Consider the following 56,466-nt stretch of genomic DNA (forward strand, 5'->3'; position numbering starts at 1 on the left):
GACGACGCCACAGTCGAGAACCTGCTCGGGGTCGTCGTCCTCGAAGGGGACGTCTTCGACGCGGTACAGGCCGTCATCTGTGCCAATGAGCACTGCCATAGCTGGTATGTAATCACGACCTGCAATAAACGTTCGTGATGGATACCTCGCGGCAGCGACCTCTCTGGCGATGTATAGCCGTATGTCAGCGTGAATTCAGAGGAAGTACAGTAAAACGCTAAGTGTGTGTCGCTCAAATATCGTGATCGACGACGACATCCCGTACACCACATCACCATGGACTCGAGCTATCCGACGAAACGGCCGACCGATGCAACGTACGTCGACGACGACTTCGAACCGCCGACGGAACTCCTCAATCTTCCCTGGATCGACATTCACAACCACGCACACACGCTTTCGTGGGAGGACCGCGAGCGATACGCCCTCTCGGGCTGTGAGGGCATGGTCATGGTCTCGTCGGGCTATCACTGGACGCCGTACAAACCAGTCCGCGCGGACGACGTGCGGTTCCTGTGGGACGATGCGATCAATCGACGGGCGGCAATCGAACGCAACCACTTCTTCGAGGCAAACCTCGGTCTCGGCGTTCACACGGGCGTCCGCATCGAAAACCCCGACGAGTTACTCGAGGCGATGGCCGACTACTGCGCCCTCGAGGAAGTCGTCGCAATCGGCGAGACGGGTGTCACCCCATCCCAGCACGTCGAACGATGGGGACTCGACGAGCAGCGAGCAATCGTCGAAACGCAGATGGAACTTGCGGACGCACACGATTTGCCCGTTCTCCTCCACACGCCGAATCTATCAGCCGATACGAAACGATCCTACCGACCGGAGGTCCACACGCCAGGCTACGAGAAAAACAGCGGTCTCGGTCAGAAACCAGTGATCGAGGGCGACAATCCTGAACTCGAGGCGGTGAAAATCGACGTCGAGGCCGCGCGCGATGCCGGACTGGACGAGGAGCAGGTCGTTGCTTCGCACGCGGATCCGAACAACACCGCGTATCTGATGGAGGAAACCGACTGCTATCTCAGCTTTACCATCGGGCACTCGTGGCTGGTCGGCGTCACCGCCGCAGACGTCGCCGACGCAATCGACGAGTACGGCCCGGAGCGCATTATGATCGATACCGACTGTGCGAACGTCCTTCGAACGGACCCATTCGCGCTCAAACGAGCGATCTTCGAACTGTACCGCTACGGCATCGATCCCGTGGACATTCGACAGGTCGTCGTCGAGAATCCACGAGACGTGTTCGACTTCAGTGCGTAAGCGGCGATTCGACTTTCGCCCTTACTCGAACGCACAGTCGTTCGTCAGTTCACCCAGTTCTTCGACGCCAATCGTCACGCTGTCGCCATCCTCGAGTAAGACCGGTGGTTCGCGGTAGACACCGACGCCCGGTGGCGTTCCCGTAAAGAGGAGGTCACCCGGCTCGAGCGTGAACGCCTGGCTACAGAACGAGACCAGTTCGTCGATGCCGAAGATGAAGTTCGCCGTCGTCGACTCCTGGAGTCGCTCGCCGTTGACGTCGGCCCAGATCTCGAGGTCGTGTGGGTCCTCAACCTCGTCGGCCGTGACGAGTTCCGGACCAATCGGTGCGAATCCGTCGAGGCTCTTGCCGCGGACCCACTGCCCGTCGCCGTGTTGCAGGTCTCGAGCGGAGACGTCATTGCCGACGAGATAGCCCGCGACGTGGTCGAACGCGTCTTCTGGTTCGACTCGTCGCGCTTCCTCGCCAATCACGACGACCAGTTCGGCCTCGTAATCGACCTTTTCAGTGAGGTCGGGGTCCCACGAGATCGTGCCGTCGGGATCGTTCACCGTCGTCGGGAACTTCGAGAAGAGGACGGGTTCGTCGGGAATCGGATTGTCACCCTCCTCGGCGTGATCTCGGTAGTTGAGTCCGACACAGACGACTTTGCCGGGATCGTCGACTGGCGCGTGTCGGGTGACGTCGTCGGCGTCGTAGACGCCGGTGCCGGTCTCCTGGGCGTACTCGAGGGCCAGTTCGGCCTTGCGCTGCCACTGCCACGTCGCGAGGAACTCGCTGCTCGAGCGTGGAATCTCGAGGCCGGCCTCGCTGCCGGCTTCCGAGAGGTTGATGATGGTGTCGTCGTCGGTTGGGACGCCACACCAGGACTGTTCCGCCGTCGTCGTGCTGTATTGGCCAAGTCGCATTGTGTGTGTTGTCGGGTGATCGCTGTTGCGTTCGGTTGTGCGTCACTGTACTGTTTCCCTATGGAGACAAAAGTGTACTCACTCGACCGGCCGCAGTCGGGGCACATCTTTGAGTTCTCCGTCCCGGAGTCGGTAGGAGCCTGCAAAGGTGACCGTCTCCCCGACTGATACCGGGTCGTTGGTGACCTGTGCGATCACCTGCACGCCGTCGTCGAAGCGGACGAGTGCGATCCGATTCGGGCTGCGAACGTCGTCCGGCGATATGGATGCCCGTTTTGGGCGGCTACGAGTCGTCCTCATCACTCGAGCCGAAGGCGCCGGCGTCCTCGAGTTCGTCGAGTTCCGCCTCCGAATAGCCGCGCTCGCGGAACACCTCTCGATTGTGCTCGCCGAGCAGCGGCGGCGCCGACTCGAACCCACTCTCTGCGCCGTCGAACTTCAGCGGATGTTCGATCACCGGAATCGTGCCGAGTTCGGGATGTTCGATTTCGGTGACGGCCTCCCGCGACTCGATCTGGGGGTTCGTCAGCGCCTCTTCGACGCTGTAGACCGGCCCCGCGGGGACGCCACCTTCCTCGGCGATGATCTCGATCCACTCGTCAGTCGTCTTGTCTTCGAGCGTGGCTTCGATTTCAGCCTCGAGTTCCTCGAGGTGGTCGACGCGGTCGGCGTTCGTCTCAAAGCGCTCATCGGCCGGCAGATCCGGTCGCTCGAGCACCTCACAGAGCTCCATCCAGAGCTTTTCGTTCAGGATGCAGATGTTGATGTAGCTGTCTTTGGTCTCGAACGTCTGGTAGGGTGCGAGCACGGGATCTTTTGTCCCCATTCGCTTTGGTTCCCTGTCGGCGAAGACCTGTCCGGCCTGTTTGGTCAACCAGGGAAGCGTTGACTCGAGCATGCCGAGGTCGATGTACTCGCCCTCGCCGGTCTGTTCGCGCCGGTACAGCGCCGTCATCGCACCGAAGCCGGCCCACATGGACGTGATGAGGTCAGTTACGGGGAGGCCAACTTTGACCGGCTGCCGATCCGCCTCGCCCGTGACGCTCATGATACCGCTCATGCCCTGAATAAGCAGGTCGTAGCCGGAGCGTTCGCTCCAGGGGCCGGTCTGTCCAAATGCCGAGATGGCGAGATAGATGATGTCGTCGTTGTGGTCGGCAATCGTGTCGTAGCCGACACCCAGTCGCTCGGCCGTTCCCGGCCGGAAGTTCTGGATGAAGACATCTGCATCCGATGCGAGGTCGTACAGCGCTTCTTTTGCCTGCGGATTTTTCAGGTCGAGTTCGATGCTTTGCTTGCCGTAGTTGACCGTCCAGTAGTACGGCGATTCGCCGTCGATAAACGGCGGGCCGGAGTGACGAATCGCATCGCCATATCCTGGTTGCTCGATTTTGATGACCTCTGCACCCTGATTCGCGAGCATCGCGGAGCAGAACCCGCCAGTTACGAACGTCGAGAGGTCGAGCACCGTTACGCCGTCGAGTATTTTCTTGTTGTCTGTCATATGAGTGGATCTCGAGTGATGTCGTTTCGCGCCCGTGGATCGAAGCGATGACCGTCGTGCGGGAGTCGGCTGCGGTCGTCTTGCCCATCTCGGTAGTCGAGTGCCGGCAGAGCCATTGCGACCGCAACACCGGACTGCGTTCTCGTCGACGGTCTTATTGCCCAGTCCATCTTCTGAACTGGCTCGTATACGATACTACGCTCGTCACAATGTAAACCTATCGCCGACTTGAGCCATGAACGCCGACAACACTCGCGGAAACAATCTGCGATAGTAACAACTGCAACGAGTGACACACTGATCGCCGATCCGTCTGGCGATCAGGTGTGCAGTGACGTGCAGTGGCTACTATATGTGACTTACTTATGGATCCCGTATTTTGGAATAGCCCCTTTTATCGTTTCTACAGGCCTTTGACCGTATCTCTGAGCTAATTACAGACTACTCATGTCGAATTATCCCTCATAATACGGGAGCAAGGTATTACAAACATACGAGTGTAATAATCATCTCTTATGGCGAGTATTCCGTTTCTGAGCCTGTTCGTGCCGGGGTTTTCCATCCCATAATACGGGACTAGTGATTTACAATAGCATATGGGTAAAGTGAGCCATCACTCTTGAGTCGAATTTCTCGATTTTGGTGTTCATGCAGCAACTGGACCTGACAGTTCTGGTGACTGTGATTGGCTACTCGAGCGTTCGATTCTGTCATTCGAATTGAGTAATAGCGAATTACTGGTGTTGCATCGTTCACCGTGCATTGAGACGCTGCCTTTCTGTAATCCGTTCTTGGACCACGGTAACATAGAATTTCGCTGGATGGGAGTCTCTCGAGACACTCCTCTCATGACTATCGAAACTGAGAGGGTCGACAAATAGGGAAAGCGCAGTAGTAGTGAGGGTCACTGGTTGGTATAGTAACAACTGCAACTAGTTACACACTGATCGCACAGCTGTCGTGCGATCAGGTGTGTATTGACTGACAGTGGCTACTATAGTGTGTTTGTGGCTGCCCAGTCGGTGTCCGCCCGCTACGTCCGACAGACTAAGCCAGCGCGACCACCGCTGATCGCAATCCGAATATACGGGATTTATTGTCTCTGAGTGCTATGTCCATCCATGGCAAATCAGATCGGATCGACGGTCAAAACGACGGAGACGTCGTTCGAGATCGTTCGAACCATCCGTGATCGTGGTGGCGCGACAATCGAGGACCTCTCGAGGCAGCTCGGACTCTCTGAAAGCACAGTTCATCGCCATCTCGTCACCCTTCGCAACCACAACTACGTCGTACAGGAGGGTGATCAGTACCAGATTGGCCTCGGTTTTCTCACGATGGGTGGCTATGCCCAGCGACAGGTGACAGCCTATCCAAAAATTAAGGAGAAAGTCGACGAGTTGGCGGCCGAAACCGGGGAGCGCGCCCAGTTCATCGTCGAAGAACACGGCCAGCGTGTCTATCTCTACACTGACGTTGGCGAAAGTGCAGTCCAGACTGGTGCCCACGTCGGCAAACGAGGTGCAATTCACACCAGCGCGGCGGGCAAGGCAATCCTCGCGAATCTGCCGGACGACCGCATTGATACCATCATCGCTGAACACGGTCTCTCGGAAGGTACCACCGACAGTATCTCAAGCAGAGCCGATCTCTATGACGAGTTAGAAACAATCCGAGAGCAGGGATACGCGTTCAACCAACAGGAGACCACGGAAGGTGTCAACGCTGTCGGTGCCGCAGTCCTCGATTCTGACGGCACAGTCATCGGCTCGCTGAGTGTCTCCGGGCCAGCAAATCGAATCAAAGACGACTGGCTCACCGAGGAACTCCTCGAGCAGGTACTCGGTGCGGTGAACGAACTGGAACTCGATATCAAACACGCCGTCTAATCACTCGGGGACGCTTTTTCGCCCTGTCAGTTGGTCAGGATCGAGGCGAAAGTCGTGAAACTCGATTTCGTCTCGCGGCCGGTCGAAGATGTCGACCGTCGGAATACTAACTGCCCACATCCCCTGAACAGCTACTGACTCGGGATGTGCAGTGGCTAACTCCTCGAGCGTCCCCGTCGCGATGACACTTCGCCAGCCGTCGGCGGTTTCACTGTAGGTAACGAACGAAACCGGATTCTCGAGGAGATCCTCTTTGGACGAGCCTGGTGGAAACGAGAGCCGAAAGTAGAAGCACTCATCTGCGTTGTAATAGCCATACGAGACTGGCAGTGATGCGGGTGGCTCGTCGCTGGTCGTCGCGAACGAGAGGACACCCGTCCCACCCGTTCCCAGGAATTCGGTCCGTTCATTCCCAGCGAGCGTCGTCCATCGGAGTCCGTTCATGGGTATCCGTACAACTGCGACGACGAAAAATCCCCCTTGTGAGTTGTGGGGCTATGGCTCGGTAGAACGGTCGGCCGTTAATGACGACTGTATATGTATAAAATAATGGTGGTTAAGATTCAGAGGTTGTTTCCAATTCAATAATACGATGTGAAGTATCACCGATTCAGGCGAGGGTCCGTCCGGTCTCGAGCGACGCTGAATTCTGGTACTGACTGTCAGTGATCGAGGGTGTTTCTTCGGCGGCTAGGTCGCTCTCTTCGGCGACAACGTATTGGACTTCGACGATAACTGGGTCGTCGGTCGTCGTCGCGAGGGCAGTCTGAATCCGATCAGCAAGTCCCGGATTCTCACCCGGACTCGTTCCGGAGACAGTGACGACGACCCGGTCAATCGAGCGCAGCGGATAGTCGTCATCGAGAGTCACCTCGACCGACTCACGCTCGAGGTCCGCGTAGGCGGGTTCAGTGAGGGCTTCGTCGACCGCGTCATTCGCCGTCGAGGTGAGTTGCGTCGCCTGGAATTCGACAAGAGTGACGCCGGCAAGGGGAGCCGCCAGCAACAGCAGCGCAACGCCGAAGAGGACTCCGTACGTGTACGTCGGCTTTCGGGTTGGGGGCACGTCGAACAGCCCCTGTGGACGGTAGCCGGCGACCCACAGCGTGACCAGCGCAGCGAAGTTGATCGAGAGCACGTTGACGACGACGAGCACGAGCGCGCCGAGCGCCGCACCGTACATTCCCCAGGCGGTCGTGATGCCGACGGCCGCCGCAGGCGGGATCAACGCCGCCGCGATCATCACGCCGACGATAGCCTCCGAAAAACCGCGGGTGAGGCTGAGGATGCCCGCGACTCCGGCCCCGAGTGCGACGGCAATCGACAGCAGGTTTGGCGAGACGCGCTCCTCGAGTTCGGCGACAACGACGATGTCGACACCCCCAGGTTCGAACCCGCCCAAGCGGGCGAGGGTCGCAAGACCAATCGAGGCGACGATCACGACGACGATACCGATGGTCTGGTATCGGAACCCCGTCGTCCGTAACTCGTTGTCGCCGGTGACGATCCCGACGCTGGCGGCGAGTGCCGGTCCCAGAAGCGGTGCGATCACCATCGAACCAACGACGACCGCTGGCGAATCCGAGAGCAACCCTGCGGTCGCGACGACCGCGCTGATGAGCAACATGACGAGGTAGATCGTCATTGACGGCGTGAATTCGTCGGCTTTCGTCCGCAACACCTGTCTCGAGGTCCGCTCGCCGCGGGTCCCGCCGTGGCTGTACTCGTCAAGCAACTCGTCGAATTGTTTCGAGACGACCGTCTGGGCGTCGATGACGACGACTCTCGCGTCCTCGAGTCCGGCGTCGGCCAACCGGTCCAGCACGGGCTCGACGGCACGGGTCGGCAGCGGCAGGCGAACGACGGCCGCGTCGGTTGTTCTGCTGCCGGTTGCCTCGTCGGTGACGACGTACTCGATTCCCTCGTCGTCAAGTACATTGAGAACTGTTTCCCGCCGGGCCGTCGGCACGGTGATCTCGAGGTATCGCATCGCCTGATCCGATCACAGGGAGCGGGATAGTTCTATAGTCCCAACTGCAACGAGTGACACACTGATCGCACAGCCGACTCACGGGCACATCGTGCCCGTTCGCTTGTCCGCGGTTCTCGTTCGCTTCGCTTACTCCGAACCGCGCTCCTGTCGTGCGATCAGGTGCGCAGTGACGTGCAGTGGCTACTATAGGGCCGGGCGTTCAGCCGCTCGATCACCGAACGACCGTCATCGGCACCGGCACCGGCACCGGTACGCGCCGCAGACCTGCTTGGCGATGCTCTCGAGCAATAGGCGCGACGAACCACGGAGATCAGCCGCCCGACGTTCGTCTGGGAGGTCGACGCGACCGCTGGCACGACACGCTCAACGTGGTCGTCCTCGAAAACGAGGAGGGTACAGTATCCCGGACACAGGCAGTCATCTACTCCTCTAGGAGCCAGCCGAAACGTTTGTCCCAGAACTCCTCACCCGGTGGTTTCTTCGTTCGACCGTGAGTTTTCGCGTCGCGGATCTGGCGCTCGAGCACGTCTCGCGCCTCGTTGATCGCGTGCGTGGCGCCGTAGCCTTCTCCGGATGCGATGAACAGTCCACTGTCGGTGTAGAGTCGAACGCGAGCGAGCAGGAGCGACCGGCCGCGTCGCGTTTCGTCGTGTTCCTGCAGGTGGATCTTCGCGTCGAGGACGTTCATCCCGTGGTCCCGGTCGTCGAACTTCTCGACCATCGCGACGATATCGTCGTAGGAGAGATCGTCGATCAGGCTGGCACCGTAGAGTTGCACGCCGCGGTTGCCGCCGGCTTCCCAGGTGAGCGAGTCGAGGACATCAGTCTTCGTCACGATGCCATCGGGAGAGCCGCCGTCGGTCACAATCAGCGACGAGGCGCCAATCTCGAACATCTCCTCGACAGCCGTCTCGAGCGTCGCAGTTGGTTCGATGGTCCGAACCGGCGACGCCATGACGTCCCTGATCGGCAAATCGAGCATGTGCTCGAGTTCGCCCTCCCGTGCGCCGAAGCCGCCGCGGCGTGCACGGGCCGTACTCGAGGAAATCTCGCCGCCGAAGGGGTCCACGCCGCCGGCGTCGCCACCTTGGCTCTGGACCTCTGCCCGGACTGTTAGGTTGGTGACGTCGTAGAGACTCAGGATACCGACCGCTGATCCATCTTCGACGACGGGCAGGTGGGTAATGCGGTGTTCCCGGAACGTGTGCAGCGCCTCGCCGAGTCGTGACTCCGGTGTGAGCGAGACCGGGTCTGTCGAGGCGGCTTCGGCAACCGTCGCCGCATCGAGATTCGGTTTCACTGCCTCGAGAATGCCGTCAACAGTGACGACGCCGCGCAACTCGTCGTTCTCGAAGACGGGGAGCAGCTGGGAGTCGCTGTCAATCATTAGCTGCGCGACTTTGCGGACGTCTTCGTCGGCTGTCAGCCGGGGGACGTGCCAGACCAGCGAGCCGAGTTTTTCGTTCGGCTGGCGATGTGACGTGGCCAGTTGTCTGCGGGTGATGACACCCTCGAATTCGTCGCCGTGAACGATGACGCCTCTGACGTCAGCGTCCGCGAACGTGCCGACGAGTTTCGAGACGGTGGTATCCGGGGCAAACTCGACGTAGTCTTCTGAAATGATGGCTTCGATATCCATGATGATCGTTCGTAGAGCAGTCGTTCGGGCGGTACAGCCACAGACGGTCGGTCGTATTCGATAGTTCGGTGGACAGTACCAAATACTCGGTGGTCGTTCCCAATCTCGGGTATGATTGGTGTCTAACAGTTTCAATTGTTACGCCATAGTAGTATGAGTATACAGACCCCCGATTTCTGTGATGGTCGCCGGTACATGACATGGCTATTTAGGTTCGTTCATGATACGGCAGGGCATGGGTTCACAGCGCGGTGTAGCAGGCTACCTGCCATACCTAGCAGCACTCGCGCTTGCGATTCACGGACTCATTCACTTCCTTGGGATTGGGGTATACTTCGAAGCGGTCCAGATGGCTGATCTTCCCTATAAGACGACACTGCTCGACGGTGCCATCGACGTGGGTGACGTGGGAATCCGGATCTTTGCCGTACTGACCGCCGTAGCGGGTGTCGGGTTCATCGTATCGGCTGTTGCGTTAGTGACCAACTGGCGATACTGGCGACAATTGTTGCTCGCAGTCACAGTGTTTTCACTCGTTTGTACTACCTTTGACTGGTCAGTTGCTTCGATGGGGGTTCTGGCCAATCTGGCGATTCTGGCTGTCCTTCTCGTTCAACTGCGGCAAGCTTGATGTTCCTGCTCGGTGGTCGTCCAAGTGCGATGAACTTCGACGAATTCACCGGCGAGATACAGCACCGACTCGAGTTTCCGGACACCGGCCGAACCGTTCGGTCGATCCGAGCAACGCTCATGACGCTCGGCGAGCGGATTCCCGAGGGCGCGGCCGAAGACCTCGCGGCGTCGCTGCCGATGGAAATCAAGTGGTACATGACCGGTGCGGTGCAAGATCACGGCCAGCGATTCGACTGGCAGGAGTTCATCTCGCGGGTCAGCGACCGCGAAGGTGATCGGACCGACCGTTCGGAAGCCGCCTATCACTCTCGGATCATCGTCGACTTCGTGGAATCGCAGGTGCCCACGTCGGACTTCCAGCAACTCCGCGATCAGTTGCCCGAGAGTGCGGACGACGAGAACTGGGCTAAACTGTTCGAAGTTGTCGACAGCGGCGGCTGGGGTGCTGCTCAGGAGGCCCAGACAGGTGGCGGACCACAGTCCGAGACCAACGAGTAAACACCTCGAGCGCCGGCATCACGTGTACCTACAGACGATGAAGACGCGATACGAAAGAACACAACCGAGCAAATCATACGGACCTTACTGTTCCCGTGATACAGCGTGCTCACTCTCGCTGTACAGTGGTACTACCAAATCTCTCATCACCTGTCGACCGTCACCTATCGAATCGACTCACGTCACTCGGTTTTGATCTCGATATCGCCGACTTGTGTTGTCTCGTGATACGTACAGATATAGACCACCATCTCCTCGGAGGCGACGACCGTCCGCCGGTCGATTGTCGACGAGGGTACAACGCTTGGCGGACTCGACCTGTACGACACGATGATTGGCGCGGACACGCAGATTCCGGACAGTCCGTCGAACTAATCTCGAGGCGGCGGTCACGGCGACTCGGCGCTGACCGGAACGCAAAATACCGGCACGTCGGCCTGCCGGACGACGTTCTCGGTGACGCTCCCGAGGAACCACTGTCCGATGCCGGTTCGGCCGTGTGTTCCCATGACGATGAGATCGACGTCGCGCTCGCTCGCGGTCGTGAGGATCACGTCTGCTGGCGGGCCAGTCGCAACCGTGCCGGAGACGCTGACGCCGGCGCGACGGGCGTGCTCTCGAACCGTGTCAATCGCGTCCTCGCCGCTGTGCTCGAGCGCAGCAAGGAGTTCCGCCGGTGCTTTGACTCGGGAGACGCGACTCGTGTCGACGGAGTACACCGCATGAACCAGCGACTCTAACTGGCTTGCCAGTGCGATCCCCCAGTCGGCCGCAATCGCCGCGCCGTCGCTGCCGTCAGTCGGGAGGAGAAACTCGTCGAATGCGACCTCGTCGGATTCGGTCGCGTCGGCGTTCGGCGGAACGGCAAGGACAGGCGTCCGTGCCGTCCGGAGGACGTTCTCGGTGACGCTGCCCAGAAGGACCCTGTCAAGCCCTGTCCGACCTGTCGTCCCCATCGCGATGACGTCGATTTCGCGCCGCGAGGCGTACTCTCGGATCGACTGGAACGGCGTCCCACGCGTGACGGTCATCGTCACCTCGAAGTCTGCCTCGTGGGATCGGACCATGTCCGCAACGGTCTCCACTGCGTCTTCCGCCTCGGCCTCGAGCGACGCGTAGACTGGCTCTGCCATCTCGGCGACCCCGTCCAGATCGCTGCGAATGGCGACGACTGAGAGGACGTGCACGTCTGCACCAGTCCGCGACGCGAGTGCAATGGCCTGTCTCGCTCCCGCGAGGGCACCCTCGCTGTCGTCAGTCGGTATTAGTATAGAGTCGATGAACTGGCTCATAGCTGTCACGTCACCCCTTCACCGCCACAGCGGATAATGATGTGGGGCAGTGACGTGGGGTCGGTAAGTCAGAGGACCCACCTCATCACTGGGGGCGATCCAACTCGTCGGCGATTACACCAAGTAGCTCCTCGAGTTGGCGAGGTAACAGGAACTGCTCGCGAACGTGCTCGCGTGCGTTCTCGCCAAACTGCGCCCGACGGTCGTCGTCCTCGAGGAGATCTCGGACGCGGTCGCCCGCACCCGCCGCGTCGTCCGGGCCGACGAGATAGCCGTTCACCCCGTCGTCAATCTGCAGCGGGATACCGCCGACGTTCGATCCGACGACCGGCGTACGCTTCCAGAGCGCTTCCGAGACGACCAGTCCGAACCCCTCACGAAGCGACTTCTGGACGACGACGTCCGACTCGCGCTGCAGGACGTTCACCCCGGTATCCGGCAGATCGGGCAGCACGTGGACGTCTGGATCGGCGGCCGCCTCCTCGGCGACCTGTTCGTACAATTCCAGGCCCTCCGGATCGTCGCCGGCCATCCCGCCGACCAGCGCGAGCTGGAGGTCGGGGATGTCCTCGCTGGCGCGACGGTACGCCTCGAGCGTGCCGAACTGATCCTTCCACGGATCGAATCGAGAGATCTGTGTGACGAGGGGCTTCTCGAACGAGAGCGGATCTAGCCGGTCGCGCTCGGTCCCCACCGTCTTCGCGTCGAGTGACCGATTTTTCTCCGTTACGGGGTCGATAGAGGGATAGATGATACTCGTTTCCGGAACGTCGGTATCGCCGATATAGCCAGTCCGGCTGAAAATAGCGTGGTCGACCCGGTTCGTGTACTCAGAGACGAACGCGAGATACTCGTCATCCGGATCGGTCAGGTCGATGTGACAGCGCCAAACAATCGGTACGTTCGGCATCGTCTCCTCGAGACGGTCGAGCATTCCGAGCGGCTGTGGATCGTGGAGTATGAGAAGGTCATACTCGGCCTCGCGATCCTCGAGTTCGAGGGCGTTTCGCTCTGTGACCGTCCGATAGGTCGCTTTCATATCGTCGGTCAGCGGCGGCCCGCTGCCCTGGAGCGCGTTGTGCATTGCCTTGGTCACCTCGAAGAATTTGTCGGTGGCGTCCATGACAAGCCAGTCGGTATTGATCTCGAGGTCGTTGCACAACGGGACGATTGACCGAAGCAGTTCGGCGACGCCGCCGCCGGTCGCGGTCGAGTTGACGTGCAGAACGCGAACATCGTCTACGTCGTCGGCGAGCGCGTGGAGGAACTCGAGACGATCATGGGCTGTTACGTCGGTATACGCCTCCATCGTTCGATCCGGGAGTGATGGCGCGTGCATCGTTCTAGCCGTCGTACAACGACTAGCTGTATCAGTTGTGGGGGAGACCGTTGTTCGACGTCGCCAGCGTCCTCCGAATCCGTGTTCCTCGTCGGCTCCCCAGTGGTGCGGATCGAAGTCGGCAAACGGGTTCGTACTTCGATGATCAGGTGAGACCAGTTCTGATTCATGTGTTGGCTCCGATTTTTGAAACGGCCGTCTCAACAATATAGCCAATCGGGTTCGCCTCGAACTGGAGTCGGAGTTTACCGTTGGGACTATCCTCGAGGGCGGGGTACGCGAAGAGACTATATTCCGAACATCATCTCGAGCGAGGTATTTGATCGTACGTTCAGTGCCATCCGGTGGGTCACACGTACTGTCGGTCAGTACGACCGCCGTACTCCTCAGACCGAATGACTCTCACGTATCCGTGTGATGCGATTATAGCCCCCGATGGGGTAGAGCGCCTATGGCGTCACCACTTCGACGAGCGCTGGTCTTGATCGGCGGCTCAGTCGTGGCTGCTGCCGTGATGACTGTTATCCTCGATCCGCCGGATACGACAGCTCTCGTGCTTACGTTCGGTGTGATACTCCTCGCCGCCCTCGTCCTTTCCTACGGCGTTGGCTATCTCGGTCTCTCGTGGGTAGATACTGCGTATCCAATGCCGGAGCCGACGAGTAACCCCACTGAGCCGGGAACTGAGGCCTCTCAAGCGGATCGCGAGAATTTCAAGTGGATGATCAGGGAGGGAATCGGCGTCGCGATTGCGTCGTTGTTCGGGTTGATTCTGCTCGTCCTGTTCTTGCTCGAGGAGACGGCACTCATCCAGTCCCAGCAGTTGACGGTTGGCGATATCGGCGTTCTCACGGTGCTGTTCGTCCTCGTGCTGACGCTGTTCGTGGTCGGTCTCTGGAGTTGGCGAGGCCGGTGACGACGCTGATCGACCTGGCCGTCTGTTTCGACGAGACAGTGCCTGTTGGATCGGCCCACAGCTGTACTATAGTAACAACTGCAACGAGTGACACACTGATCGCCGATCCTGCTCGCGGCTCACTGCGTTCCCCGCTCGCTTTTCCGCGGTTCTCACTCGTTTCACTCGCTCCGAACCGCGTCCGTTCCGAACCGCGCATCCGTCTGGCGATCAGGTGTGCACTGACGTGCAGTGGCTACTATAGTGCATTCACTTCCTTCATTCTGACAGAGTGCGAGATCACCTTCGTTGGCTGCAACCACTCCCCGCCGCTTCTCTCCGCCGTATGAGCGGAGACCGTCTCAAGTCACTGGATCGCGTTCGGATATGTGAACGCAGCGGGCGGTATAGCTTTATTGTACTTGGTCGTGCAGTGAGAGGCGATGGCGGAACACATTCTCGTCCCCGTTGACGGCTCACCGCTCTCGAGGCGAGCGCTCGAGGTGGCCTGCGAGGAGTACAGTGACGGCGAAATCAGTGCACTGCACGTGATCGATCCAACCGAACCCGGCTACAGTGTCTACGGGGCCGATCCCGAACTGGCGAGAGCGCCGCGACAGGGATCTAATGACTGGTATTCGACGGGCGAGGAGCATGCGGAGGAGCTGTTTGCGGAGTTAGAGGAGGTTACGACGGCCGAGACGTCAGTTCGAACGGAGACGGTCGTCGGCCGGCCTGATCGGGAAATTCTCTCGTATGCTGCTGACAACGACATCGATCAGATTATCATGGGGAGTCATGGTCGAAGCGATGACTCACCACTCTTGCTTGGCGCGACCACCGAGGCGGTCGTGTTCCGGTCGCCGGTTCGGGTTTCGGTGATTCGGTAGTCCTCGAGACTGGACGGTGGACTGGATAGACAGCCCAACCAGTGTCTGACGACACGCAAATGGAAGGTGTCCGTTTAGGGGGCTGCTGGGGCTGCATGGTACCGATGGTTCCAGAGTACGGTTTATCACGTCGAGAGACACTCCGTCTTGGAAGTAGTGCTCTGTTGGTCACACTTGCTGCTGGCTGTGCGGATGAAGGGCCAGGTGAGGAAGACGATGGAGACGAATCCAACGACGTTGAACCGGATGGAGCGCTTGAGCCCGATACGCGGATTCTCTTTGACGCCCAAACATCGGGGTGGGTTGGGATCGAACCCGACGAAATCGCAGATGAAGAGAACCCGACACTCACCCTGCAAGCGGGCGAACAGTACGAGATCGGCTGGTTCGAAGGCGACGGCGCGACACACAATATCGAACTCGTCGACGACAACGACGACGTGGTCGGCGACTACCAGACCGACGAGGCAGAAGAGGGTGGCGACGAGCAACTCATTCACTTCGAAGCGACGGACGAAATAGCCCAGTACGTCTGTCGCCTACATGAAACCACAATGCGCGGAGATATGCAACTCGAGGAATGAGGCTGGCGCTCCCGTCGGCTATCGAACGACGACGACCGGAACAGGAGATCGGCGAACAACGGCTTCGGCGACGCTCCCAAGCAGAATTCGGGAAATACCGTCACGGCCGTGGCTTCCCATGACGATGGTGTCGTAGCCACCATCATCTGCGTAGGCGATAATTTCGTTATGAGGTTCGCCTGTAACATGATCCGTCTCGAGATCGCGATCATGCGTCGCTGCGACCGTCGCTGCATCCTCGAGAATCGCCTCGCCGTTCTGGGTGGCCTCCGCAATGACTGGCGTGATCGTCTCTCCATCGCCAAACGCTGCCCAATACCCCTCAGGAACCGGAACGACGTACAAGGCAGTGACTGTCGCCTCCGGAAACGTCTCGAAACTGTACTCGAGTGCGGCGCGTGCCTGGGGTGAGCCGTCGAACGGTACGAGGATCTGCTCGCTCATGGTATGTGGTATGCTGTCAGTACGTATAATACTATAACAGCCACAGGCAGCCACAGGAGGTACGCGGTTCGGAGCGAGTACGCGGTTCGGAGCGAACGTAGTGAGTGAGAACCGCGGAAAAGCGAACGGGGAGGAACGACCCGTGAGCGAACGGAGTGAGTGAAAACCGCGGAAAAGCGAATTACGCGGGATAAAGATCCCGCGAAGCGTGTGAACGGGCACGAGTGCCCGTGAGCAGACGGTGGACGAAGCAAGCGTGAGTGAACAGGGACACAAGAACCACGACCCGAGAACTTACCGAACGACGACAACAGGTACCGGTGCGCGGCGAACGACGGCTTCGGCGACACTCCCCAGCAGCAATCGGGACAGGCCGTCGCGACCGTGGCTACCCATGACGATCAGATCAAACGCATCATCGGACACCCTCGCAACAATGCGGTGCTCCGGCTTGCCGGCCTCGAGTGTCGTGGCAATCTCGCGGTCGTGGGCCGCCGCCAGTTCGATTGCTTCCTCGAGGATCATCGTCGCATACGACCGTGCGCGATCAGTGACGGGCAGTTGTAGTTCCGGTCCGTCCAGCAGCGACACGTGTTGCGCTGGAATTTCGATCACGTACAGCGCCGTTATCGCGGCGTCGGGAAACCGCTCGAGTGTGAACTCGAGGGCCTCGTCTGCGAGCGGCGACCCGTCGTATGGAACGAGAACGCGGTCGGCCATACGGGAGAGACACGGACGCGACGGATAACGATATGTATGTGCACACAGAGTAAACTCTCACGGCACGCTATGGGTCAGCGAATTTGAAACGGACTGGTGAACATCATAGTAGCCACTGCACGTCAGTGCACACGCAATCGTATGATGGCTGTACGATTGGTGTGTAAACAGTTGCAGTTGTTACTGCAGTTCCAGTGCAATTGCAACTGCTTTGGATTGCACGGTCTATGGGGGCACCAGTCCGTCTGAGTTGATGGCCTCGAGGATGAGAGTCGTCGAACTGGGCGCACAACGTACAGACTCTACTGACAACTGATCCGTGCTACGACTGGTCAACGAGAGCCGGGATGACTGTTGACTCGACCGCAGTCAGTCGCTGCGAGACCGCAGAGACAGAAATCTCGAGGCGATCAGCCAGTTCCGCCAGCGTCACTCCTCGGGGCTGCTCGTAGTAGTCCAGTTCGACGGCGAGTTCGATAGCCTCCCATTGCTTGGCTGTGATCGTAGACGTCTCGAGTTCGGTTGTTGTTGTTGTGCTGTCGTCACTGAACGTCGTGAGGTGGCGAAGCGTAACCGATGCCCCGCTGTCTGTGAGTCGCTCGATGAGGGCTGACAGTTGGTGTCGGTCCTCGAGTGTGACGGTGACAACGAGGTTCCCGTGCTCAACGGCGTCGATGCTATAGACACAGTCGAAGGCATCGAGGACAGAGCAGACACAGGTGTTCGGCGTTTGCTGTTCAACATAGAGCGGTTCGCAGGTTTCGTCCGTACAGACGGTCGCCGTGCTACGACAGGTGCCATCGGGTGATCGGTTCTGAGAGACCGACACCGCATCCCGTGTTTCAGAGAGCAGCGCAGAGCCAACCGCCGACCGCGGCTCGACGGCGATAGTCGCCTGCAGTGGCGCAGTTGCCGATGTCGATGGCGGTGTAGACGACACTGACGAGGCTGAGTGAGATGACGGAGACTGGCTCTGGTCTGGCGCCATAGTGGCTGTTATGGGCATCCAGGTGGTATATGCCGCCCTTGTTCCATAGCACTGGGAATAACGATGCACCCTCTCGACGAAGCGTTCATGTTTGCTGCTAACACCGCTCTTTTTGCTCTCTGAGACGGACGGGGGTGTCCCTGTTCACTCGAGTGCTCTCAGGCGGCGATAGCACGGTTCTCACGCGCTACGAATCTAAAATCGCCCCCGAAGCAGTTCGCATTAGACGAACTGGACGACGTCCGGCAGCGGGAGCAGCGGCACCATGAACAGTCCCGCGATGGTGACAAGCCCCATCAGGACCGGGAACAGGATCATCGGATAGTTCGTCCCCTTGAGGACCCGGCCGAGGTCACTGCCCATACTCGAGAGTGATGGCGTTGTACTCTGTCGGAGGATCACCAACTCGAGGGCGAACAGGATGACTGTCGCCGCTGCAGAGACCATACAGAACGGACAGATTTCACCGATGACGCCGAGTTGTAGGTAGACGAAGTAACTGGAAAACAGGACACCACTGGCCGTAATGGGGGTCAGTATCTTGATAAGTAGGGGGTGTCGCGTGTCGAACCACCAGAGGGCAAGCCCAATCGTTGTCAGGTAGTAGAACCCACCAAGCGTCGCTAACGGAATCCCGAAGACGTACGCCCATGGACTTGTGATAACTTCGATACTTCCTTGGACTGGTGCATCCGCTGGTATTGCAGGAATTGCAAATAGGTGTATCGCAGTCAGTAAGACGGTGACGAGCCAGCCAATCACTGCAACAAGCGTGAAAGCCCCAAACAGGGCCGATACTCTCGGGGAATACTCCCACTCGTAATCGAACGACATCGGATTTGGTGTTTCGGTGGACATACAAGACTGACTTTGTGGTGGGTGTATAAAAGAATTGTGCTCTATTCCCAATTCAATAGCAAATACCATTCGGGAACGGAGACAGCTGTTGTTCCGAAAATGGAGCCAACAGACGGTCCACCATGGTTGGACACTGTGTGCTGTGTCTCCCTGCATTCCCGTCGGTCACGCGGCAACAACAGTTATTCACCAAGGCGACAATACGTTCGTATGTGCGCTCGAGTCGCCGATATCATGACTACTGACGTCGTCACCGCAGACAAGGCGTCATCGCTCGAGACGGTTGCCGAGCAACAGCTCAGACACGACGTTGGCAGCGTCATCATCACCACTGATGGCGAGCCGTACGGGATCATCACTGAGACAGATATCGTGCACGCAGCCTACAAGAGCGCCCGTGCACTCGCAGACATTTCGGCACAGGCTGTCGCCAGCCATCCACTGACCACCGTCGATCCTGACCGGTCTATCCGATTCGTCGTCAAACGGATGCAAGACGAGCGGATCAAGAAAGTGGTCGTCGTCGACAGCCTCGAGGTCGTCGGCATCATCACAACGCAGGATTTGATCGACCATTACGGTCTTCTGACTAGTGAGCTGAAAGACGTGACACAACAGCACCGTCAGCGACGGAAGTTCATGCACTGAACTCACCAGACGCATCTCCCTTACCGTGTCGGCAACCGTCTCTGTGTGGAGGACTCGAGTGGCAGACTCGCGAGCGACTCTCCACATGGGTTGTTCTCGACGCGAGCGGACGTCAGCCTCTGGAGACGAGGCAGGAATCGTTACGGGAGCCGGTGATAGTCAAATCGGCGACCTCACGTGGTGTTCGCCAGCGTCTGTCGGAGTAACGACCGCTGCCCGCGCCGGAGTTGCGCCGAGACGGCGGATGTTGAAATCTCGAGTTTGAAACTCATGGCTCGAAAAGGAGTAGAATAGTCAACATCAATATGTGTATCGTAACAAGCTAATACATTTCTATGAAATTACGTCTGTAATCACTATCTTGTGCTCAAACGTTCTAAATACATCTTTGTTGTCTAAAGCTGTTTCATACCAATATCTCAACTCGAAAGAAGAGCATCCAAACTGGACGAGAACACGTTGGAAGGTATTTCAACTTATGCAATTATATCTCCTGTATAGACAACATATTAATTCTATCGGCGAAATTTTTCTGTATCCTCCACTATAGTGTGGGACTCACAGAAATAGCTACTGAGAGTACTCTGCCTACATATCGAAATACAGTATAGTAATCTATATCGATAGATAGTGGTATCCGATGACCACTGATTTACCAAGTCATGTTTGTCTCGGGGGGGCACCATCGACACCACTTTCGGGCTTAGTTCACCGGTGGTATTTAAACGGCCCAATAGAGCTGTTCGGAGCCATCGAATATGTGGTATAGAAACTGAAACAGTGCTATTGGGTAGGGACAGCATCCAAGTAACGATCCTCGAGTGTTTCCATCTATACGCCCGCTCGAGTCGAATTAGCCCGATATATACATCCACATTTGTGTAATTTGTGGTGGAGCACTACAGTGATTGGCGCAGAAATTATCTGCAGGTTGTCCATACAACGACTCACCCCTTCGTTTGTGCTTGTCGAACAACTGTCTATTCGATTTTGATACCAGTTTGAAATTCTTTGGCGCTTTGAGACGGTACTCTCAGTGAGTAGTCGACTGTGCGAGGGTGTTAGTATAGTGGCCTGTGCAGACACTTTCTGACCCATTCTCTTGAAATAGTAACGCTACTTATACAAATCGGTGAACAGAACGTCTCTAAGGACGAACAGACGTCGCGACCGTAGTCCTCACCCACTCATTCGAACGCATCGAACGCAACCGAAAAGCGGAGACTCCTGCAGAGATGTCCATCCTATTGCGTATGTGCTAGATACTCGCTGCTATGCCAATCAAGACAGTCTTACTTGTCGTTAGCAACGAAGACAGCGATCACACCGAGCGGGTGACTGATACTCCCCTCGAGATCATAGCCCCCTCGACGCAACCGTCATCATGAGACACGCCATTCCCGAAAGCAAAACTCTCCTCTCGGAGATGAACATCGAAGTCTTCTGTACGACCGATGACCTGACATCGTCCCTCGAGACCCACGAACAGGCCGAATCGGCCCTCGATACCGACGTCCGCCCGACGTGGGGACTCGACCGTGCACTCCACATTGGCCGTAACTCCTGGCATACGTTCGTCGACCAACTCGAGCACGCGACCGACACTGCCACCAGTTCCTTCTTGGGATTCCTCGAGGCTTTCGAGAAGACACACAACTTTCGACGCCCACGGCTGCCGGGCGAGCGACTCCAACCTCGAGCAGTTCGTAACGCATCCGGTGAGCCAACGACGTACGCGAGACATCTATCGGCGCGCACTCGAGGGACGCACGCTCGCTCCTGACGACGTCACCGACGTTCAGGCGTTCCTGGTCGAGACGGCCACGCGGCTCAGCGCAGAGTCGCCCCGTCACGCATCGGGCGTCGAAAACACGGAACATACATGCATCTGTACCGCAACGACTTCGATACGAACACATGACAACCCCAAACGACTTCGATCTTGATGGCACGGTGTGCGTCATAACGGGCGGCTCAGGCGTCCTCGGGTCGGCAATGGCGAAAACTATCGGCGAAAACGGTGGCACGGTCGTCCTTCTCGCACGCGGCGAAGAGAAACTGGCAGCAGCCAGCGACGAACTCGCCGAGCGAGATATAGAACACAGTACGATCCCGGCGTCGGTCCTCGACCGCGCGGAACTGGACGCGGCCGCCGAAACCGTCGTCGAGGAGTACGGACGTATCGACGTCCTCATCAACGGCGCGGGTGGCAACCACCCCGATGCAACGACCGGAGCGGACACCTCCTTTTTCGACCTCCCGAAAGAGGGCCTCGAGCAGGTGACGAACGTCAACTTCGTTGGGACAGTTCTTGCATCGCAGGCCTTCGGGAAGCACATGGTCGAGCAGGGCGAGGGTACCATCCTGAACGTCTCGTCGATGAACGCCTTTACCCCGCTGACCAAGATTCCGGGCTATTCGGGCGCAAAGGCCGCTGTCTCGAACTTCACCGAGTGGCTGGCTGTCCACATGGCACAGGAGTACTCGCCGGATATTCGCGTCAATGCGATTGCACCCGGGTTCTTCCTCACGGAGCAGAACCGCTATCTGTTGATCGATGAGGATACGGGCGAGTACACCGACCGTGGCCAGTCGATCATCGACCACACCCCACAGGGCCGGTTCGGTGACCCGGAAGATCTCGCGACGACAGTCTGCTGGCTGCTCGCACCGGGTGCGGAGTTCATCACCGGAACTGTCATTCCGATTGATGGCGGGTTCTCGGCGTTCAGCGGCGTCTAACATCATTCTTGCATACGACCTCCGAGACTGGCAGCGGCAGCGGACAACGACTATAGTAGCCACTGCACGTCACTGCACACCTGATCGCCAGACGGATGCGCGGTTCGGAACGAGTACGCGGTTCGGAGCGAGTACGCGGTTCGGAGCGAGTACGCGGTTCGGAACGAGTACGCGGTTCGGAGCGAACGGAGTGAGTGAGAACCGCGGAAAAGCGAACGGGGAGGAACGACCCGTGAGCGAACGGAGTGAGTGAGAACCGCGGAAAAGCGAACGGGGAGGAACGACCCGTGAGCGAACGGAGTGAGCGAGAACCGCGGCAAAGTGAATAGTGCGAGACCGGCGGTCTCGCATACCATGCGAACGGCGCGTTGCGCCGTGAGCAGACGGGGAGGCACGACCCGTGAGCAGGTTCGGCAATCAGTGTGTCACTCGTTGCAGTTGCTACTATAGATCGCCGGCATGTCACTATGGATTCTGTGTAACTTCCGGACAGCCAGGCGCCAGGGCGGCTACCAGCGAGGCTACAACCGCACAGGTGTCGTCGACCAACACGGCCGCAAAAAGCAGGCGTTCCACGTCCTGGGGACGTTCTACCAGCAAAAGCGAGCCGAATAAGATCTCTCATCCGTGAGACGCGCAGTCTACCCCCACTCGACTGGTCGTAAGCACTCGCGTTTCGGACTGTCCACTCTCACATGCGTTTTCACCGTTTGTGCCGCTCGAGGCGAGTCTATAACGCTTTCCAAGAGCGCGACCACGCTTTGCTCTACAGCATCGAACAGCAGCGGCGCGTCAGCAACGCAGTCTGGACAGTCACTCGAGTCCTCACTACTCGAGTGTGCTGGTGGAACGGCTTGCAAACGCTAGCCTGACTGGAGTCGTTGTTCTCCCTGGTCGAATCTCTCTTTACAACCCCTCTCGAGGGGAACAATCGGCCGCTCGAGTGTTCGAAACGGAGAGTGTCGGTTCGACACCACAGGATTATTTACGACAGTACTTCCGTAATCTATGATCGCGGACGATGAATCCAGCACCGCCGTGTGTAACTCATCACCAGTGTGTTCGAGAGGAACGAACAGTACGGCGGGAGCCAGTGAAACAGACTGGTATCAGTCACCGACAGATCGACCGCAGGGAAGCACGGACTCGACTCGAGGAATTGTACCTACAGACCGTCTAAAACGTGTGTCGAGCAGTCTCGGCCGCCCACCTCGCTCGCCGAACAGAATCACTGTGTGCCCGGAGCGTCAGTAACCTGTATGGTACAGCCAGCAGTAGTAGTACCGCCAGAACCGGACGACCGATGGACACTTGCCACGCAACTGGGCGTCACGGACGCCGTGATCCACCCACTCGAGACTGCTGGTAGGACTGTCTCCAACGTTGGCCACAATGCGACCGTACTCACAGAATGCTCGTTATTAAATAATACATTGTATTCAGATATATCTGGCTACATTTGGGAACCATCAACTGTGAGAGACACTCTCCCAGCTTGAGCGCCATCGCTGATTCTCTTACTAACATATTTCACTTGGCCGATAAAGCCTCGATATTGCTGTGGAGGTCACTGACTCGTCGGATCTGTTTTAGTCAATTGGCAATGCGAGTGAGAACCATATTTCTGTTCGGAGATGCTATCTGAATACAGATATGATTGACTATTGATTCTGTATCTTATAGGTTTGGCAAGCACCTAACGGGAGGAACGCTCGAGTCGGTCACTTGGTGTTCAATCCAAGATCTTGGACGGAGGGGAGAGACCATCCGTAGGTTACGGCGATCAGCCGGGTGAGGACGGTGACGGCAGCACAGGTCGCCGCTGCGGTGGCGCTTGCGCCTCCGAGACTATCGACGACGAAGTATGAGGTTCCACCGAGGACCGCACAACTTGCGTAGAAATCGTCAAAGAGGATGAACGGGGCACGATCCAACAGGATATCGGCGACTGCACCGCCACCGGCGGCGTTAATCGTCGCAATCGCGACGACCCCAATCGCTGAAATACCCGCTTCAGTTGCGACGATTGCCCCGGTGGTCGCAAACGCGGCGAGTCCAATCGCGTCCGAAATCAGCGTGATCGGATGCGTATCTGGCTCGGTCAACACAGCGCTCAGCACAATCGCTAAGCCGACGCCGAACAGTCCGAGCGCGATTTCAATCGGGAGTTGCAACGCCAGCGGGACACGGTTGACGAGGAGGTCCCGTGTGACGCCGCCAGCGAACGCCATCGCCAGTCCGACGATAGCGATTCCAAACACGTCGAACTCTTCGCGGATCGCCTTCGACGACCCCACGAGCGCGAACGCAATTAGCCCGATGGTGTTCATGACGGCAAACGGGTCGCCAAAGAGCGTTACGAGAAGGTCCTGACTCACTATGGTCACTTACGAACGCCCCTGTATTGAGCGCTCTGCTCTGTCTCGAGCGAGCTTATCGGTTCCTCCCAGAGTGTTATCGGTCCACGCCGAAAGACACGAAGCCGGTGAATTCCCACTTCACTCGCTGCTCTTGGACGAGGATCTCGCGCTAGCGTTTCTCTCGCTGACGACCTCGCCGTCTTTGAGAACCGATCCGACGACACGCTCGTCGTACCGATACGGCAGGTGTCGGTACGAAGGTGCCTCGAGGACGACCACATCGGCCGGCGTGCCGACCTCGAGTGTGCCTGTGCCATCGAATCGATTGATCGCGGCGGCCGCCCGGTCGGTGATGCCACGGAGTGCTTCGCCGGGTGTCAGTCCCATTCCGACGCAGGCAAGCGTCGCCGTGAAGCCCTGTCGTTTTGCGTAGCAGTTCGGATTGAAATCGCTCCCGAGTGCCGGAATGGCGTTTCGCTCGCGATAGGGCTCGAGGTCGGGATACTCACCGCCGAGGCCGAACGCCGTCCCAGGTAAGAGCACCGGCGTGACGTCGGCCTCAAGCAGCGTGTCGATATCGTCCGGCGTCGACTGGAGCAGGTGGTCAGCGCTTGCCGCCGAGACTGCTGCCGCCACCTTCGAGCCACCGAGGTTTTCGAACTCGTCGATGTGGAGTTTCGGCGTCAATCCGTGGTCTGTGCCTGCCTCGAGTATCTCACGAGACTGGTTAGCGGAGAAGACGTCCGCCTCACAGAAGACGTCGCAGAACTCGGCGACGCCCTGTTGTTCGACGGCGGGGAACTGGTCCTCGATGACGGACGTGGTGTACTCCTCAGCGTCAGTGTCGTCGGGAACGGCGTGTGCGCCCATGAACGTGGCGACGATGTCGATTGGGTGGCGCTCGTCGGCGCGGCCAATTGCCGCGAGGAGTTTCAGTTCGGTCTCGGTATCGAGTCCGTAGCCGGATTTGATCTCGAGGGTGGTCGTCCCAGCCGCAAGCATCGTGTCGAGTCGCTCGAGCAGGCTGTCCGTGAGTTCGTCTTCGCTCGCCTCGCGAACGGCTCGGACGGTGCGGAGAATGCCGCCGCCGTCGGCGAGAATTTCCTGGTAGCTCGTGCCGCGGAGTTTGGCTTCGAACTCGTCCGAGCGGTCACCTGCGAAGACCGCGTGCGTGTGCGGGTCGACAAAGCCCGGCAACACACACTTCCCGCTCGCATCGAGTGCTTCGTCTGCGTTGTCGATTGGATACTCTCGAGTGAGCTCATCGCTCGAGCCGACGGCAGCGACCTCGCCGTCCTCGAGGACGACTGCTGCATCGGGCAGTACGGAGAGGACGGGACCGTCGGGCGGGCCGCCGGAGCCGTTGGGGGTCGTTCCCGCCGCGTCGGTTTCCGCACTGTTCGCGGGTCCAGTAACCAGTTCGTTCGCGTTGTAGATGACCGTGTAGCTCATGATTCACCCTCCAGATAGCCGGTGATCGCGTGAGCGACCGTCCGCGCGGCGGCGTCGACAGTGCGACCGTCTGTATCTAACGACGGCGCACACTCGACGACTTCGACGCCGGCGAGTCGGTCGTCAGCGGCGAGTTTCCGTACTGCGGCGAACAGTTCGCGGGTCGTCAGCCCGCCCGGTGTCGGCGCACTCACGCCCGGTGCGGCACTCGCCTCGAGGACGTCACAGTCGACGCTCAGGTAGAGTGTGTCGACATCCTCGAGTGCATCCTGTACCGTCTCGACGACAGCGCGTGGGCCGTCTGCGAATGCGTCTGCCGGAACAATCCGTCCTCCCTGCTTGCGGACGTACTCGATGTAGGCGCTCGAGGTTTCGAAATGTCGTGCTCCGACGGCGACGTACGTCTCGAGACCAGCCTCGTGCAACTGTCGGTATGGGGTTCCGCTCGTTGGGCCGTCTCGCACCTCGCGACAGTCGAGGTGGGCGTCGAAGTTGACGACTGCGACGTTGCCTTCGGACTCGAGCAACGGCGCGACGTTCCCGTAGGTCAGCGAGTTATCGCCGCCCAGAAACACCGGGAGCGGTCCCAAGTCGTGGATCTCTGTGGCAACATCTCGGACGTGACTCTGGACGTCGGCGACATTCGTCTCCGGCAACTCGAGGTCGCCAAGGTCACAGATTGCTGTGCTCGAGTCGCTGTCGACGACTGTCTCCTCGATCCCCGTTCCGCCAGCCGACAGGTGCGCCGTCTTCGTGGCCGCGAGCGAGCGACGGATCTCGAGGGGGCCTTCTCGCGTCCCTTTGCGGCCAATCACCGCGCCGTCGTAGGGTTCGCCCACGAGGGCGACTGCCGCATCCGTCGCGTCTTCGAACTCGCTAGCTGTGACGATATCGCCGAACTGCCGGTCGTTCGGGTCGCTCGAGGGGCCGGTCCATCCCTCCCAGTCGGGATGTGCAATTGCTCGAGTCATTCGTCGTACATTGGAATCCGAACGTTCGAGTGGGCTGCTTCGTCCAGTGCCTCCTCGTAGCCTGCATCGGCGTGACGAATGACGCCCATGCCGGGGTCCGTCGTGAAGACGGCTGCTGCCTTCTCGGCAGCAAGGTCCGTGCCGTCGAGGACGACGTGGTTGTTCGTATGCAGCGAGTTTCCGATGCCGACGCCGCCGCCGTCGTGGACGCTGACGATGTCAGCGCCGCCGGCGCAGTTGACCAGCGCGTTGAGAATCGGCCAGTCGGCGACGGCGTCGGTGCCGTCTTTCATCGCTTCGGTCTCCCGATTCGGACTGGCGACGCTGCCCGCATCGAGGTGATCTCGAGTGACAACGATTGGGGCCGAAATCTCACCCTCGGCGACGAGTTCGTTGATCCGGAGCGCGAAGCGAGCGCGCTCAGTATGTTCCTCGCTGTCGGTCGCGTACCCGAGCCAACAGACTCGACTGGGGAGTCCCTGGAACTGTACCTGTTCCTGTGCGAGGTCGATCCAGCGACGCAGGTGGTCTTTCTCGGGGAACAACTCGAGGACGGCTTCGTCGGTCCGGTGGATGTCGGCGGGATCACCCGAGAGCGCGGCCCACCGGAACGGTCCCTTGCCGCGACAGAACTGCGGGCGGATGTAGGCGGGGACGAAGCCTGGAAAGTCGAAGGCATCGTCCATTCCGCGGTGGTCCTGAACCTGTCCGCGGATGTTGTTACCGTACTCGAAGGCGATTGCACCTCGCTCCTGTAACTCGAGGATCGCGTCGACGTGGCGTTCCATCGTATCCAGGCTCGCCTCGAGATAGGCGTCAGGGTCGTCCGCGCGCAACTCGTCGGCTTCCTCGACCGTGTAGCCATCAGGGTAGTAGCCCTCGAGTGCGTCGTGGGCGCTCGTCTGGTCGGTGACCACGTCCGGAACGTAGCCCTGCTCGAGCATGGTCTCGAGGAGTTCGGCTGCGTTGACGTGGACGCCGACGCTGTAGGGCTCGCCAGCCTCGCGGGCGTCTTCTGCGCGGTCGATGGCGTCTTCGATGTCGTCGGCCTTTTCCATGCAGTAGCCGGTGTCGATGCGCCGGTCGATTCGTTCCTCGTCAACTTCGGCGGCGATACAGACGCCCTGATTCATCGTCACCGCAAGCGGCTGTGCACCGCCCATGCCACCGAGACCGGCGGTGACGACCGTCTTCCCGGTGAGGTCGCCGTCGTAATGCTGTCGAGCGAGTTCGGCCAGCGTCTCGAACGTTCCCTGAATAATCCCTTGAGTGCCAATGTAGGCCCACGAGCCGGCGGTCATCTGGCCATACATGATCTTCCCTTCGGCCTCGAGTTCGTGGAAGTGATCCCAGTTATCCCAGTTGCCGACCAGGTTGGAGTTCGCGATTAACACCCGCGGCGCGCGCTCGTGCGTTCGAAACCGTCCGACTGGCTTGCCCGACTGTACCAACAACGTCTCGTCGTCCGCGAGCGAGCGCAGTTCCGAGAGAATCGCGTCGTAGGCGTCCCACGACCGCGCCGCCCGCCCGGTGCCGCCGTAGACAACCAATTCCTCCGGCTTCTCTGCAACCTCCGGGTCGAGATTGTTGTTGAGCATCCGTAGCGCCGCTTCCTGTCGCCAGCCCTCACACTCGAGGTCGGCTCCAGTCGGCGCGCCCTGGTACTCCTCCCACTGCTCGCTCGGTTCGCCGTCGCCGAGAGTCGAATCAGTTCCCATGTGACAGAGAACCACGCGACGAAGTAATACCGACGGTGTTCCGTTCGGAATAGGTTTTATATACGCCATCTGTGTACAGCCGCTATGTACGAGGCGACATTCTCGATTACAGACTCGAGTGCTTACACTGGGCCGACCGGTGATGCGGACTGCCGGATCGAACTCTGGTGTAACGACCACACGGACCTGCTCTACATCTCCGGCACCGAAATCGAGCCCCTGTTAGCCCAGATTCGATCTGACATCGGCATCGAGACCGAACTACGCCGCGACGAAGAAGCCGTCGTCATCACGAGTTCGTGTCTCAAAGAGCACGAGGTGACCCACATCGAACGCTACCTGCAGGCGTACAACTGCCTCCTCTTGCCGCCGCTCCGATACGAAAACGGCGCAAAACAGTGTCGAATCCTCGCACTCGAGTCGGCAAATCTCACTGACCTCTATGCGGAGCTGGTCGCGGACGGCTTCGAGATCGACGTCCGAGCGAAACGTGAGATCAGCACGCCGGTCCAGTCGACCCCGCTTTTGACCCTCGATGACGTCTTGCCGGAACTCACTGAACGCCAGCGAGATGTCCTCACGCTAGCGGTGGAGTGGGGATATTACGACCTTCCTCGAGAGACAACGACGGCGGACCTCGCCGACGAAATTGGGGTCAGCCGGCGGACGGTAGAAGATCATCTCCGACGTGCTGAACGAAAGTTGCTCACGTCGCTCGTTTCATATCTGTACTGAAAGCGTCGGGATGGATGTCCGATTAGAGCAGGCCAAGCGCTGCAACCGCGTGCGTGATCACCGTGATGACCGGGATCAGGATGATCGTCCGCATGACGAACAACAAGACGAGGTCGCGGAATCGGATCGGAATGTCGCTAAACATATCCATCATCATCGGCGCGGTCGCAGAGAAGAAGATCAACTGCGAAATCGATAGCAGGGCGATGAAGAAGCGTGCCATCGCCTCGGCTTCGGCGACCAGCAGCGCCGGAATGAACATCTCGGTGATCCCGATGATCGACGCCGGGGCAACGATTTCGGCGTCAGGAATGCCAAGGAGTTCGAAGACCGGAATCAACGGCTGTGAGATAATATCGAACGTTGGCGTGTACTCGGCGACGATGACGGCTGCGAGACCAATCGACAGAATCGTCCCGAGGATGAGAATCGTGAGTTTGATGCCATCGATAAAGCCACGAACCGACGCCCCGACGATTGTTCCACCCTCCTCTGCCTTCGTGACCGCCTCGGAGAGTCCGAACCGGAAGTAATCGCCCGGAGAGCCCCGGAACGGCGTCTCGGGATTCGGTTCGGCGACGTACTCCTCAGGGACTCTACTCAGCGGTGGAATACGGACCAAAATTGCAGCCGTCACCGCGATACAGAGCAGATACGAGAGGAAGATGACCGGAAAGAGCTCGAGCAGGTCGACTGTCGCGGCCACGACGCCGACGAATCCAATCGAAACGGTCGCAAAACACGTACTGATGATGTAGACGTCGCGCTTGGAATACTCACCGCGGTCGAAGACGTTTCGCGTCACGTAGAGGCCGACGCTGTAAGATCCGACCCACGAGGCGACGCTGTCGAGTGCCGACCGCCCCGGAATCTTGAACAACGGCCGCATGATCGGCCGAGCCATCGTCCCGACGAACTCGAGGCCGCCCAGTTCGACGAAGAGGTTGATGAAGATGGCACCGATTGGGATGATGACCGCGACGCTGAGGATGAGCGTGCCCCAGACGAGGCCGCCGGTACTCGGGCCGATCAGCCACTCGGGGCCGACCTCGAGGAACAACACCGGCGCGAGTACGGCACCAGCGACACGGAAGAACCAGAAGGGTGTCGACGTCTCCCAGTAGGGCAGCGCCAGCTGTGTCGTGAGACTGTCGCTGATTGAGACGGCGCCACGTTTTCGAAGCTCAGCGAGTGTGGTCAACAGCCCACCCGAGATAATGAGTGCAAGCGCGTAGGCTCCCGCAAACGTCGGATACGTTCCCGTAATCCAGCTGACGACAATATCGAACGGGACCGTTATCTGGCCGTCCCAGGGGACGGGGACGAGAAAGAAGAAAAACCCGATCAGAAACGCAACCACGAACTTCGACACCGGTCCCCCTCTGATTTCAGTAAGATCGATGTCCTCGAGTGTCTTCGTCTCAGGTTCCGTTTCGACTCGTTTTGTTTCCTGTTCGTCCCGTGACCACGCCGCTTCGTCGAACATAGTCATACTGTGGGGTGCCCGCTAACAAGTGCCATATGGTGCCACATGGTGGGTGATTTATAATAAACTAGTACTCAGCTCAGCCATACGCCCACTTCATTCAGCCATGGGCCATTCGCTCGAGCGTTCGGTATCCATACCAGACAGGACTTAGTCGTGGAGTCTCTTTCTCCGATATGAACGAGCAGACGCCGAGGGTGGGTCGCGACGGAATAGGCACGGGAATCGATGGGCCAATTCGCCGTCGAACGGTGCTGAGTATCACGGCTGGGATTGGCGTTACGGCACTTGCTGGCTGTCTCGGAGAGGACGACGACGCACCGGATCCGATCACGATTGACGCTGATCGAGCCTGCGACCAGTGTACGATGCAGATCGGCCAGCATCCAGGACCAGTTGGACAGACACACTACGCCGACTCTGAAGCCGTCATCAACGAGGATCGACCAGCGCAGTTCTGTAGTTCCGTGTGTACATACACCCACACGTTCGAACAGGAAAGTGCCGATCACGACCCCACGGCGATGTATCTAACCGATTACTCGAGCGTTGACTATGATGTCCAAGCCGATGGCGACGCTGAGGCGATCAGCAGCCACCTCGAGGCCGACACGTTCGCGGCTGCGGACGGACTCACGTTGGTCGTCGACAGTGATGTCGAGGGTGGGATGGGAGCGTCGATGATCGGCTTTCGCGAGAATACTGAGGCAGAGGAGTTTCAGGAGGAGTACGGCGGCGAGCTGTACGACCACGGGGAGGTCACGCCGGAGTTGGTCATGTCCCTGATGGACTGATCGAACGCAAGGGAGGCTATCGGCGGACGCCCCAGACTGCAACCGCGAGCGAGCCAAGCGTCCATGCGAGCAGTCCGACGAGACTCGCAATCGGCGAGGCTACTTGTGGCCCAGTTCCCGACGCGACGATGATCGTCGTCTCGAGGACAAGTCCGCGATAGGCACTGAGGGGGCTGATCGCCAGCGCGTACAACAGGTCGGCGTCGCCGATCACGCCCTCTGCAAGCCCGTAGACGAGTGCGAGATCGAAGCCGACGAGGAGCGCAACAAGCGCGACGATAGACAACCCAAGCGCGCTTCGGGTTGCGCTGACTACCGCCGAGATCGCGAGTGCAACGGCGAGCACGGCGAGTGCGAACAACACTGTCAGGACAAGAAACCGGGCGAACAGCACCGGCGAGTCGGCACCGGCGTGTGTCGCGTAGAGTCCGGCAGTGCCATCCGCTGTGACGGCAATCGCGACCGCAGCGACGACGAGCGGCAGCGCAACCCCAACTGTAAGTCCGACAGCCCGGCCCGCGTAGACGCCGAGGACGATCTCTCGAGGCGAGACGGGATACGTCTCGAGGACATCGAGTTCACCCCGCTCGTCATCGGCGAGAATCGCTCGGTAGCCGAATGCGATGGCGACAATCGGCACAAGCAACTCGAGGGGGGTCAGCAAGTCGACGGCCGTCGGGAGGTAGCCAGCGGTGTAGCCATCGCCGATCCAGGTGACTCCGAGGACGACCGCTGTGAGCGCGGCCGCAAGCAGGTAGAACGTTCGGTTTCGGGCGACGGTCCGGAGTTCGCGTCCAATAATCGTCCAGAGAAGGTGGCCGGTTCCCGGTGTCTGTGCAGACACCGACGAGTCGGCGTCGTGGCTGCTGTCGTCAGCGCCGGCAGTTTGGCCACTCATTCGTCGGTCACCCCCTGTACCCGGACGGTTCCCGCCTCGGCTGCAACTGACTCCTCGTAGACCGCACGGAGTGAATCCACCTCGAGGGCTGCCTGAATGTTCGCCGGTGAATCTTGGTGCAGAATCTGTCCGTTGTCGAGGACTGCAACGTCGTCGGCAGTCCGGTCAACGAGTGCCAGATCGTGGGAACTCAACAGCACGGCGGTTCCGTCAGCAGCCAGTTCGGACGCGACGTCGAAGACATGGCTGCTCATCCCAGGATCGAGACCACTCGCAGGTTCATCAAGGACGATAATCGGTGGATCGCCAATCGTTGCCTGTGCGATGCCGACCAGTCGAGTCATCCCGCCCGAAAGCGCTTCGACAGGGCGACTGGCAGCATCGGCGAGTCCGACCGTCTCGAGGCGATCCATGGCGTCGGTTTCAGCCTCGTCAGCACCGACCAGCGACGAGTAAAAGCGCAGCGTCTCGAGAACGCTAAATCCGGGTCGAAACGCGGGCTGTTGTGGGAGATAGCCAATCCGGCGAGCGGCCGCGTCGCCCCGATAGCTGACCGATCCCGATGTCGGCTCGAGGAGGCCGGCGAGCACCCGAAGCAGCGTCGTCTTCCCGGAGCCGTTCGGGCCGATCAGCGCCGTGACGGTCCCGGTGTCGACGGTCGTGGAAACGTCTTCGAGAACCGAAACTGTCCCGTAGTCGTGGTCGACGCTGTCGGCCTCGAGAACGGCCTGCTGTGTGGATGCGTCCGCTGGCGTCGTCTTGGTATCGTTCGATTCTGCGTCGCTAGCCGCGCTCGTGCTCGTGTTTGTGTTCGTATCCGTGGTCATTGTGCCTCGTGACTCGTTCGGTCACAGGACCAGGCTCGATCCGCCCACACTGTTCCCTCGAGTAGGTCCGGATTGTTCGGTTCGCAGGTCGGTGCCAGGTCGACGATGCTGCCGGTTCGCATTCCGGGGACGGTCCCCTGGAACCCAGAGAGAGCCTCGAGTCCGGGTGCACGTGACAGGGTCGGCGTGCCGTCGACGCGGTGGAGGCGCTGGTCGATGGGTGCTGTTGGCGAGTACGCCCGGTCGACAGTTGTCTCGGCGCTGCGGTCGCCGGGGAAGGGTAGTGCCCCCTGCCAGTAGTTCCCGCTCTCGCCGTCAGTCCAGATTCGCAGCGGGCCGGTGCCGGCTTCAGCGTGAATCTCGTTGTCGATAAAATCGTTTGCGGTGACCTGATTCGTGGGCAACATCGCGCGGGTTTGGGCGCCGATTTCGTTGCCCGCGATCACGTTGCGCTCATAGAGCGTGTCCGTCGCATCGACCCGGAGTCCGACATGGCTGTCGGTCAGGACGTTCCCGGCGATATAGGAGGAACTTCCGCTGGGGAACAACGCGTAGTCCGCGTTCTGCACCACGTTATCGACGATGGCGTTTCGCTCGGGACCAGTCATGATATAGATGCCCGTATTCGACTGATTGCGCACCTGATTCTCCGCAAGCAGCGAGTCTGAGGTATGCATCAGGTGAACCCCGAGTCGGTTCTCCTCGAGGTGGTTGTTCCTGATGATCGTGTCGGGAGAGCGGTGAGTATAGATGGCGTCTCGCCCATCAAGTACTGTCGAGTCCTCGATGACCACTGGCGACCGGAATGCGAGAATCCCCGTGTGTCCATCCTCGAGGTCATCGGGACTATCGATGGTCACGTTTCGGACGACTGACTCGCCGCTCCGGCGGAGAATAACGCCACTCGGTGCGTCGTCTACGGTGACGTCTTCGATCAGAGCCCCGGGTGCGGAGTGGACACCGATGCCGGCGTCTCCGCCCGCGTAGTTCCCTTCGAACGTTCCGTCCCAGTCGTCAGAGTCCGGATCATCGCCCGGAAGGTCGCCATCGCCCAACCGTTCGGAGCCAGACCCGACAATCTCGAGGCCAGTAATCGCCGTTCGCTCTGCTGTCGCGGTGATCACTGTCCCGTTGTCGCCACCATCGATGGTGACGTTCCCCTCGCCAACGAGCGTCAGCGGCCGATCAATCTCGAGGCGCTCCTCGTATTCGCCGTCGGGAACGAGCACAGTCGTGTTCGCTGGCGCTTCCTCGAGAGCTTCCTGGACGGTGTCGGTGTCCTCACCGACGACGGTCGAGACGGGCCGGTCGCGGAGGGCCGTTGCAGCCTCGACTCGCTGGTCCCCCTCGCGGTGCTGGTCGTCGACTCGATCCCGTACCGCTGTTGCCTCGTCAGTCTCGAACTCGGCCTCAAGGAGTTCATCCCACGTGAGGACGATGCCGTCGTGGGTTTCGGCGAACGCGTGGGCGTCTTCCCGGTCAGAAAATGGCATCACCGTATCGCCACCGGGTGCAACCGCATCGCTCTCGGAGACGTACCAGGCGTCCTCGGCGTCGTGCCAGGCTGGCTGATTGTCGACCGTTGGATACCCGTCCGCGTTCAACTCGATGTCAGTCGCCGAATAATCGCTGACGTAAATCGTCAACGGGTAGCCAAACTGCTGGGTATGGCCCTCGCTCCGCTGTGCGGTGACGAACGTCTCGAGGCCGTAATAGCCAACGACGTACTCGTACTGGGAGTAAAACACCTGCGCCTTCGGCAGTTCGACCTCCTCCTCGAGGCCGCGTTCGTCCTCGAGGGCGAGTCCCATCGAGACGGTGTCGTCGAAGAGCGCAGGCTCAGGGTCGCTCGTTTCGACATCGAGTACAAACAGGCCGACTATGGCCACCGCAACGACGAGAACGACGCTGACGGCGACGAGACGCCATTGGCGCTTCACAGTTGTCTTCAGCGCGGGACCTACGTATAGCGTTTGGTGTGGCTGTCGAATCTATGGGTTCGTGATCACAGGATATAGTAGCCACTGAACGTCAGTGTGCACCCAATCGCACGATAGCTATGCGATTAGTGTGTACACAGTTCCAGTTGTTACTATAGGTGCTGTGGCCGCTCTCGTCGAGACAGCCCATGTTCGCTGTGTGTCTCGGCCGTGTGCAGTAGTGTTTTGACTACGACTCACCTCAAGGTATATACACAATCCCGATAGAATTTGTCTATGAAGCGACGACAAATTATTTCGTCTATCGGTATTCTCGCTACTTTCGTCTCCACAGGTTGTCTCGACAGCGAATCCGACGAAGCCGAAAATGGCGACGTTGGCACTCAGGATGGCGAGAGTGAACCCAAAGAGGAGGAGGAGGAGACAACTGGGGCTGTGAGAAACAGACTCTTCACTCTTCGGGGAAAACTCGTCGAAGAGCGTTCCATTCCGAGTAGGTATGATGTCATATCAGGGGAAACTGATACTATCAAAAACGAGGGCCTGTACCCTGAATTTCTGGAGAACGTAGAAGAGTATGCTGAAGAAGCCGAACTCGGGTCGTATATCAACGTGAGATCGGTTACCGAGAATTCTGACGAAGGAAAAGAAACGCTCACCGCCACCGCAGAAGTCCATCAAGCGGGGACACCGCCTGCACCACATCACAATGACCACCCAGGTCGTCGCGAAAAAACGTTTCACATGGAACACGATGGAGCTTTCTTGATGGTATTCATTCAGTATCCAGCCGACGACGAATAGTCAATCATCAGTTCGGACTTTCCGAGACGGTAATTTTGTTCGTATCCTCGTTGTCCGATGCGTCAGAGGCAATTGGTAGGCCAGAAAACCGATGAGCGAATACAAAAACAGCAGAGCGACTGTTTGGGAACGTGTCAAAGCTGGTGTTCACCGTGGTCGGCATATTTTTAGTTCCTCTGTCTCACTTATACTATATGACGACGAACGGAACGGAACTCGAGGATCGAACGCGTCGGCTGGTCGGCATTGGGGTTGGTATTCTCACTGCTGCTACGTTCGCCGTATTGGGTGTCGTCGTCCTCGAGAGTATCTTCTATGGCGTACTGATGGCGTCGTTCTCCGGTGGCGGCTCGGTGTTGGCTGTCCCGTGGCGACTTCGGCTGTCGGCTGCACAGGCCAGTGCGGATGAGCGTGTGTCGTTCTCCGAGACCGTCGCCCGTGCGGGTGGAAATGCACAGCAAGGGTTGTTCGGCGTCGGCCTCGTTCTCGGTGCGGCCGCGATGTTTACTCTCGCACTTGGTGGCACCAACCCCAGTCCGACGCTCGGAATCACTGTGGGCATCTCGAGTGCGGTTCTCGTTGCGTATATTGGCGCTGTGATTCTGTAGGCATCTGGTGAAGGATTGCGCAACTACGCTGTCAATCATGTGCGCCCTCGACGATTGCGTCTTGGTTACGCCGACAATGTCAGATAGTAGCTATTGAAAGTCACTGCACACCTGATCACAGGATGACGTTGCGATCAGTGTGTAAATCGTTTCAAGAGCTACTATAGCACAGTTTGCATCCCTTGCTCTGTGACCGCAGAGAGCGATACGGACAGGTTGGGTACAGCCCATTGTAAAAAATCTGTACTATGGCAATAGACCGAACCCACTCTCTGCTGTCGTTTCCTCACCCATGTCTTCGGTTACGGTGACAGTGCCTGGGAGGTCTCCATCGACGGAGACTACCACACGATACGAGACAGTTTGGAAAAGCTCATCACAGGTATCGCTTCCGCTGTGTTGTCGAGTAAGTCGAATCTGCAGTTCATCACGTTCGGCGTCATAAGAGGGCTCTGCAAGGTGTTCACTATAGCACGCGTTACCAATTCCATACGCGCCTATCACGTGTATTTCATCATCTTCAAAACTGACGGCTGGGTCATCATTCATTCCCTTGTCAACGTCAACACCTGTCTCGAATTCATAGTGGGTGATTACTGTACTTCCACTATTGAGATTTCCAAGGCATCCAGAGACGGACACAGAGATGAGCATTCCGGTGCTAGCGAGAAGGGACCGTCGTTTCACACTAAAATCAAGAGACGTTGACTATAAGTGCTTTCTCCCGACTCGAACGGAATACTGACCGACATATGTGGCCTCAGTCTGGTGAATGTTGAAATAACGCTACGGGAAGCGTTCTATGACACCCTCTAGGCCTGCAGTTCGATCATCGCGGTGTGCTCCTCGAGCCACGCTTCAGCGTCGAGTGCAGCCATGCTCCCGGTGCCGGCCGAGGTAATCGCCTGCCGGTAGTCGGGGTCCATCACGTCGCCAGCGCCGAAGACGCCGTCGACGGTCGTCTCGGTTGTCATCCCCTCGAGTGTCTCGAGGTGGCCGCTGTCGGCGAGATCGACGGGGGTCTTCTCGAGGAAATCCGTGTTCGGGATGTGGCCGACACCGTAGAAGATGCCGCCGACGTCGATGCGTTCGCGGTCGACCTCGTGGTCATCCAGGGTTGCAGTCGGGTGGCCGTCGGGATGGGAGACCAGCGTTGCACCGGTGACGCCGGTGCCCTGTGAGCCGTGAATCTCGAGGAGTTCGGTGTTCCAGCGGAATTCGATTGCGTCGTGTTCACGCGCTCGCCGCGCCATGATGTCCGAGGCACGAAGCTCGTCACGTCGGTGAACGACGGTCACGCTGTCGGCGAATTTCGTCAGGAAGAGCGCTTCTTCCATGGCGCTGTCGCCGCCACCGATGACGAGGACGTCGTCACCACGGTGGAACGCACCGTCACAGGTCGCACACGTCGAGAGGCCGTAGCCCATCAGGTCGTCCTCGCCGTCAGCGCCGACCCAGCGGGCGCTCGCGCCGGTGGCAACAATCAGGGCACGCGTTCGGATAGTGTCACCGCTCGCGAGGGCGAGTTCGAACGGCTGGTCCTCGAGGTGGGCAGCGTCGACGGTGCCGTGTCTAAACTCAGCCCCGAAGCGCTCGGCTTGCGCTTTGCCCTGCTGAATCAATTCCATGCCGCCGATTCCCTCGGGAAATCCGAGGTAGTTCTCGACGTCGGTTGTCAACGTGAGCTGGCCGCCGGGTTCGGGCCCCTCGAGGACGAGTGGCTCGAGGTCGGCTCGTGCGGCATAGACCGCAGCCGAGAGGCCGGCAATGCCGGAGCCGACGATGACGACGTCTCGAGTCGTAGGCGTGTCGGCTGTCGTGGAATCCGTGTTCATTCGGTGTGGGTTTCGATCAGGGTTCGCAGTTGGTCGGCGGGCAGTGCGCCAGTCTGTTGGTCGACCTGCTCGCCGTCAGCGTAGAGGACGAGCGTCGGGACGCCACGGACGCCGTAGGATTCCGCCAGCTGTGGATGCTGGTCGACGTCGACTTTTGCGATGGTCGCGTCCGTCTCTCCCGCGAGTCCGTCGAGGACGGGCTCGAGCATCTTGCATGGCCCGCACCATGTTGCGAAGAAGTCCACGAGGACGACGTCGTGACGGTCGATGAGGTCCTCGAGGTGGTCGCTACCGTCGACCTCGAGCGGTTTTGCCGGCGATTGTGCGTCCGATCCGCTGTGGGTATCAGTTGTCATCACTGCTCTCTACGGGCCGAATGCTTGTAAAGGTTTTGTAGGTATTGCACAATTCAGTGTACTTCGAAGGAAGGTTGATTTCTGGTATGATTGGATAGATGCGCTGTAGCGATGCTATTGAACTTTCGTGGACGAATATGTGGCACTCTCGAGATGTATTGCTCTGAGCAATGTTGCACCATATCGGAAATACAAGTCGAATCCAGTAGCGCGGGCTACTCGTGGGGGTGGAACCGCTTGACGGCACGGTCGACTGCGTCCGTCTGTCCGAGGAACGTCACACGATCACCATCTCGAAGTTCGTGATCGCCCGTCGGCACTTCGGTTGTCCCGTCTTGGTGAGTGAGCAGTCCGACAATGACACCGTCGGGAATTTCGGCGTTGAGTTCGGCGATGGTCTTTCCGACGAGGTCCGTGGCCGTCACCTCGATCTCTTGGACGTCACCCGTCCGCCCGAGTTCGTTCATCCACGCCGACAGCGACGGTCGTTCGAGGACGTTCTCGAGCGACCACGCGGTTGCCATCGAGAGATCGATTGCATGGACGCCGAGTGATTCGAAGGCGTCGACGTTGTCGGGTTGGTTCACCCGTGCGGCGACCGTGTCGACGTCGAAAGTCGTTTTTGCGAGCTGACAAACGAGCAAGTTAACGTCGTCGTCAGGCGTGACCGCGATAACAGTCTTCGCCTCATCTGCGCCCGCTTGCTCGAGGATCCTGGCGTCAGTGCCATCGCCCTCGAGTGCACGAAGGCCGCGTTTGCGAGCAGTTTCGACTGCATCGGAGTCGGTGTCGATCAGTTGTACGTTCTCTCCGTCCTGTTCGAGTCGTTCTGCGAGCGAGAGACCGACGCGGCCCCCGCCGATGATGAGTGTGCGCATTGGTGAAACGCCGAGTGAGGTTGCGATCTGTCGTGCGAGGCCAGCCTGAAGGACGACTGTCGCGAAGATGATGAGAAAGACGGTTCCGGCGAGCAGTTGAGCCTCCTGTGGCCGACCGAGTGCCTGGAGTTCGACGGCAAACAGCGTCGCGACGCTTGCGGGGATGATCCCGCGCGGGCCGACGGCGCTCAGAAAAAGCCGTTCGTTGGTCGTAAAGCGCTCGTGGGTCGTCGAGAGGTAGATGACGGCTGGCCGGAGCACCAGCGTGATCGCGGCGACGATGGCAAGCCCGGCCAGTCCAAGCGCACGGATATCCGCAAAGTCGATCAACGCCGCCAGCGCGACGAAGATAAACGAGAGGACGACGACCGAGAGGTCATCGAGGAAGTCGATCACGTCCTCGTGGTACGGCAGGTCAACGTTTCCGAGAACAAAGCCGGCCATTGCGGCAGCGGCGATACCCGTCTCGCTCGCAATCGTTTCAGCACCAGCGTAGGCGACGATGATCCCGGCAAGAACGATCAACCGGGCGTGAAGCGGCGCTGCAGACGGTCGGGACTGTCCATGCTCGAGGAAGAACCAGACCGCAGCCGCAACGAGCGCACCGACTGCGAGCCCGATTCCCAACCGTCTCGCAAACTCACCGACGAGCGCGGCCGGTGTTCCAGTCCCCGCGACGAGGACTTCGAAGATGACGACAACCAGAATCGCCGCGGTGATATCGTTGATTACACCTTCACCCTCGAGAACGCTGGCAACGTGATCGCGCACGGTCACGACCTGCAGGATCGGTCCGATCACCGTCGGCCCGGTCGCAATCAGCAGTGCGCCGACTAGGAGGCCGACCTCGAGACTCGTCTCGAGAAAGACGACGACAGCGGCGGCCGTGCCGAGCCAGGTGATCGCCGCGCCGATGGTGGTGAGCCGAAGCAGCGCCGTTGGACTTTCCCGAAGCTTCTCGAGGTGGAGGTGATAGCCGCCTTCGAAGAGGATGATCGCGACGCTGACGCCGACCATCGCCGAGAGTCCGCCGCCGAAGCTCTCCTGGGAGACGACCCCAAGCACTTCGGGACCGATCACAATCCCTGCGACGATCAAAAAAAGGACGCTCGGAATGTGGATTTGGTCGGCGAGAACGCGGGAGGCGACCCCGAGTGCCAGAATGAGTGCGACGATTGCGATGAGAGTCACGATTGATCAGCGGTGAGCGAGCACGCGGTGGTCCCGGCTATGCTGAGCCCACACGAGTGGGTCTTCAATGGCATCAATCATCACCGTTTGGTGTGGTGTGTGCGCTCGAGTCGTCCGAACCGGTCGATTGGACGACCTTGTAGAGGATCATTGACGCGACGAAAAACGACGAGCCGACGAGCAGGAGGACGCTCACGAGATCGAGCGCGTCCGTGCCAAGCCAGTTTGCGAGTTCGGACAGGGCGATTCCGCCGCTGGCGAAGACCATCATGAGACCGAAATAGACGATGACGTCGTCCTCATCGACCATCGTCGTTGCAGCGGAGCCGATGCGAGCGCCGAGAGCACTCCCGACTAGCAGCAAGGAGACGACCGTCAGGTCGACGCTGCCAGACATCCCATAGGTGAAGGTCCCGAACGCGCCCGAGAACAGCCCGGCGAACAGGCTGGTGCCGACGGCTGCAGTCAGCGGCGTCCCGATCAGGTAGTAAATCGCGGGCATGCGGATGAAGCCACCACCGACGCCGATCAGCCCCGAGACGAGGCCGACGCTCCCGCCGGCACCCGTGATTGTCCACACCGATGCGCGCCCGCCGGACGTGAGTGAGATCATCGGCGGGATGGTGTAGGACTGTATCTTCTGGCCGATGGCCGGAATGTCCTCATCACTGACGTCGTCGGAACCGTCATCGCCTCCAGTGTCGTCCCCATCCTCGAGGGTGGCGGCTCGGCGAAGGAACAGCGCGCCGATCCCCGCAAGCAGGACGACGTAGGCAATGCCCGTGACGAGATTCGCGATTCCCAGCGCCTCTAAGCCAAAGACAAGGCGACTGCCGAGTTCGATCCCAATCGAGAGCACGATGAACAGGATCGCGCCGAGTTTGTAGTCGACCTGTCCGATATCGTAGTGCTTCAGGACGGCAATCACCGACGTCCCGAAGTAAAACGCCAGTCCGCTCCCGATAGCGACCGACGCAGGGTAATCGAGCAAGAGCAGCGTCGGCGTAATCAGGAACGAGCCACCCATGCCGAAGAAGCCAAACAGGACGCCGACCATGAAGCCAAAGCTCACGAACAACACCAGCAGAGTCAGACTCAGTCCCAGTAGCTCCATCGATTAGGCGTCCGTGATCGTTTTAATCAGTGGCGTTGCAACTCGCTCGAGAGCGCCGTACCCGACGTAGAGGACGACGGCCTGAACGAGGATGACGCCCACGAGGAGCGTCGCCTGTACCGGTGCAGGAACTGTGGCGAACTCGATCATGCGTCGCACCCTCCATTCGCAGTTGGTAGTGTACAGCTCATGGATTTCTACTCATTACTCTCTACTCCGAGGGAGTGTATAACGCTTTTGGGACTCAAGAACAATATTACTCCAGCCTATGCGACGCCTATCCAACGAGAATATTTCCATACGTTATGGAGATATAGATCCTCGAGTTCGTCGTCGCGCACACCGACGGTGCGTCTCGCCCGCGCCATATCGAACGATTGTCGGATAGAAGGCGCACATGGGGTCCACTCACACAGACTTCGATAGCAGAGATCTGCCCGCACATTCCACGGTCTGGCCAAGAGTCAGTGTCCACATCAAACTCAGTTGCTGCCAGGTATGCTGCCATATATTGGGATACCCAAACAATATTATGCTGTCAGACCGTACGAGGCGTATGAAAGCGGTACTCGCCACAGACCTCTCGGCGGCCAGCGAGGCGACCATCGAGAATGAGACCTGCCTCGAGTGTCTCGGTCGAATCGGCATCGAAGAGATGCACCTGGTGACGGTCATTCCGTCAAACGTCCACGCGGGCATGCCCGGAATCGACTTCGAAAAACGGCGTCGAAACGCGATCTCAGCGTACGAAGGCGTTATCGAACGCGCTGGCTTCGATGTCGAGACGCATGTTGTCCGCGGGACCCCACACCGCCGCATCCGCGGCATCGCCGAAACGATTGGGGCGAGTCTCACCGTTGTCGGCTCGCGCGGGAAAAGTCCACTCGAGAATCGGGTTATCGGCTCGACGGCGCGCAACCTCGCCCGAACGACCGAGACGCCGCTACTGGTCAATCGAATCGAACGCGAGGCCGACGATCCGACCGTCGTCAGACAGCACTTGTTCCAGCGAATGCTGTATGCGACGGATTTCTCCGAAAACGCAGATCGTGCGTTCGAAGCGTTCTCGTACCTGCGTCATGCAACCCAGGAGGCGACGCTCGTCCACGTCGAAACGCCGAAAGATCCCGGTCCGACGGAGGCAGACGACCCCGAAACACAGCTTTCAACGTTGGCCGACCAACTCGAGGAGTGGGATATTGACACCCGTCTCGAGATTCGCCAGGGTGATCCAGCCGACGAGATTCTCGCCGTCGAAGACGCCGTCGACCCGACGACGATTCTCGTCGGCTCGCGCGGTCACAGCCGGCTTCGGAGACTACTGCTGGGGAGCGTTTCTGAGGACCTGGTTGCGCAAGCAAACGGCAACGTGATGCTCGTGCCACCTGCCTGATCGCGCCGCACAATTACCGAGAGACGACAACTGCCAGCGTCTCTGGCCGGTCGTGGACACGCTCGAGGGAGAAGCCAACGTCCTCGAGGTGGGCCACGACCTCGTCGGGACCGAATCGTTCGTCGACTGGCGGGCCGTCAGCACCGGTTCCAGTGGCCGACCAGTCGACGGTGACGAGACGACCGCCCGGACGAATCACGCGGGCGAGTTCCGCCATCGTCTCGTCCGTGGCGTACTCATGGTGGGTCATCGTCGAGAAGGCCCCGTCCAGTTCGTCGTCCGCGAAGGGCAACGAGTCGATCCCTGCGGTGACGAACTCGACGTTCGCTGTGCAGCCTTCGTCGCGGTGGTACTCGTGCATCTCCTCCTGTAGGTCGACTGCGTACAGCGTCTCGACGAACGGAGCAACATCTCGGGAGTAGAAGCCCGTTCCCGATCCAAGATCCGCGACGACAGCCTCGGCGTCGGGTGCGAGCATCTCGAGCAGTTCCTCGCGCGAGCAAAAGCGATAGCGTGACGGATCCTCGAGTTTGTCAGCGCGGTCGATGGGGAACGTGTGAAATCCCATAGCGACACTTTTGGGCGGCAGGCACAAGAGTGTGCCTGCTCGAGAGGAGGTCGACTAGTTGAACGCGCCTGCCACGAGCAGCGGGAAGACCAGCGTCGCCTCCGCTTCGATCTGTGTGTAGTTCGCTCGTTCGTCCTTGATTTTGCCCCACGAGACTGCCTCGTTCGGCGGGGCACCCGACAATGAGCCGTCTCCTTCCATCCCTGTCGAAATGTATACGACGTAATCCGCGCCGCCGCGGAACAGATTGGTCATAATCGCGTGATGTTTCGGGACGCCGCCACCGACTGCGATCAGCCCCGTTGTGTCTGCGAGTAACCCATCCTCGATGAGGGAGCGAAAGCGAGCGAGTAGGGTGGAGTCGTTCACTCGTCGAATCGCAACAGCCGCAACCCGATCAGGCTGACGAGGACAGTCGACCCCTCGTGACCGACGACCGCAACCGGGAGCGGGATTCCAGCGGTGAGAATCGCGATGACCATGATTGCAATGGCTCCGAACGCGATGGCGAAGTTGATGTACAGCGTCCGGCGCGTCTCCTTGCTGAGGGCGAACGCGTAGGGAAGCCGATTGAGTTTGTCCGACATGAGGACGATATCGGCCGTCTCGAGTGCGACGTCAGTTCCGACGCCACCCATGCCGATGCTGATATCGGCCGTTGCGAGCGCGGGGGCGTCGTTGACGCCGTCACCAACCATCGCGACAGCCTCGTGGCGCTCCTGGAGTGCCTCGATGTGATCGACTTTCTCCTCGGGAAGCAACGACGCGTACACCTCATCGATACCCAGTTCCTCGGCGATGTACTGAGCGACCCGCTCGTTGTCGCCAGTCAGCATGACGACCTGTTCGACGCCACGTTCGCGAAGTTGCTCGATCATCTCGGCTGCGTCGGGACGGATCGTGTCGGTAAACGCGAGCCAGCCGAGCACGGATAGCTCCTCGTCAGTCTCGCTCACGACGAGGACACTCGTTTTTCCCTTGTTCTCGAGGTTGCGGACAGCCTCGAGACCAATTTCGCGGCCATCAATCGAGCGATCCTCGAGGACGGTCTCGACGTAGCGCGGGTTCCCGATGTGGATTGTCTGTCCGTCGACGGTCGCGTGGACACCTTTGCCGACAACGGCCTCGAAGTCGCTGGCAGCAGCCACCTCGAGAGAACGGTCCGCAGCAGCCTCGACAGTCGCCTCGGCGAGGTGGTGTTCCGACCGGGACTGGACGGCTGCCGCGAGTGCAAGCAGTCGGTCGTCAGCGTTGGAGTTGTACTCGAGTGCGCTGTCTGCGAGCAGGTCGCTGTCGAGTGCACCGCCGTCGGTTGAGAGAGCCGTCTCGCGGGCGCGGACGTCAGTTAGTCGCGTGTTCCCCTCCGTCAGCGTCCCCGTTTTGTCGAACGCGATTGCGTCGACGTTTCCGGCGGTTTCGATGTGTTCGCCGCCTTTGAACAGGACACCCTGTCGGCCACCGGCAGAGATTGCCGACAGCACTGCCGCCGGCGTCGAGATGATGACTGCACAGGGTGAGGCGGCGACCATGAGTGTCATTGCCCGATAAAAGGTCGGCTCGAACGAGTGATTCAGGAGTGTCAGTGGGAGCGCGATTGCGACCACCGTCATCGCGAACACGCCAAGCACGTAGGGCTGTTCGAAGCGGTCGATGAGTTGCTGGGTCGGCGCTCGTTTCTCCTGTGCCTCCTCGACCATGGTAATGAGCCGGGAAATCGCCGACTCCGTGGCCTCTCGGGTCACTCGCACCTCGAGGCTGCCCGTCTCGTTGATCGTCCCGCTGAAGACCTCGTCCCCGGGTTCTTTCGCCACGGGCACCGATTCGCCAGTGAGTGAGGACTGATCGACCGTGCTCTCGCCGGTTTCAACGACGCCATCGAGGGGCAACCGTTCACCGGGGCGCACAACGAACACGTCGCCGACCTCGACGTCATCGATTGGCGTCGTCGTTTCCGTCCCGTTGCGAAGCACCTGCGCCGATTCCGGGCGCATCTCAACAAGCGACTTGATCGCGGTTCGTGACCGGCCAATCGCATACTCCTCGAGGACGCCCGAGAGCGAGAACAGGAACAACAACATTGCGCCCTCGAACGGTGCGCCGATGTACAGCGCCCCGAGCGCGGCGATAATCATGAGGAGATCAATCTCGACTGCCGGCTCTCGTATCGCCGCAACGCTCGCTTTGAGGCCGTACCAACCGCCGAAGACGTAGGCTGCGCCATACCCTCCCCAGACGACCGACGACGGCGCACCGAACCAACTTCCGAAGAGTCCGACAAACATGCCAACAAACGTGATACCGACGAAAATCGCCTGTCGGCGTAATTCGAGTCGGTCCGTCAGCGCTGCTGACCGTTCAGCAGCGTTCGAGACGGAACTCGAGCTGGTATCCATATCGGGAGTTGTCTTTGGGCCAGAATAAGCATTTGTATCGTGGAGGCCAAAGCCGGGTACATCACAGCGACCGCGACGAGTTGATGACGACCAGCAGACTGCTCGTTGCCATTGCGAGGGCTGCAACGAGTGGACTCAGTAGCCCAGTGATCGCAACTGGGATTGCAATGGCATTGTAGACGAATGCCCAGCCCAGATTCTGGCGGATTCGGCGGTGTGTCCCCGACGAAATGTCGAAAACGTCGACGATAGAGCCGAGGTCATCGCCAAGGATCACGGCGTCTGCAGCATCGGTCGCGAGTTCAGTGCCGCTCCCCATCGCGATTCCGACGTCTGCGGCAGCCAACGCGGGCGCGTCGTTGCTTCCATCGCCGACCATTGCGACCGTTCCGCGCGTCCGGAGCCGACGGATCGTCTCGGCTTTGGCCTCGGGCGGGACCGCTTCGAAAACGTCGTCGACGCCGTCGATGGCGCGAAACCGATCAGCCGAGGCCCCCTCATCACCGGTGAGGACGACGACTGATCGATCAACTGAGAGCGTATCGATCACCGTCTCCCAGTTCTCACGGGGCGAGTCGCTGACTGCAATGACGCCGTGGACACGACCATCCCAACCGACGACAACTGGTACCTCACCCGCAGATCGTGTCTCTTCAATACTCGCTGCCAGTGACGCTGGAATCGAGAGGCCACGGCTACGGGCAAATTCGGGATGCCCAACGAGCGTGCGCTCACCGTCGATGACGCCGGTAACGCCTCGAGCAGTTCGTTCGAAGTTTCCAACGTCAACAGTTTCGACTGCATCACTATCTGTGTCATCGAACGGTGCATCGGCGATTGCACGGCCGATTGGATGCTCGGAGAGCGCTTCGACGGCCTTGGCGCGGCACAAGACAACACCGGCATCGACCGGCTCTCGAGTCTGGTCGGTACTCTCGTCGACGTAGACGTCCGTGACAGACATCTCTCCCTCAGTAAGCGTCCCGGTCTTATCGAGGACGACAACATCGATAGTCGGTGTCGCTTCGAATATCGTCTCCGTTGCAACGACGATTCCGCGTCGGGCTGCCGTCTGGATACCCGACGCGATTGCAAGCGGTGTCGCAAGTCCAAGCGCACACGGACAGGAGACGATTACGACCGTGAGCCCGACAAGCAACGCTGTACTCGGACTCGAGCCGGTCACGAGCAGTACAGTTGTTGCGATAGTCGCGAGGACGACAACGAGTGGAACGAAGACTGTCGCGAGTTTGTCTGCGAGTCGCTGGATGCCCGGTCGGGCGCTTTGAATCGACCAGAGTAGCGACACTAGTCTATCGTGGGTACTTTTTGCGTCGTCACCGACCTCGACGACGACCGGTGCATCTGTGACGACGGTCCCACCTCGAACAGGATCGCCGGGCGTTTTCGTCACTGGCAGAGACTCGCCAGTAATCAGCGATTCGTCGACGGCCGCCTGTCCCTCGTGGATCGTTCCATCGAGTGGGATGCGCTCTCCCGAGCGAACGAGGAGGTGGTCGCCCGGATCGATGGCAGACAGTGCAACTGTGTCACCGCTGTCTGCCAGTCGGGCGGTATCGACCTGTGCTTCGGTCAGCTCACTCAGCAGTCCCGCAGCGCGGCGCTTGATCCGGGTTTCGTAGTAGGTGCCAGCGGTGACGACGAGGACAACCGCGACGGACACATCGAAGTACAGATCTGTCCGTCCCAGAACCATCGCGAGGGTACTGTACGCGTACGCCCCCACGGCAGCCAGCGAGACGAGGAGATCCATATTGGGCATTCCCGACCGGAGGCTGACGTAGGCCCCGCGCAAGATAGGCCAGCCAGTGTAAAACAGGACGAACGACGTCATCAACCAGATGTTCACTACGAGGTAGTAGCCATCGTAGCTCCCGAACTCCGCCAACGGCTCGTAGCCAAAATACGTCGGATAGAGAAACACGCCATACCAGACCATCACCATCATCCCGAACAACCCGCCACCGATAAGGAATTTCACCAGTGAATCATCGCGGGTGCGGTCGTCCTGCTCGTTCGTCCGTTCGCGAGCGTCATAGCCGTACCCCGAAAGCACAGTCGGAAGCGCCGTCTCGTCGAGGGCCTCAGGATCGTACGCCACCCTGACCGTATCAGTTGCGTAGCTCGCCTCCACGCCGAGCACTCCCTCTGTCGCCATTGCCCGCGTCTCGAGAAATGCCTCACAGGTCGCACAGTGCATCCCATCGACCGTCAGATACGCATCCTCGCCCTCGAGATCGTCCATCGTCGACGACTCACTCGCCAGCCGGTCACGAACGGCAGCACCGTCCGTTTCTGCAGTCTCACCGAGTGCCCGGTGGACTTCGAGACAGCCACGACAACAAAACTGCGTGTCATCGGGTCCAGTAATGGGATCACTCGAGATCGGGAGCGAACAGAGACTGCAGCCGCTCGAGTCGTCTGCAGGAGTTTCAGGTTCGGTTGGAACGGATGTGTGACTCATCGGCAGAGAGACGATAGCTCGAGGCGTCTAAACAGGGTGCAGTGATGGTGCCACGCAACAGCGGCGACTGCGTTGAACGTGAGCACTAGCCACGTGAGGGCACACTCTATCGCGGGTCGCTGTCGCCCCCGCATGTGTTTGGAACGGTTCGGACGGTCACAGCTACGGTGACGTTCCATTCGACCCGTGGTCGTGGTGGTCTGGAACTGGTGTGAATGCAACATAAAGGCAGGCGAGAATCAGTATGACATTGACCGCGGCAACGAATCCGCTTGTTGCTGATCTGCCGAATCCGAACCAGGCGACAGGAATCAATGCCAGCAACCCGACTGGAAGCGAATGCCGGGGTGTGAGCGCCTCGAGTACCATACAGGTAGTGGGCAGTATTGCGAGATAAGTACTATCTTTTGTTCCTATGGGATGGGAATTGGAATCGCTATTTAACCTATATCTATCCCAACTCATCCGCATGAATTCGGCGACAGACCACGAACAGAATACACAACGACGTGAAATCGGCCACGACGAGTACAATCCGGTAGGGACACTCGCATTGATCATGCTGTACTTTCTCATTTTGGTCGCGCTCTGGTTCTTTATGTACTTTGTTGAGTTCTTGGGGAACGATCCAACGGTCGTCGGCTCTGTCTTTCTCGCAGGGGGGCTCATATGAATATTCACACGTATGAGAAACTGTGGCTCGTCGCTGCGATGGTACTAATTGTCGGGTTCATTGCGACCATCACGTATGGGTCGGTCGCCCTCGGTATCACGATGGTTGGTGATCAGGAACCGACTGTTGAACCGGGGGAACTGAACGATGACGAGCGCTTCGGAGATCCTGGCGTCGAACACGTCGGTGAAAACCAATACGACGCATACGTCGTCGCCCAAACCTTTGCGTTCCGACCTGAGGTGCTCGAGGTCCCAGCAAACAGTGACGTAACGTTCTACGTAACCAGCCGTGACGTCATTCACAGTTACAGTGTCGTTGGGACCAACATCAACACGATGGTGATTCCTGGCGAGGTCGCCCAGATGACTGTCGAATTCGATGACCCAGGCGAGTACGGTGTCGTCTGTAACGAATACTGCGGGTTCAACCATCACGAGATGGAAGGCCAAATCCACGTCGTGCCCGAAGACGAGTTCACTCTCACCGAACTGTCGGCTACGGCTCCTGATGAAGTGACACTCGACGAGGACGTGACGATTGATGTGACGGTACAGAACGGATTGCTGGATGATATCGAGACGGAAGTAACTCTCGAGAGTGCCAACGAAACGATGGAGACGACGCTCTCCGTCGCGGGCGACACAAGCGAGGAAACGACGTTCACACTCGAGGCGTCTGAACTTGGAGAGGGCGACCACGACTGGACGGTCACTGCCGATGGCGAGGAAGTGAGTGGGACTGTGACTGTGATGACGGACAGCGAAGACGACGCAGACGATGCTGCTGCGACTGGAGGTGATGCTGATGAGTAATTCGACAGGTACGTATCTCGAAATGTTCCCAGCGGAAGCGAGAATTGTGCGGATGGCATTCTACAGTTCGTTCCTTGCCCTCGCAATCGGTGGGCTGTTCGGACTGATCCAGACACTTCATCGAACTGATGTCCTCCGATTTATCGATTCGACGGACTACTATACCGTTCTCACCGCACACGGCGTGTTGCTTGCAATTACGTTTACAATTTTCTTCCTCGTTGGCGTGTTCACGTGGGCGGTAACAACCAGTTTAGATCGGGGCCTCGAGGACATACGATTCACGTGGGCCTGGTACGGGTTGATGGTCCTTGGGACGGTGTTGACCGCGATTCCAATCTTCGCCGGGTTCACTGATGCAATCGACATGAGTGCCTCGGTGCTGTTTACGTTCTATGCCCCGCTGCAGGGCCATCCACTGTTCTACCTTGGACTCGTTTTGTTCGTCGTCGGTACCTGGCTCGCTGGAGCCGACTGGTTCCGGTCGTGGTGGGCCTGGAAACAGGAACATCCCGACGAGCGTATCCCACTCCCGACGTTTATGGTTCTGACGACGACGCTGATGTGGTATATCGCGACGCTTGGCGTTGCCGTTTCGATCCTCGCGTTCTTGCTTCCATGGTCACTGGGCTGGATCGACACTATCAATCCACTGCTGACCAGAACGCTATTCTGGTTCTTCGGTCACCCGGTCGTCTACTTCTGGCTGATGCCGGCGTACATGATGTGGTACATCATGTTGCCAAAGATTTCGGGCGGGAAACTGTTTAGCGATCCGCTTGCCCGTGTTGTGTTCGTCCTCTTCTTGATTCTCTCGGTCCCAACGGGGATCCACCACCAGTATCTCGATCCCGGGATCGCAGAGGGCTTCAAGTTCATCGCAATGACGAATACCATGTTTCTGTTGCTCCCTAGTTTACTGACGGCGTTTACTGTCGTTGCCAGCATGGAACACGGCGCTCGTCAGCGCGGCGGCGAGGGCTACTTCGGCTGGCTGACGGCACTGCCATGGCGTGACCCCATTTTCACCGGAATGGCGCTTGCGGGACTGATGTTCGCTGCTGCCGGCTTCTCGGGCATGATCAACGCCGGCATGAACATCAATTATCTCGTCCACAACACGTTCTGGGTGGTCGGTCACTTCCACCTTACTGTCGGGACAGCCGTTGCACTGACGTTCATGGCTGTTACCTACTGGTTCCTCCCACAGGTGACCGGCAAAGAACTCTGGAACCGCTCTGTTGCGCTCGGCCAGGTCGTCCTCTGGTTCGTCGGAATGACGTTCATGTCCAATGCAATGCACCGCGCCGGCCTGCTTGGGATTCCACGTCGAACCGCCGAACCACAGTACGACGGCTTCGAGTTCGAAGCCGGCGTCGGGAGCGTCGCTGAACTCGACGCACAGATCGTCCTCGGCGGCATCTTGCTGACACTCTCCCTGGTGCTGTTCTTTGCGAACGTGATCGGAACAGTACTCAACAGTCGCAGCGAGACGCTTCCACCAAACGAATACGCCGAGACACTCTCCGGCCCAGAGGACGCACCACCCGTCTTGGATAACCTCAAACTCTGGACGGCGATTGCAATCGTTCTCGTCGTCTTTGCGTATACGTTCCCACTGCTAAGCATCGTCGACCGTGGCGGGCTGTTCGGCCCCGATATTACGCCGTTCCCCACACTCGTCGACCCAGGAACCGTCATCGCATACGCTGGCCAGCAACTCGAGGGCCTTGTGCTCGCAGTGATGACGCCACTCGTTGAGGCCACTCTCTCGGCCGTGATACGCTAATGCGGATCTCGAAAGCGGGGCTCCTCGTCGTCTTGGCGATGCTTGCACCCCTCCTCGTCGAACTCAGGACAGTGCTCTCGTGGTTCGATATCGAACTGACCGTCATCGAGACGGTACTCGTCGGGGGCATCCTCGTTGCCTGTCTGCTCATCTGGGCGTTCCTTCCAGCACGGGACACCGAGACCGAACCCACGAACTCGAGGCAGTGACGAGTTGCTGACTCGAGTGGGGCGAATACGGTGACTGGCCGTCGATTGACTGTCTGCTCTCCACTAGGAGAGTCCCGTTGTGTGGGATTCATCGATTAATTTTTCAGCAGTACGAAATAGAGTTATATATGACGCTGGTCGTCCCGTTTGATGGGTCACAATTATCGGAAACAGCACTCGTTCGTGCGACCGAGTTCGGGAACGTTTTCGACGAAATCGTCCTTGCAGTGAGTGTCATTCCGAAGGGGAATACAAAGTACGCCAGAGAGCGCGGTTGGATTGGATCGAAGGACGACTTCGAGATGGAGACTGTTGTCTCGAGGCTGCACACCCAAGTGACGAGTCTCTGTCCCAGCGCAAACTTTCGCCATACCGTTGTGGATCGCTATGCGCCGTCCGGTTCGATTGCAAAGCAACTGCGCAGGGTCGCACGGATCGAGGACGCCTCGATGGTCTTCATCGGGAGCGAAAACGCAGGCCAGTTCGTCTCAGCAGTGAGTAGCGTTGGTGGGAATGTCGCCACGGATACGGGCTACGATGTCGTCATCGTTCGTCATCACCGACCAGCGAAGATAAAGAAACTGCGGACTGCATCGACACAGTCGGTGAAGTCGGACTTTTATCATCCCAGATAAGCCGTGACTGGTCGTGCTGTCGTCTGTCGTATCCACCATGGAACACCGTCGATCTGAGACTCGAGAAGTGGAACATCACAGGTCGTCGGCAGCGAAGCCAAGTCAGTCAGCGCTCGTGGCCGACGTCTCCGATGCGGTCCGCTGGCTCCGCCAGATGCCCTGGAGGTACGCGCCAACGAACATGCCGGCGAGTGCCCACAAGATTGTGATGTTGCCAACGCCGAGGCTGGCGTAGGCCGCGCCGGGACAGATCCCGGAGAGGCCCCAGCCGACGCCGAAAACCGCGCCGCCGATCAGGACGTTGCGGTCGAACGATTTCAGCCGTCGACCGTAGGTATCTCCCGTCAGTGGCGCACGCGTTCGGAGTCGCGGAACCAGCGCGAAGGCGATCCCGGTGACGACCGCCGCGCCGCCCATGACGAACAGCAACCCGAAGTCCTCGAACTGCAGGAAGTTTAAGACGACCTCCGGACGGGCCATATGGCTGAATCCGAGGCCGAAGCCGAAGATCAGGCCGCCAACGAAGATCAGCGGCATGAACAGCGGATGTCTGTCGCTCGCGGGTCGCTTTGCTCGCCGCTCGCCTTTTCGAGATCCTCCCTTCGGTCGCATCTCGCTGCTCACGGGTCGTCACCCCCCCGTTCGCATTTCCGAGATTCTCCGACGAGAATCTCGCTCACTACGGACTCACCCCCAGTGCCATCACGACCTGTGCCGTCCCAATCGCCACGATCAGGAACGTGATGACGCCGATAATCGACGTCTTCGAGGCCGAGCCGACGCCACAGACGCCGTGGCCGGAGGTACAGCCCTTCCCAATTCGGGTTCCGATCCCGACGAGAATCCCGCCGAGGAACAGCCGCCACGGCTGGACGTCCGTCAGCCAGAGCGTGATTCCGCCGACGTCGTACACCTGTCCGGTCGAACCAGCCTCGTAGAGCCCACTCGAGACCAGGCCAGACTGGAATGTCACCGCGTAGACGGCTGCGCCCGCAATAATACCGAGCGTAAAGACGACGCGCCAGTCTCGAGAACTGCGGTACTGCTGGAACCGCGACTGGTCCGAAACGTACGACAGCGTCGACTCGAGGAACGTACTCGCACCGGCCGGAATCGCGGTGCCCAGGTAAATGACGACGGCCCCGAGGCCGACGAGTGCGCCGCCAACGGCGTAGCGACTGATCCCGTTCGGAAACAGCGATTCGAACAGTGCGGGTGCAACAAGTTCAGGTACCATTCGACTGGATCGTTGAAGTTAGTCACCGGCCAGCGAGTCCTGGCTGGCGGCGCAGTTGTTTGGACCGAGTTCGAGTTCGAATGCTTCCTCATCGTCAGTAGCTTGTTGGCCGAGGTTCGTCGCGATGATATCCTCATAGTTGGCCGGACGAGGTGGCATGTCCGAGAGGACCAACTCAACGAACTCGTCTTCGTCCATCGTCAGGGCAGCCATGTCCGCCTCGAGTTGGCCAATCCGTGCCGTGTAGGTGCCATCCTCGGCGGGTTTAGCAGCGTCGCTAAAGTGAGCGCCGCCGATCAGCGTCTCGTCAGACAGGGAGCGCACGCGCTCTTGAAGTGACTCATAGAGTTGCCTAGCCGCCTCGGGTGCGCCGTCGTCGCCCTCCTCGAGGTCGGGGCGAGCAACGCTTTCGATGAACAGCCCATCGCCAGTCGCCAGCAGTTCGCCGTCGATCAGGTACGAGGTCATGCCGGAGGTGTGGCCAGGCGTGGAGACAGTCTCGATGGTGACGTCACCGACCTGGAATTCGTCGCCGTCTTCGGCCACTGTGACATCATCGGCGTAGGTGACGCCGCGGTCGACTGCGGCCGCTGGGATCACTCCTTCGACGCCCTCCGCGGCGAGGGCCCGAATCCCAGAGATGTGATCCGCGTGGATGTGCGTATCGAGTGCATATTTCAACTCGACGCCGAGTTCCGCTGTATCCTCGAGATAGCGGTCGGTGAACGCGCGCAGTGGATCAATGACGGCCGCTTCGTTACCGTCGGACACGAGATAGCCGAGACAGCCCGAGGAGGGACGCTGGTACTGGATGAGCGTTCCCGCGCCATCGTAGCGCTCGACCTCGACAGCGTCGTAAATGCGCGCCCAGCCGTTCATCCCTTCCTCGAGGTGGTTCACATCGTAGCCGCGCTCTTTGAGTGAGCCAGCGACGAATTCGCTGGCACCGCCTTTCGCACAGAGGACTGTGATCTCTTGGTCGTCCGGAACCTGTGCAAGAACGTCATCATCGATGTCTTCGTCGAGAAAGTGGAAGTAGGGGACGTTGATCGACTCAACAGTGTCGCCGTCGATGTTCCACTCTTCGTACTCCGACTCCATACGGGCATCAAGGAGTGTGACGTCCTCTCCCGCATCGATTTGGGTTTTCAACTCGGTGGGCATCACCGATTCGACTGTGACGTCCGGCGTTGGAAAGTCCATGTCGTCCATATTGTACACTGCTCAGTAGTGGCTCCGAGACCTTAAGCATTTGCATGGTATTCCCCAAAGCACACAATATAGGTACAGAGTAGATGACGGAGAATGTGTACTAAGCACGCGTATGTGCCTTTAGTCGGCAGCGCAGAGATCGAACAAACAGCAGGTGTTCGTAAACAGTGCAATAATCGATATCCTTTTATGGACTGCCCCGATATTGTGTGGTAGCTCCAATACAGAGCACAAAAGAACATGAGCTCGGAATACCAGACCACAGAGACGCTCGACGTGAAAGGACAGTCCTGCCCAATGCCTATCGTCAAAACCAAACAGGCAATCGACGACCTCGAGGCTGGGGACGTACTGGAAGTCGTGGCGACCGATTCGGGAAGCATGAGTGACATTCAGGGCTGGGCGGAGGGCACCAACGGAGTTGAACTTCTTGACCAGGTCGAGGACGGCGACCGCTTCATCCACTACGTCGAGAAAACGGAATAACATGAGCACGGACAACCACCCAGCATCGGCTGATGACAGTAGCACTGACGCCGATTCCGAATCCGCTCCCGACAGTGACCCCGCAGAGTTGCAGGCGCTCCGCGAGCGCGTCGCCGACCTCGAGGCGTCAGTCGCCGATAGCGACACGGGTGACGACCAGAAGAAGATGACCATTGTCGCCACGCAGGGGAGTTTCGACATGGCGTACCCGCCGTTGATCCTCGCGAGTACCGCGGCGGCGTTCGACTGGGACGTCGTCGTCTTCCACACCTTCTGGGGACTCGACATTCTCCACGAAGAGAAATCAAAGACCCTCAAACTCTCCGCCGTCGGCAACCCGAATATGCCGGTCCCGAACGCCGTCGCCGCGATCCCCGGCATGGATCGGATGGCCACGCGCATGATGGAGACGAAAATCGACGAGAACGGGACTGCCACCATCGAAGAGTTGATCGACCTCTCCCTCGAGAGCGGCGTCGACCTGCAGGCCTGTCAGATGACAATCGAGTTGATGGACTACGACGAAGACGACTTCTACGACGGCGTCACCACGGGTGTCGGCGCGGCGACTGCGATCCAGCATATGGCTGAATCTGATGTCCAGTTACTCGTCTGATGAGAGGAACGACACAACGCGACAGACCGCCGGAGCGACCGAGTATACACGTCATTGAACGAATCGCCGAAGCAGATGGTGTCGATCCGGTCGACTTGGATCCGCCGCTTCACGATGTTGTCGACACAGATGCGCTTGATCGGCTATTCGACTCGAGTCACCAGGACAGTCCACCCCGTCGTGGCAGCGTTTCGTTTCGCTACCGGGAACACGACGTGACGGTCCACGCAGACAGTCGTGTCCTC

Annotated in this window: 56 protein-coding genes and 3 pseudogenes (2 of these 59 running past the window's edge); 24 read left to right on the top strand and 35 right to left on the bottom strand. The window is 59.2% G+C overall.

What is annotated here, in order from left to right; all coding sequences use genetic code 11:
* Nucleotides 1–99: the beginning of a WD40/YVTN/BNR-like repeat-containing protein gene (locus B2G88_RS16565; protein ID WP_087715439.1), read on the bottom strand. Its footprint begins 945 nt before the window's first position; only the first 99 of its 1,044 coding nucleotides appear in the window; the start codon lies at nt 97–99; its stop codon lies off the left edge, out of view.
* Nucleotides 100–276: 177 nt separating this feature from the next.
* On the opposite strand from B2G88_RS16565, the gene B2G88_RS16570 reads away from it, so the two are divergent.
* Nucleotides 277–1,278 (top strand): TatD family hydrolase, encoded by a 1,002-nt coding sequence (locus B2G88_RS16570; RefSeq protein WP_087715441.1) that lies wholly within the window; start codon nt 277–279, stop codon nt 1,276–1,278.
* A 21-nt stretch (nt 1,279–1,299) separates the two neighbouring features.
* Here B2G88_RS16570 and B2G88_RS16575 read toward each other — a convergent pair whose 3' ends face one another.
* From B2G88_RS16575 to B2G88_RS16585, 3 genes are all read right to left on the bottom strand, one after another.
* The gene (locus B2G88_RS16575) at nt 1,300–2,187 is read right to left on the bottom strand and encodes a fumarylacetoacetate hydrolase family protein (protein ID WP_087715442.1); all 888 of its coding nucleotides are present in this window, start codon (nt 2,185–2,187) and stop codon (nt 1,300–1,302) included.
* 78 nt (nt 2,188–2,265) lie between these two features.
* Nucleotides 2,266–2,487, bottom strand: a complete 222-nt coding sequence (locus tag B2G88_RS16580) for a hypothetical protein (RefSeq protein ID WP_054861873.1) — start codon at nt 2,485–2,487, stop codon at nt 2,266–2,268.
* A complete protein-coding gene (locus B2G88_RS16585) occupies nt 2,471–3,691 on the bottom strand; it encodes a CaiB/BaiF CoA transferase family protein (protein ID WP_087715443.1) in 1,221 nt (406 codons plus the stop codon). Before B2G88_RS16585 ends, B2G88_RS16580 begins: the two co-directional genes overlap by 17 nt.
* Before the next feature lie 1,121 nt (nt 3,692–4,812).
* Here B2G88_RS16585 and B2G88_RS16590 point away from each other — a divergent pair.
* Nucleotides 4,813–5,580, top strand: coding sequence for an IclR family transcriptional regulator (locus B2G88_RS16590; RefSeq protein WP_087715445.1), 768 nt, complete (start codon nt 4,813–4,815; stop codon nt 5,578–5,580).
* Here B2G88_RS16590 and B2G88_RS16595 read toward each other — a convergent pair whose 3' ends face one another.
* From B2G88_RS16595 to B2G88_RS16605, 3 genes are all read right to left on the bottom strand, one after another.
* On the bottom strand, nt 5,581–6,024 hold the full coding sequence (locus B2G88_RS16595) for a pyridoxamine 5'-phosphate oxidase family protein (RefSeq protein ID WP_054861872.1): 444 nt from the start codon (nt 6,022–6,024) through the stop codon (nt 5,581–5,583).
* Between the two features lie 166 nt (nt 6,025–6,190).
* Complete coding sequence (locus tag B2G88_RS16600; protein ID WP_087715446.1) at nt 6,191–7,570, bottom strand: TIGR00341 family protein; 1,380 nt, start codon at nt 7,568–7,570, stop codon at nt 6,191–6,193.
* A 424-nt stretch (nt 7,571–7,994) separates the two neighbouring features.
* Complete coding sequence (locus tag B2G88_RS16605; protein ID WP_087715447.1) at nt 7,995–9,212, bottom strand: CBS domain-containing protein; 1,218 nt, start codon at nt 9,210–9,212, stop codon at nt 7,995–7,997.
* Between the two features lie 235 nt (nt 9,213–9,447).
* Here B2G88_RS16605 and B2G88_RS16610 point away from each other — a divergent pair, with 235 nt between their 5' ends.
* The gene (locus B2G88_RS16610) at nt 9,448–9,843 is read left to right on the top strand and encodes a hypothetical protein (RefSeq protein WP_054861918.1); all 396 of its coding nucleotides are present in this window, start codon (nt 9,448–9,450) and stop codon (nt 9,841–9,843) included.
* Nucleotides 9,844–9,872: 29 nt separating this feature from the next.
* Complete coding sequence (locus B2G88_RS16615; RefSeq protein ID WP_087715563.1) at nt 9,873–10,343, top strand: DUF2267 domain-containing protein; 471 nt, start codon at nt 9,873–9,875, stop codon at nt 10,341–10,343.
* A gap of 389 nt (nt 10,344–10,732) precedes the next feature.
* Here the strand turns inward: B2G88_RS16615 and B2G88_RS16620 are convergent, their stop codons facing one another.
* From B2G88_RS16620 to B2G88_RS19975, 3 genes and pseudogenes are all read right to left on the bottom strand, one after another.
* A complete protein-coding gene (locus B2G88_RS16620) occupies nt 10,733–11,635 on the bottom strand; it encodes a universal stress protein (protein WP_054861871.1) in 903 nt (300 codons plus the stop codon).
* An 85-nt stretch (nt 11,636–11,720) separates the two neighbouring features.
* Entirely contained in the window at nt 11,721–12,974 is a 1,254-nt protein-coding gene (locus B2G88_RS16625) for a glycosyltransferase (protein ID WP_087715448.1), read from the bottom strand.
* A 193-nt stretch (nt 12,975–13,167) separates the two neighbouring features.
* Nucleotides 13,168–13,260 (bottom strand): annotated as a pseudogene (locus B2G88_RS19975) (class 1 fructose-bisphosphatase); the annotation flags it as partial.
* A 165-nt stretch (nt 13,261–13,425) separates the two neighbouring features.
* On the opposite strand from B2G88_RS19975, the gene B2G88_RS16630 reads away from it, so the two are divergent.
* The 3 genes from B2G88_RS16630 (at nt 13,426) to B2G88_RS16640 (ending at nt 15,343) form a co-directional block, all read left to right on the top strand.
* Entirely contained in the window at nt 13,426–13,890 is a 465-nt protein-coding gene (locus B2G88_RS16630) for a hypothetical protein (protein WP_245835423.1), read from the top strand.
* Between the two features lie 422 nt (nt 13,891–14,312).
* Nucleotides 14,313–14,759 carry a universal stress protein gene (locus tag B2G88_RS16635; protein ID WP_087715449.1) on the top strand — a complete coding sequence of 149 codons (447 nt, stop codon included), beginning with the start codon at nt 14,313–14,315 and terminating at the stop codon, nt 14,757–14,759.
* A 164-nt stretch (nt 14,760–14,923) separates the two neighbouring features.
* Nucleotides 14,924–15,343, top strand: a complete 420-nt coding sequence (locus B2G88_RS16640) for a hypothetical protein (protein ID WP_245835424.1) — start codon at nt 14,924–14,926, stop codon at nt 15,341–15,343.
* An 18-nt stretch (nt 15,344–15,361) separates the two neighbouring features.
* On the opposite strand, the gene B2G88_RS16645 is transcribed toward B2G88_RS16640, so the two are convergent.
* From B2G88_RS16645 to B2G88_RS16660, 4 genes are all read right to left on the bottom strand, one after another.
* Complete coding sequence (locus tag B2G88_RS16645) at nt 15,362–15,787, bottom strand: universal stress protein (RefSeq protein WP_054861868.1); 426 nt, start codon at nt 15,785–15,787, stop codon at nt 15,362–15,364.
* A gap of 294 nt (nt 15,788–16,081) precedes the next feature.
* A complete protein-coding gene (locus tag B2G88_RS16650) occupies nt 16,082–16,507 on the bottom strand; it encodes a universal stress protein (protein WP_054861867.1) in 426 nt (141 codons plus the stop codon).
* Nucleotides 16,508–16,829: 322 nt separating this feature from the next.
* Complete coding sequence (locus B2G88_RS16655; RefSeq protein WP_217895830.1) at nt 16,830–17,447, bottom strand: helix-turn-helix domain-containing protein; 618 nt, start codon at nt 17,445–17,447, stop codon at nt 16,830–16,832.
* A 270-nt stretch (nt 17,448–17,717) separates the two neighbouring features.
* Nucleotides 17,718–18,353, bottom strand: coding sequence for a vitamin K epoxide reductase family protein (locus B2G88_RS16660; RefSeq protein WP_054861865.1), 636 nt, complete (start codon nt 18,351–18,353; stop codon nt 17,718–17,720).
* Between the two features lie 234 nt (nt 18,354–18,587).
* Here B2G88_RS16660 and B2G88_RS16665 point away from each other — a divergent pair, with 234 nt between their 5' ends.
* The 4 genes and pseudogenes from B2G88_RS16665 (at nt 18,588) to B2G88_RS19715 (ending at nt 22,358) form a co-directional block, all read left to right on the top strand.
* Nucleotides 18,588–19,001 carry a CBS domain-containing protein gene (locus B2G88_RS16665; RefSeq protein WP_245835425.1) on the top strand — a complete coding sequence of 138 codons (414 nt, stop codon included), beginning with the start codon at nt 18,588–18,590 and terminating at the stop codon, nt 18,999–19,001.
* 1,426 nt (nt 19,002–20,427) lie between these two features.
* Nucleotides 20,428–20,947: pseudogene (locus tag B2G88_RS16670) on the top strand (glucuronate isomerase).
* On the top strand, nt 20,919–21,743 hold the full coding sequence (locus B2G88_RS16675; protein WP_087715452.1) for an SDR family oxidoreductase: 825 nt from the start codon (nt 20,919–20,921) through the stop codon (nt 21,741–21,743). The pseudogene B2G88_RS16670 and the gene B2G88_RS16675 overlap by 29 nt, the downstream one beginning before the upstream one ends.
* 459 nt (nt 21,744–22,202) lie before the next feature.
* Nucleotides 22,203–22,358: a hypothetical protein gene (locus B2G88_RS19715; RefSeq protein ID WP_176393276.1), complete on the top strand. Its 156-nt coding sequence runs from the start codon at nt 22,203–22,205 to the stop codon at nt 22,356–22,358.
* A 1,106-nt stretch (nt 22,359–23,464) separates the two neighbouring features.
* On the opposite strand, the gene B2G88_RS16685 is transcribed toward B2G88_RS19715, so the two are convergent.
* The 4 genes from B2G88_RS16685 to hutU all read right to left on the bottom strand — a co-directional run bounded on the left by B2G88_RS16685 (nt 23,465) and on the right by hutU (nt 28,244).
* Nucleotides 23,465–24,121, bottom strand: coding sequence for a trimeric intracellular cation channel family protein (locus B2G88_RS16685; protein ID WP_054861862.1), 657 nt, complete (start codon nt 24,119–24,121; stop codon nt 23,465–23,467).
* Between the two features lie 120 nt (nt 24,122–24,241).
* Complete coding sequence (gene hutI / locus B2G88_RS16690) at nt 24,242–25,555, bottom strand: imidazolonepropionase (RefSeq protein ID WP_087715454.1); 1,314 nt, start codon at nt 25,553–25,555, stop codon at nt 24,242–24,244.
* A complete protein-coding gene (gene hutG, locus B2G88_RS16695; protein ID WP_087715455.1) occupies nt 25,552–26,526 on the bottom strand; it encodes a formimidoylglutamase in 975 nt (324 codons plus the stop codon). The genes hutI and hutG overlap by 4 nt, the downstream gene beginning before the upstream one ends.
* Entirely contained in the window at nt 26,523–28,244 is a 1,722-nt protein-coding gene (gene hutU / locus B2G88_RS16700) for a urocanate hydratase (protein WP_087715456.1), read from the bottom strand. Before hutU ends, hutG begins: the two co-directional genes overlap by 4 nt.
* Nucleotides 28,245–28,328: 84 nt before the next feature.
* On the opposite strand from hutU, the gene B2G88_RS16705 reads away from it, so the two are divergent.
* A complete protein-coding gene (locus B2G88_RS16705; protein WP_054861861.1) occupies nt 28,329–28,979 on the top strand; it encodes a helix-turn-helix domain-containing protein in 651 nt (216 codons plus the stop codon).
* A gap of 22 nt (nt 28,980–29,001) precedes the next feature.
* Here the strand turns inward: B2G88_RS16705 and B2G88_RS16710 are convergent, their stop codons facing one another.
* Nucleotides 29,002–30,465 (bottom strand): YjiH family protein, encoded by a 1,464-nt coding sequence (locus tag B2G88_RS16710; protein ID WP_054861860.1) that lies wholly within the window; start codon nt 30,463–30,465, stop codon nt 29,002–29,004.
* A gap of 176 nt (nt 30,466–30,641) precedes the next feature.
* Between B2G88_RS16710 and B2G88_RS16715 the strand changes: the two genes are divergently transcribed.
* Entirely contained in the window at nt 30,642–31,259 is a 618-nt protein-coding gene (locus tag B2G88_RS16715) for a nitrous oxide reductase accessory protein NosL (protein ID WP_054861859.1), read from the top strand.
* Nucleotides 31,260–31,275: 16 nt separating this feature from the next.
* Here B2G88_RS16715 and B2G88_RS16720 read toward each other — a convergent pair whose 3' ends face one another.
* Genes B2G88_RS16720 through B2G88_RS16730 form a run of 3 tightly spaced genes read right to left on the bottom strand, consistent with a single transcriptional unit; the run spans nt 31,276 to nt 34,795 of the window.
* Nucleotides 31,276–32,157, bottom strand: coding sequence for an ABC transporter permease (locus B2G88_RS16720; RefSeq protein WP_054861858.1), 882 nt, complete (start codon nt 32,155–32,157; stop codon nt 31,276–31,278).
* Nucleotides 32,154–32,984 carry an ABC transporter ATP-binding protein gene (locus B2G88_RS16725; RefSeq protein ID WP_087715457.1) on the bottom strand — a complete coding sequence of 277 codons (831 nt, stop codon included), beginning with the start codon at nt 32,982–32,984 and terminating at the stop codon, nt 32,154–32,156. The genes B2G88_RS16720 and B2G88_RS16725 overlap by 4 nt, the downstream gene beginning before the upstream one ends.
* A complete protein-coding gene (locus B2G88_RS16730; RefSeq protein WP_245835436.1) occupies nt 32,981–34,795 on the bottom strand; it encodes a NosD domain-containing protein in 1,815 nt (604 codons plus the stop codon). Before B2G88_RS16730 ends, B2G88_RS16725 begins: the two co-directional genes overlap by 4 nt.
* Nucleotides 34,796–35,200: 405 nt before the next feature.
* On the opposite strand from B2G88_RS16730, the gene B2G88_RS16735 reads away from it, so the two are divergent.
* Both B2G88_RS16735 and B2G88_RS16740 read left to right on the top strand, forming a co-directional pair.
* Nucleotides 35,201–35,728, top strand: coding sequence for a hypothetical protein (locus tag B2G88_RS16735; RefSeq protein ID WP_054861857.1), 528 nt, complete (start codon nt 35,201–35,203; stop codon nt 35,726–35,728).
* 194 nt (nt 35,729–35,922) lie between these two features.
* Nucleotides 35,923–36,336 carry a hypothetical protein gene (locus B2G88_RS16740; RefSeq protein ID WP_087715459.1) on the top strand — a complete coding sequence of 138 codons (414 nt, stop codon included), beginning with the start codon at nt 35,923–35,925 and terminating at the stop codon, nt 36,334–36,336.
* Nucleotides 36,337–36,582: 246 nt separating this feature from the next.
* On the opposite strand, the gene B2G88_RS19720 is transcribed toward B2G88_RS16740, so the two are convergent.
* The 6 genes from B2G88_RS19720 to B2G88_RS19725 all read right to left on the bottom strand — a co-directional run bounded on the left by B2G88_RS19720 (nt 36,583) and on the right by B2G88_RS19725 (nt 41,860).
* Nucleotides 36,583–37,023, bottom strand: a complete 441-nt coding sequence (locus B2G88_RS19720) for a hypothetical protein (RefSeq protein ID WP_176393277.1) — start codon at nt 37,021–37,023, stop codon at nt 36,583–36,585.
* Between the two features lie 125 nt (nt 37,024–37,148).
* Complete coding sequence (locus B2G88_RS16750) at nt 37,149–38,171, bottom strand: NAD(P)/FAD-dependent oxidoreductase (RefSeq protein ID WP_087715460.1); 1,023 nt, start codon at nt 38,169–38,171, stop codon at nt 37,149–37,151.
* On the bottom strand, nt 38,168–38,527 hold the full coding sequence (trxA, locus tag B2G88_RS16755; RefSeq protein ID WP_054861854.1) for a thioredoxin: 360 nt from the start codon (nt 38,525–38,527) through the stop codon (nt 38,168–38,170). Before trxA ends, B2G88_RS16750 begins: the two co-directional genes overlap by 4 nt.
* A 215-nt stretch (nt 38,528–38,742) precedes the next feature.
* Nucleotides 38,743–40,596 carry a cation:proton antiporter domain-containing protein gene (locus B2G88_RS16760; protein ID WP_087715461.1) on the bottom strand — a complete coding sequence of 618 codons (1,854 nt, stop codon included), beginning with the start codon at nt 40,594–40,596 and terminating at the stop codon, nt 38,743–38,745.
* A gap of 73 nt (nt 40,597–40,669) precedes the next feature.
* A complete protein-coding gene (locus tag B2G88_RS16765; protein ID WP_087715462.1) occupies nt 40,670–41,710 on the bottom strand; it encodes a sulfite exporter TauE/SafE family protein in 1,041 nt (346 codons plus the stop codon).
* A gap of 3 nt (nt 41,711–41,713) precedes the next feature.
* On the bottom strand, nt 41,714–41,860 hold the full coding sequence (locus B2G88_RS19725; RefSeq protein ID WP_176393278.1) for a DUF7512 family protein: 147 nt from the start codon (nt 41,858–41,860) through the stop codon (nt 41,714–41,716).
* 406 nt (nt 41,861–42,266) lie between these two features.
* Here B2G88_RS19725 and B2G88_RS16770 point away from each other — a divergent pair, with 406 nt between their 5' ends.
* A complete protein-coding gene (locus tag B2G88_RS16770; protein WP_054861853.1) occupies nt 42,267–43,103 on the top strand; it encodes a universal stress protein in 837 nt (278 codons plus the stop codon).
* Between the two features lie 13 nt (nt 43,104–43,116).
* Here B2G88_RS16770 and B2G88_RS16775 read toward each other — a convergent pair whose 3' ends face one another.
* From B2G88_RS16775 to B2G88_RS16790, 4 genes and pseudogenes are all read right to left on the bottom strand, one after another.
* Nucleotides 43,117–43,671, bottom strand: coding sequence for a class I SAM-dependent methyltransferase (locus tag B2G88_RS16775; protein WP_054861852.1), 555 nt, complete (start codon nt 43,669–43,671; stop codon nt 43,117–43,119).
* Between the two features lie 54 nt (nt 43,672–43,725).
* A pseudogene (locus tag B2G88_RS16780) lies at nt 43,726–44,013 on the bottom strand (deoxyhypusine synthase family protein); the annotation flags it as partial.
* A 23-nt stretch (nt 44,014–44,036) separates the two neighbouring features.
* Nucleotides 44,037–46,064 carry a heavy metal translocating P-type ATPase gene (locus tag B2G88_RS16785; RefSeq protein ID WP_087715463.1) on the bottom strand — a complete coding sequence of 676 codons (2,028 nt, stop codon included), beginning with the start codon at nt 46,062–46,064 and terminating at the stop codon, nt 44,037–44,039.
* 61 nt (nt 46,065–46,125) lie between these two features.
* Nucleotides 46,126–48,549 (bottom strand): heavy metal translocating P-type ATPase, encoded by a 2,424-nt coding sequence (locus tag B2G88_RS16790; RefSeq protein ID WP_087715464.1) that lies wholly within the window; start codon nt 48,547–48,549, stop codon nt 46,126–46,128.
* 469 nt (nt 48,550–49,018) lie between these two features.
* Here B2G88_RS16790 and B2G88_RS16800 point away from each other — a divergent pair, with 469 nt between their 5' ends.
* The 5 genes from B2G88_RS16800 (at nt 49,019) to B2G88_RS16820 (ending at nt 52,670) form a co-directional block, all read left to right on the top strand.
* Nucleotides 49,019–49,222 (top strand): hypothetical protein, encoded by a 204-nt coding sequence (locus B2G88_RS16800; protein ID WP_054861850.1) that lies wholly within the window; start codon nt 49,019–49,021, stop codon nt 49,220–49,222.
* On the top strand, nt 49,219–50,037 hold the full coding sequence (locus B2G88_RS16805; RefSeq protein ID WP_054861849.1) for a cytochrome c oxidase subunit II: 819 nt from the start codon (nt 49,219–49,221) through the stop codon (nt 50,035–50,037). The genes B2G88_RS16800 and B2G88_RS16805 overlap by 4 nt, the downstream gene beginning before the upstream one ends.
* The gene (locus B2G88_RS16810) at nt 50,024–51,826 is read left to right on the top strand and encodes a b(o/a)3-type cytochrome-c oxidase subunit 1 (RefSeq protein ID WP_394335716.1); all 1,803 of its coding nucleotides are present in this window, start codon (nt 50,024–50,026) and stop codon (nt 51,824–51,826) included. Before B2G88_RS16805 ends, B2G88_RS16810 begins: the two co-directional genes overlap by 14 nt.
* Nucleotides 51,826–52,035: a CbaC protein gene (locus tag B2G88_RS16815; RefSeq protein ID WP_087715466.1), complete on the top strand. Its 210-nt coding sequence runs from the start codon at nt 51,826–51,828 to the stop codon at nt 52,033–52,035. The genes B2G88_RS16810 and B2G88_RS16815 overlap by 1 nt, the downstream gene beginning before the upstream one ends.
* A gap of 128 nt (nt 52,036–52,163) precedes the next feature.
* Nucleotides 52,164–52,670, top strand: coding sequence for a universal stress protein (locus tag B2G88_RS16820; RefSeq protein WP_054861848.1), 507 nt, complete (start codon nt 52,164–52,166; stop codon nt 52,668–52,670).
* Nucleotides 52,671–52,772: 102 nt separating this feature from the next.
* Here B2G88_RS16820 and B2G88_RS16825 read toward each other — a convergent pair whose 3' ends face one another.
* From B2G88_RS16825 to B2G88_RS16835, 3 genes are all read right to left on the bottom strand, one after another.
* A complete protein-coding gene (locus B2G88_RS16825) occupies nt 52,773–53,207 on the bottom strand; it encodes a YeeE/YedE family protein (protein ID WP_054861917.1) in 435 nt (144 codons plus the stop codon).
* Between the two features lie 142 nt (nt 53,208–53,349).
* Complete coding sequence (locus B2G88_RS16830; RefSeq protein ID WP_054861847.1) at nt 53,350–53,907, bottom strand: YeeE/YedE family protein; 558 nt, start codon at nt 53,905–53,907, stop codon at nt 53,350–53,352.
* Nucleotides 53,908–53,925: 18 nt separating this feature from the next.
* Nucleotides 53,926–55,119: an MBL fold metallo-hydrolase gene (locus tag B2G88_RS16835; protein WP_087715467.1), complete on the bottom strand. Its 1,194-nt coding sequence runs from the start codon at nt 55,117–55,119 to the stop codon at nt 53,926–53,928.
* Between the two features lie 240 nt (nt 55,120–55,359).
* Between B2G88_RS16835 and B2G88_RS16840 the strand changes: the two genes are divergently transcribed.
* The 3 genes in view from B2G88_RS16840 to B2G88_RS16850 are tightly spaced (at most 1 nt apart) and all read left to right on the top strand, a layout consistent with a single transcriptional unit that may run on beyond the window.
* Nucleotides 55,360–55,605: a sulfurtransferase TusA family protein gene (locus tag B2G88_RS16840; protein ID WP_054861846.1), complete on the top strand. Its 246-nt coding sequence runs from the start codon at nt 55,360–55,362 to the stop codon at nt 55,603–55,605.
* A 1-nt stretch (nt 55,606) separates the two neighbouring features.
* Nucleotides 55,607–56,221: a DsrE/DsrF/DrsH-like family protein gene (locus tag B2G88_RS16845; RefSeq protein ID WP_054861845.1), complete on the top strand. Its 615-nt coding sequence runs from the start codon at nt 55,607–55,609 to the stop codon at nt 56,219–56,221.
* On the top strand, nt 56,221–56,466 hold the 5' portion of the coding sequence (locus B2G88_RS16850; RefSeq protein ID WP_054861844.1) for a HalOD1 output domain-containing protein. It continues 9 nt past the right edge of the window; only the first 246 of its 255 coding nucleotides appear in the window; the start codon lies at nt 56,221–56,223; its stop codon lies off the right edge, out of view. The genes B2G88_RS16845 and B2G88_RS16850 overlap by 1 nt, the downstream gene beginning before the upstream one ends.

It is taken from the genome of Natronolimnobius baerhuensis (genome assembly GCF_002177135.1).
Taxonomy (GTDB): domain Archaea; phylum Halobacteriota; class Halobacteria; order Halobacteriales; family Natrialbaceae; genus Natronolimnobius; species Natronolimnobius baerhuensis.

Bases quoted from the DNA above. Each gene is read 5' to 3' on its own strand.
- B2G88_RS16570 (WP_087715441.1), top strand. From the start codon at position 277: ATGGACTCGAGCTATCCGACGAAACGGCCGACCGATGCAACGTACGTC.
- B2G88_RS16575 (WP_087715442.1), bottom strand. From the start codon at position 2,187: ATGCGACTTGGCCAATACAGCACGACGACGGCGGAACAGTCCTGGTGT.
- B2G88_RS16580 (WP_054861873.1), bottom strand. From the start codon at position 2,487: ATGAGGACGACTCGTAGCCGCCCAAAACGGGCATCCATATCGCCGGAC.
- B2G88_RS16585 (WP_087715443.1), bottom strand. From the start codon at position 3,691: ATGACAGACAACAAGAAAATACTCGACGGCGTAACGGTGCTCGACCTC.
- B2G88_RS16590 (WP_087715445.1), top strand. From the start codon at position 4,813: ATGGCAAATCAGATCGGATCGACGGTCAAAACGACGGAGACGTCGTTC.
- B2G88_RS16595 (WP_054861872.1), bottom strand. From the start codon at position 6,024: ATGAACGGACTCCGATGGACGACGCTCGCTGGGAATGAACGGACCGAA.
- B2G88_RS16600 (WP_087715446.1), bottom strand. From the start codon at position 7,570: ATGCGATACCTCGAGATCACCGTGCCGACGGCCCGGCGGGAAACAGTT.
- B2G88_RS16605 (WP_087715447.1), bottom strand. From the start codon at position 9,212: ATGGATATCGAAGCCATCATTTCAGAAGACTACGTCGAGTTTGCCCCG.
- B2G88_RS16610 (WP_054861918.1), top strand. From the start codon at position 9,448: ATGGGTTCACAGCGCGGTGTAGCAGGCTACCTGCCATACCTAGCAGCA.
- B2G88_RS16615 (WP_087715563.1), top strand. From the start codon at position 9,873: ATGAACTTCGACGAATTCACCGGCGAGATACAGCACCGACTCGAGTTT.
- B2G88_RS16620 (WP_054861871.1), bottom strand. From the start codon at position 11,635: ATGAGCCAGTTCATCGACTCTATACTAATACCGACTGACGACAGCGAG.
- B2G88_RS16625 (WP_087715448.1), bottom strand. From the start codon at position 12,974: ATGCACGCGCCATCACTCCCGGATCGAACGATGGAGGCGTATACCGAC.
- B2G88_RS16630 (WP_245835423.1), top strand. From the start codon at position 13,426: ATGGCGTCACCACTTCGACGAGCGCTGGTCTTGATCGGCGGCTCAGTC.
- B2G88_RS16635 (WP_087715449.1), top strand. From the start codon at position 14,313: ATGGCGGAACACATTCTCGTCCCCGTTGACGGCTCACCGCTCTCGAGG.
- B2G88_RS16645 (WP_054861868.1), bottom strand. From the start codon at position 15,787: ATGAGCGAGCAGATCCTCGTACCGTTCGACGGCTCACCCCAGGCACGC.
- B2G88_RS16650 (WP_054861867.1), bottom strand. From the start codon at position 16,507: ATGGCCGACCGCGTTCTCGTTCCATACGACGGGTCGCCGCTCGCAGAC.
- B2G88_RS16660 (WP_054861865.1), bottom strand. From the start codon at position 18,353: ATGTCCACCGAAACACCAAATCCGATGTCGTTCGATTACGAGTGGGAG.
- B2G88_RS16665 (WP_245835425.1), top strand. From the start codon at position 18,588: ATGACTACTGACGTCGTCACCGCAGACAAGGCGTCATCGCTCGAGACG.
- B2G88_RS16675 (WP_087715452.1), top strand. From the start codon at position 20,919: ATGACAACCCCAAACGACTTCGATCTTGATGGCACGGTGTGCGTCATA.
- B2G88_RS19715 (WP_176393276.1), top strand. From the start codon at position 22,203: ATGTCACTATGGATTCTGTGTAACTTCCGGACAGCCAGGCGCCAGGGC.
- hutI (WP_087715454.1), bottom strand. From the start codon at position 25,555: ATGAGCTACACGGTCATCTACAACGCGAACGAACTGGTTACTGGACCC.
- hutG (WP_087715455.1), bottom strand. From the start codon at position 26,526: ATGACTCGAGCAATTGCACATCCCGACTGGGAGGGATGGACCGGCCCC.
- hutU (WP_087715456.1), bottom strand. From the start codon at position 28,244: ATGGGAACTGATTCGACTCTCGGCGACGGCGAACCGAGCGAGCAGTGG.
- B2G88_RS16705 (WP_054861861.1), top strand. From the start codon at position 28,329: ATGTACGAGGCGACATTCTCGATTACAGACTCGAGTGCTTACACTGGG.
- B2G88_RS16710 (WP_054861860.1), bottom strand. From the start codon at position 30,465: ATGTTCGACGAAGCGGCGTGGTCACGGGACGAACAGGAAACAAAACGA.
- B2G88_RS16715 (WP_054861859.1), top strand. From the start codon at position 30,642: ATGAACGAGCAGACGCCGAGGGTGGGTCGCGACGGAATAGGCACGGGA.
- B2G88_RS16720 (WP_054861858.1), bottom strand. From the start codon at position 32,157: ATGAGTGGCCAAACTGCCGGCGCTGACGACAGCAGCCACGACGCCGAC.
- B2G88_RS16725 (WP_087715457.1), bottom strand. From the start codon at position 32,984: ATGACCACGGATACGAACACAAACACGAGCACGAGCGCGGCTAGCGAC.
- B2G88_RS16730 (WP_245835436.1), bottom strand. From the start codon at position 34,795: ATGGGACTCGCCCTCGAGGACGAACGCGGCCTCGAGGAGGAGGTCGAA.
- B2G88_RS16735 (WP_054861857.1), top strand. From the start codon at position 35,201: ATGAAGCGACGACAAATTATTTCGTCTATCGGTATTCTCGCTACTTTC.
- B2G88_RS16740 (WP_087715459.1), top strand. From the start codon at position 35,923: ATGACGACGAACGGAACGGAACTCGAGGATCGAACGCGTCGGCTGGTC.
- B2G88_RS16750 (WP_087715460.1), bottom strand. From the start codon at position 38,171: ATGAACACGGATTCCACGACAGCCGACACGCCTACGACTCGAGACGTC.
- trxA (WP_054861854.1), bottom strand. From the start codon at position 38,527: ATGACAACTGATACCCACAGCGGATCGGACGCACAATCGCCGGCAAAA.
- B2G88_RS16765 (WP_087715462.1), bottom strand. From the start codon at position 41,710: ATGGAGCTACTGGGACTGAGTCTGACTCTGCTGGTGTTGTTCGTGAGC.
- B2G88_RS19725 (WP_176393278.1), bottom strand. From the start codon at position 41,860: ATGATCGAGTTCGCCACAGTTCCTGCACCGGTACAGGCGACGCTCCTC.
- B2G88_RS16770 (WP_054861853.1), top strand. From the start codon at position 42,267: ATGAAAGCGGTACTCGCCACAGACCTCTCGGCGGCCAGCGAGGCGACC.
- B2G88_RS16775 (WP_054861852.1), bottom strand. From the start codon at position 43,671: ATGGGATTTCACACGTTCCCCATCGACCGCGCTGACAAACTCGAGGAT.
- B2G88_RS16785 (WP_087715463.1), bottom strand. From the start codon at position 46,064: ATGGATACCAGCTCGAGTTCCGTCTCGAACGCTGCTGAACGGTCAGCA.
- B2G88_RS16790 (WP_087715464.1), bottom strand. From the start codon at position 48,549: ATGAGTCACACATCCGTTCCAACCGAACCTGAAACTCCTGCAGACGAC.
- B2G88_RS16800 (WP_054861850.1), top strand. From the start codon at position 49,019: ATGAATTCGGCGACAGACCACGAACAGAATACACAACGACGTGAAATC.
- B2G88_RS16805 (WP_054861849.1), top strand. From the start codon at position 49,219: ATGAATATTCACACGTATGAGAAACTGTGGCTCGTCGCTGCGATGGTA.
- B2G88_RS16810 (WP_394335716.1), top strand. From the start codon at position 50,024: ATGCTGATGAGTAATTCGACAGGTACGTATCTCGAAATGTTCCCAGCG.
- B2G88_RS16815 (WP_087715466.1), top strand. From the start codon at position 51,826: ATGCGGATCTCGAAAGCGGGGCTCCTCGTCGTCTTGGCGATGCTTGCA.
- B2G88_RS16820 (WP_054861848.1), top strand. From the start codon at position 52,164: ATGACGCTGGTCGTCCCGTTTGATGGGTCACAATTATCGGAAACAGCA.
- B2G88_RS16825 (WP_054861917.1), bottom strand. From the start codon at position 53,207: ATGCCGCTGATCTTCGTTGGCGGCCTGATCTTCGGCTTCGGCCTCGGA.
- B2G88_RS16830 (WP_054861847.1), bottom strand. From the start codon at position 53,907: ATGGTACCTGAACTTGTTGCACCCGCACTGTTCGAATCGCTGTTTCCG.
- B2G88_RS16835 (WP_087715467.1), bottom strand. From the start codon at position 55,119: ATGGACGACATGGACTTTCCAACGCCGGACGTCACAGTCGAATCGGTG.
- B2G88_RS16840 (WP_054861846.1), top strand. From the start codon at position 55,360: ATGAGCTCGGAATACCAGACCACAGAGACGCTCGACGTGAAAGGACAG.
- B2G88_RS16845 (WP_054861845.1), top strand. From the start codon at position 55,607: ATGAGCACGGACAACCACCCAGCATCGGCTGATGACAGTAGCACTGAC.